This window comes from Pseudomonas sp. LB3P14 (assembly GCF_054898045.1).
This window is the reverse complement of record NZ_CM142714.1, coordinates 2327442-2384210: the sequence shown is the minus strand read 5'-3', so window position 1 is coordinate 2384210 and position 56769 is coordinate 2327442. Positions and strand designations below refer to the sequence as shown.

Below are 56769 nucleotides of genomic sequence, written 5' to 3'. Positions count from 1 at the left end.
ATTATCCAGGCCAATGACCGGCCGGACAGCGAGGCACTGATTCGCAGCAGTCTGGGCAACACGTTCGACAAGGCCTGGTTGAAACTGGTGCAGAACCCGACCACCGGCGTGATGGCCGGTACGTTGTACCTGGCGGCGCAAATCGAGGGCAATCTGGCGGGGAGCGCCGAAGTACCGTCGGTCAGTTCGGGCAGCGGATCTGTCGATTGGGGCCCGTCGGAATCGACTAACCAGCAGATCGACCCTCTACCCCCAGCAGGAGAATGACCATGTCCTACGTTGATGGCTTTGTCGCAGCCGTACCCACCGCCAACCGTGAGAAGTTCAAGAAACACGCCGAAACAGCCGCCGCTATTTTCAAGGAAAATGGCGCGCTCAACGTCACCGAATGCTGGGGTGACGACGTGCCTGATGGCAAGGTGACGTCGTTTCCCATGGCCGTAAAACTCAAGGACGACGAAACCGTGATCTTTTCCTGGATCATCTGGCCTGACAAGGCCACTCGTGACGCCGCCATGGAAAAGTTCATGCACGATCCGCGGATGCAGCCCGACGCCAATCCGATGCCATTCGATGGTCAGCGGTTGATCTTTGGCGGTTTCGAAATAATCGTCAAAGCCTGACGCCAACCGCAGGATCACTCCGACGCCGGGGTGGTCCTGCAACTCTTGCGATGACGAATCTCGCTGTCTGTCGGCCGCTCTTTGACGAACTCGAAGCGCGGCTCACCTTCGTTGTAATGAACCAGCCAGCCCCATTCCAGCTCGGACTCATCCTGACCGGGTTTCGGTGGCACGGCCCACCATGGCTCTTTGCTGATGATCTCTCGCATGGCCCCCTCCAAATGAACCGTTTGCATGAACTATAACTTGGATGTCAGGAGGTGCCAGCTATGAGCGACGAATCCCATGAGCCGTTAAAACGACTGTTTTTTGCCCTGAACTGCGCACCCGAGCAACGTCGAGCCATTGCCCAGTGGCGCAGCGCGCTTGGGCTCAGGAGTGGACGCCCGGTGCCGGCGGAAAACTTTCACCTGACGTTGATGTTTTTGGGCGCGGTTGGCGTGGCGCAGATTGCCGATATTTGCACGGCCGCCGCGAATGTTCGAACGCCGGGTGTGGCTTTGAGGGTTGCGCTTGATCGGCTGGATGTCTGGCGCAGGGCAGGGGTGTTGGTGCTCGCGCCTGAGCAGGCATCACCGGAGTTGCTTCGTCTGGTGTATGCCCTGGAGCAGGCAATGCTGCCGTTCGGGTTTGAGGATTCACCCAAGGAATTCCGCCCGCATTTGACCTTGATGCGCGACTACCGAGTGCCGGTGCCTGAGTCCACGACACCGCCCGAGTTTTATCTGCGGGCTGATCACTTCACGCTGTTCGAATCCCATAAGGGTCGCTATCGAGCATTGGCTGAGTGGCCGCTCGTTCCATCATAAAAAAAGGCGCCCGAGGAGGGCGCCCAAATTCACCTTAACCGAGGAAGCCAGGTGAGGCCGTTCTGCAGAGAGGAGTGCAGCGGTGGTAAGGCGCTGCGTGAACGGAAATCTTCGGCATTGATCGTTCCCACGCGCAGCAAAGGAATGCAGCCCGGGACGCTCCGCGTCCCTCCAAAGCCGAACGCAGAGCGTCCGAGGAGGCATTCCCACGCAGAGCGTGGGAACGATCGGTGTCGAGTGAATTACTTACCGAGCTTCACCCGCGTCCATCCCCGGGTCATCACCCGCTGAACGCCAATCGGCATATCCGGAATGGCATACAACGTCGCCATCACCGCTTGCGACGGATACGAACCCGGATCATCCCGAATCGCTTCATCCACCAAGGGCGTCGCCGCCGCGTTGGCGTTGCTGTAGCCGATGTTGTTGGTGATCTCGGCGATGATGTCCGGGCGCATCAGGAAGTTCATGAACAGGTAGGCGTTTTCCACGTTCGCCGCGTCCCGTGGGATGGCGACCATGTCATAGAAACTGCCCGCACCTTCTTTCGGAATGCTGTAGTCGACCTGCACTTTGTCGCCGGCATCCTTGGCGCGAGCCTTGGCTTGCAGCACATCGCCGGAGTAACCGACGGCGACGCAGATGTTGCCGTTGGCCAGGTCCGAGATGTATTTCGACGAATGGAAGTACGCCACCGAAGGGCGGATTTTCATGAACAGCGCTTCAGCTTCGGCGATCTGATCCTTGTCCTGCGAGTTCACCGGGTAGCCCAGATAGTGCAGGGCGGCTGGGAGCATCTCGGTCGGCGAATCGAGGAAACTGATGCCGCAGGCTTTCAGCTTGGCGGCGTTTTCCGGTTTGAACAGCAAGTCCCAGGAGTTGGTCGGCGCGTTAGTGCCGAGTACTTCCTTGACCTTGTCCGGGTTAAAACCGATGCCGATCGAGCCCCACATGTACGGGAAGGCATGACCGTTATCCGGGTCGCTGGCGGCGGCGTTTTTCAGCAGGGTCGGGTTGAGGTTTTTCCAGTTCGGCAGTTTCGACTTGTCCAGTTCCTGATAGACGCCCGCCTTGATCTGCTTGGCCAGGAAACTGTTGGACGGCACGACGATGTCGTAGCCGGACTTGCCGGCGAGCAGCCGTGCTTCAAGGGTTTCATTGCTGTCGAACACATCGTAGGTCACGCGGATGCCGGTTTCGTCTTCGAACTTCTTGACGGTGTCCGGGGCGATGTAATCCGACCAGTTGTAGACGCGCAGTACCTTGTCATTGGCCTGGGCGCCGGTGGCGATCGCGCCCAATAAGGACAGTGTCAGCAGAGTCCTGCCAAACATTTTCATCGGTACAACTCCATTCTTTTTATCCAGGCTCTTGTTATGAAAAGCATGCAAAACCGTGAAACGCGACGGCCTAGGCCGTCGCTTCTACCATTTGCTTTTTAGGTTGCTGCCAGGATTCGCTGGCGGTCTGGTCCATCGCTTCCTGAATCGCACGTTTGCGGGTAGCTTCGGCGCGGCGGCTGAAGTACCAGACCATGAAGGTCACGATCGATACCGCCAACAGAATCAGGCTGGCCACGGCGTTGATCTCAGGCTTCACGCCCAGACGTACCGCCGAGAACACTTCCATCGGCAGGGTCGTCGAACCTGGGCCGGACACGAAGCTCGCCAACACCAGGTCATCCAGCGACAAGGCAAACGACATCATGCCGCCGGCTGCCAGGGACGGCGCGATCATCGGAATGGTGATCAGGAAAAACACCTTGAACGGCTTCGCCCCGAGGTCCATGGCCGCTTCTTCGATGGACAGGTCCAGCTCACGCAAACGCGCCGAGACCACCACTGCCACATACGCCGCACAGAACGTGGTGTGCGCGATCCAGATGGTGACGATGCCGCGCTCCATCGGCCAGCCGATCAACTGCGCCATCGCTACAAACAACAGCAACAGCGACAGACCGGTGATCACTTCCGGCATCACCAACGGCGCCGTCACCAAACCACCGAACAACGTGCGGCCCTTGAAACGCGTCACGCGAGTCAGTACAAACGCCGCCAACGTGCCCAGCGCTACAGCAGCAATCGCGGTGTAGCAGGCGATTTCCAGCGAACGCACCACCGAACCCATCAGTTGCGAGTTATCGAGCAGGCCGGCGTACCACTTGAACGACCAGCCGCCCCATACGGTTACCAGCTTCGAGGCGTTGAACGAGTAGATCACCAGAATCAACATCGGCAGGTAGATAAACGACAAGCCGAAAATCAGCATGAACTTTGAAAATCCGAAGCGTTTCATCCCCGTGCCTCCATCTCTTTGGCCTGGCTGCGGTTGAACAGCAGAATCGGCACAATCAGGATCAACAGCATCACCACCGCCAGGGCAGACGCCACCGGCCAGTCGCGGTTATTGAAGAACTCTTGCCACAGTACGCGACCGATCATCAGGGTCTCCGGGCCGCCCAGCAGTTCTGGAATCACGAACTCACCGACCACCGGAATGAACACCAGCATGCAGCCGGCGATGATCCCGTTTTTGGCCAGCGGCACAGTGATTTTCCAGAAGTTGTTGAAGTTGCTCGAACCGAGGTCCGAAGCGGCTTCCAGCAGGCTTTGATCGTGCTTGACCAGGTTGGCGTACAGCGGCAACACCATGAACGGCAGATACGCATACACCACGCCTATATATACGGCGGTGTTGGTGTTGAGGATCTCGATCGGGTGGTCGGTCAGCCCGGTCCACATCAGGAACGCGTTGAGCAAACCGTTGTTGCTGAGGATGCCCATCCACGCATAAACGCGGATCAGGATCGCGGTCCAGGTCGGCATCATGATCAGCAACAGCAGGACGTTTTGCGTTTCCTTGTTCGCCTTGGTGATCGCGTAGGCCATCGGGAAACCGATCACCAGGCACATCAGCGTGCTTAAAAACGCCACCTTCAACGAGCCGAAGTACGCCGAGATGTACAACTCATCCTGGGTGAGCAACGAGTAGTTGCCGAGGTTCAGCAGCAGCTGGAATTTCTGCTCGGCGAAAGTGTAGATCTCTGAGTAAGGAGGAATGGCCAGGGCCGCTTCCGAGAAGCTGATCTTCATCACCAGGAAGAACGGCAGCATGAAGAACAGGAACAGCCACAGGAAAGGAACCCCGATGACGAGCTTTCGACCACTCGGCATCAGCCGCATAAACTGCTGATTGAGTGTTTTCATGAGCGCAGTACCACGCCGCTGTCGTCTTCCCACCACACGTAGACTTTGTCGTCCCAGGTCGGACGTGCGCCACGGCGTTCGGCGTTGGCCATGAACGACTGCACCACTTTGCCGCCGGGCAATTCCACGTAAAACACCGAGTGACCGCCGAGGTAGGCGATGTCATGCACTTTGCCTTGGGACCAGTTGTAGCGGGTATCGGGTTTGGTGGTGCTGACCAGCAGTTTTTCCGGGCGGATGGCGTAGGTGATCGACTTGTCCTGCACCGAAGTGCTGACGCCGTGACCGACGTAAATCTTCTGCTCCAGATCCGGGCTGTGAATGATCGCGTGCCCCTCAAGGTCTTCCACAACGGTGCCGTCGAAGGCGTTCACGTTGCCGATGAATTCGCAGACCATGCGGCTGACCGGCGCTTCATAAATGTCCACCGGGCTGCCGATCTGCGCGATCCAGCCGAGGTGCATGATGGCGATGCGTTGGGCCATGGTCATGGCCTCTTCCTGATCGTGGGTCACCATCACGCACGTCACGCCAACGCGCTCGATGATCTCGACCAACTCCAGTTGCATCTGCGAACGCAGCTTCTTATCCAGCGCACCCATCGGTTCGTCGAGCAGCAACAGCTTCGGACGCTTGGCCAGGGAGCGAGCCAAGGCCACACGCTGACGCTGACCGCCAGACAGCTGATGCGGTTTGCGCTTGGCGTACTGGGTCATGTGCACCAGTCGCAGCATCTCTTCAACACGAGCGTCGATTTCGCTGGAGGACAGGCGATCCTGCTTCAGGCCGAAGGCGATGTTCTGCGCCACCGTCATGTGCGGGAACAGCGCGTAGGACTGGAACATCATGTTGATCGGCCGTTCGTACGGCGGCATGTCGGTGATGTCGACACCGTCGAGCAGAATCCGTCCTTCGGTCGGGCGCTCGAAGCCTGCGAGCATGCGCAGCAGGGTCGATTTGCCGGAGCCAGAACCGCCGAGCAGGGCGAAGATTTCGCCTTGATGGATCTCAAGCGAGACATCGTCCACGGCGGTGGTTTCGTCGAACTTTTTGGTAACGCGGTCGACTTTCACCAGCACCTTTTTCGGTGACTGGTGACCTTCAAGAGCCTTCCTGTAGATGCTGGAGGCGTTTGCCATGTGAAACTCCCAACAGGTTTCAGTCGTCGGGCCAACGCGGCCTGACTTAATAGTGGATTGCAAGCCCGAGCCGGTGGTGCCAGCCAGAGCGCGGACCCTGTAGGAGCGAGGCTTGCCCGCGAAGACGGAGTGTCAGTCGACATCATCGTTGCCTGATACACCGCCTTCGCGGGCAAGCCTCGCTCCTACCAGGGATTGCGCTCGCCTGTTCCATACCGCTCGGGCTTATTCGGCGCCGCCATCCTGGCTGCCTGTTCGTACTTGTTGTTATCGCGTGTGTTGTTGTCGTGAGTGACCGACGCGCAAAGGCGCGCCCGCCTGACTCACGGGGGCAGTAAATGGATTAATCGTTTTTTAAGTCAGCGCGTATTACGCAGCGCCGCCCGTTGCCGGCACGCCTCGCCAAACGCCTGGAAAATACTCAAATAAGGAGGATTCGAAAGCACCTGCCATTCCGGGTGCCATTGCACGCCGACGGCGAAGGTTGGGCTGTGTTCCACCGAAATCGCCTCGATCAAACCATCCGGCGCGACGGCTTCCGCACGCAGGCCAGGAGCCAGCCGGTCGATGCCCTGGCTGTGAATCGAATTGACCTGGAACACCTGCGACAAATCCAGCGCCTCGAACACACCGCCCGGTTGCACGTTGACCGCGTGAGCCGCTGCGTACTGCACGGCCAGGTCCGGATGATTCGCTTCCCGGTGATCCAGCATGCCGGGCAGTTCGTGGACCTTTTGATGCAGGCTGCCACCAAACGCCACGTTCATTTCCTGAAAGCCCCGGCAGATACCGAGCACCGGCACGCCGGCCGCAATGGCCGCACGCAATAAAGGAAGGGTGGTGGCGTCCCGTTGCGGATCGTGATCCGTACCGGGGGCGCTGTCGGGGCCTTGATAGTGGAGGGGTTCCACATTCGAGGGCGAGCCGGTCAGCAGCAAACCGTCGAGCTGCGCGAGCAGGTCCTCGATTTCGGTCAGTTCGCCTAAGGAAGGAATGACGACGGGCAGCCCCAAAGCCGCGACGCTGACAGCACGCAAGTACTTGTCGCCGCTGACATGGTAGGGGTGCAGGCCAATCTGTTTGACGCACGCTGTAACGCCGATCAATGGCTTGAATGCCATTTTTATCACCTCGAAGTTTCACACTTGAACGAGCTTTTCCGGAGCTTAGCCTTGTTGATTTTAATTAACAACTCTCATGTAAAAAATTCTAAACGCCGCACGTCCGATCTTCAGGATTTACGCGGTGCGCAAGACTGATCTGGCACTCTCGTGCCCATAAAAGGCCATAAAATAAAGGTTGAAAGGCCAAGTGTTCGCTATTGACTTCACTTTGCCGTTCGGGTTGACTGGGCTCGTGAAAGGGTAGTGAACATAATAATTAACAGCTAATAGGTGCATCATGTCGGTCCCTCTGCGTGCCGTTCAACTCAACGAAGCAAACGCATTCCTTAAGAAATATCCTGAGGTTTTGTACGTCGACCTTCTGATTGCGGATATGAACGGTGTGGTGCGCGGCAAGCGCATCGAGCGCACCAGTCTTCATAAGGTTTACGAAAAAGGCATCAACCTCCCGGCGTCACTGTTTGCTCTGGACATCAACGGTTCTACGGTGGAAAGCACCGGCCTGGGTCTGGACATCGGCGACTCAGACCGAATCTGCTTCCCCATCCCTAATACGCTCAGCATCGAGCCATGGCAGAAGCGCCCAACTGCGCAACTGTTAATGACCATGCACGAACTCGAAGGCCAGCCGTTCTTCGCTGACCCTCGCGAAGTGCTGCGTCAAGTCGTGAGCAAGTTCGATGCAATGGGCCTGACCATTTGCGCCGCGTTCGAACTCGAGTTCTATTTGATCGACCAGGACAACGTGAACGGTCGTCCGCAATCGCCACGCTCGCCGGTCTCCGGCAAACGTCCGATGTCGACCCAGGTCTACCTGATCGACGACTTGGACGAATACGTCGATTGCCTGCAAGACATCCTCGAAGGCGCGAAAGAGCAGGGCATTCCTGCCGACGCCATCGTCAAGGAAAGCGCCCCGGCGCAATTCGAAGTGAACCTGCATCATGTTAATGACCCGATCAAGGCCTGCGACTACGCGGTGTTGCTCAAGCGTCTGGTGAAGAACATCGCCTACGACCACGAGATGGACACCACCTTCATGGCCAAGCCGTATCCGGGCCAGGCGGGTAACGGTTTGCACGTACACATTTCGATTCTCGACAAAGAAGGCAACAACATCTTTGCCAGCGAGGATCCCGAGCAGAACGCCGCGCTGCGTCACGCGATCGGCGGTGTGCTCGAGACCCTGCCGGCGCAGATGGCGTTCCTCTGCCCGAACGTCAACTCGTACCGTCGCTTCGGCGCGCAGTTCTATGTGCCGAACTCGCCGAGCTGGGGCATCGACAACCGTACCGTGGCGGTACGTGTGCCGACCGGTTCGCCGGACTCCGTGCGCATCGAACACCGCGTGGCGGGCGCCGATGCCAACCCGTACTTGCTGATGGCGTCGGTACTGGCCGGTATTCACCACGGCCTGACCAACGAAATCGAGCCGGGCGCACCGGTCGAAGGCAACAGCTACGAGCAAAACGAGCAGAGCCTGCCGAACAACCTGCGCGATGCATTGCGCGAGCTCGACGACAGTGAAGTCATGTCGCGCTACATCGACCCGCTGTACATCGACGTGTTCGTGGCATGCAAGGAAAGCGAGCTGGCCGAGTTCGAGAACTCCATTTCGGACCTTGAGTACAACTGGTATCTGCATACGGTTTGATGAGCCAAGTGGTGTACGCATTCTCTGCGTACACCCTCGATCAACTGTGGGAGCGAGCCTGCTCGCGAAGGCGGCGGCACATTCAACACTGATGTCGCCTGGCACACCGCTTTCGCGAGCAGGCTCGCTCCCACAGTGATCGCAGTTTTCAGATCGTTAATTGGTTGGCCTTAGTCCAACGACTACTTATTCCCCCGCGTCGAGTCACAACCATGACAAACACTCGCAGCGACTGGGAGCAACGCTTCCAGTCCTTAACAATCGAAGGCCGCGCATTCATCGACGGCCAATACTGCTCGGCACTCAGCGGCGACACCTTTGAATGCATGAGCCCGGTCGACGGCCGCTTCCTGGCCAACGTCGCCAGCACCGACGAGGCCGACGCCAATGTGGCAGTCGCCGTCGCGCGCCGCACCTTCGACTCCGGCATCTGGGCCAAACTCGCCCCGGCTGAGCGCAAGCGCATCCTGATCCGTTTCGCCGATCTGATCCTGGCCAACCAGGAAGAACTGGCCCTGCTCGAAACCCTCGACATGGGCAAACCGATCAACGACTCCATGAGCATCGACATCCCAGCGACCGCCAACGCGATCCGCTGGAGCGCCGAAGCCATCGACAAGATCTACGACGAAGTCGCCGCCACGCCGCACGACCAACTCGGCCTCATCACCCGCGAACCTGCAGGTGTTGTAGCCGCCATCGTGCCGTGGAACTTCCCGCTGATCATGGCCAGTTGGAAATTCGCTCCAGCCCTCGCCGCAGGCAACTCGTTCATCCTCAAGCCTTCGGAAAAGTCGCCACTCACGGCCATCCGCATCGCTCAACTGGCCCTCGACGCCGGCATCCCGAAAGGCGTGTTCAACGTCCTGCCAGGCTACGGTCACACCGTCGGCAAGGCGCTGGCGTTGCACATGGACGTCGACGTGCTGGCCTTCACCGGCTCGACCGCGATTGCCAAGCAGCTGCTGATCTATGCCGGGCAAAGCAACATGAAACGCGTCTGGCTCGAAGCAGGGGGGAAGAGCCCGAACGTGGTGTTCGCCGACGCGCCGGATCTGCGCGCGGCAGCACAAGCAGCGGCCGGTGCGATTGCCTTCAACCAGGGCGAAGTCTGCACCGCCGGCTCGCGCTTACTGGTCGAGCGTTCAATCCGCGAGCAATTCATTCCACTGCTGGTGGAAGCGCTGCAAGCCTGGAAACCGGGGCACGCCCTTGATCCAGAAACCACCGTCGGCGCAGTGGTCGATCAGCGCCAACTGGAAAACGTGCTGCGCTACATCCAGGTCGGCAAAGACCAGGGTGCGCAACTGATCGCGGGCGGCAGCCGCACCCTCGAAGACACCGGTGGCCTGTACGTGGAACCGGCGATCTTCGACGGTGTGACCAACGCCATGACCATCGCCCGGGAAGAAATCTTCGGCCCGGTGCTGTCGCTGATCACCTTCGACACCTTCGATGAAGCGCTGGCGATTGCCAACGACAGCATCTTCGGCCTGGCCGCCGGCGTGTGGACCAGCAACCTGAGCAAGGCCCACACCTTTGCGCGCGGCTTGCGCGCCGGCAGCGTCTGGGTCAACCAGTACGACGGCGGCGACATGACCGCGCCGTTCGGCGGGTTCAAGCAGTCGGGTAACGGTCGGGACAAATCGCTGCATGCGTTCGACAAATACACCGAACTCAAAGCGACCTGGATCAAGCTCTAACACCTCTACAACGGCGGCCGCCGGCACGTGTTGGCGGCCATCGGAGAAACGTATGAAACAAACAACACATGTAAACAGCTACTACGCCGCCACCCGCAACTTCACCGGCGACTTCCCGGTGCTTGAAGAACTGGTGGAATGCGACGTCTGCGTGATCGGCGCCGGCTACACCGGTTTGTCCTCAGCGCTGTTCCTCGCCGAAGCCGGCTACAGCGTGACCGTACTCGAAGCCGCCAAAGTCGGTTTCGGCGCCAGCGGCCGCAACGGCGGTCAACTGGTCAACTCCTACAGCCGCGACGTCGATGTCATCGAAGAACGCTACGGCGACAAAACCGCCGAAGTCCTCGGCAGCATGATCTTTGAAGGCGCCGACATCATCCGTCAGCGCATACAACACTACGACATCCAGTGCGACTACCGCCCGGGCGGCATCTTCGCCGCGCTGAACAAAAAGCAGCTAAAAGGTTTGGCCGAGCAGAAAAGCAGCTGGGAACGCTACGGCAACAAGAACCTGAAAATGCTCGACGCCGCGGACATCAAACGCGAAGTCGGTTGCGACAACTACGTCGGCGGCCTGCTGGACATGCAGGGTGGCCACATCCACCCGCTGAACCTGGCCCTCGGCGAAGCCTCGGCCATCATCGGCCTCGGCGGCAAAATCTACGAACAATCGGCGGCGGTGGAAATCACCTACGGCGAACCGATCACCGTGCGCACCGCCAAAGGCGTGGTGCGCGCCAAGTACCTGCTGATCGCCGGCAACGCCTACCTGCCGCAAGACCTCGACAACCGCGTCACGCGCAAAAGCATGCCGTGCGGTTCGCAAATCGTCGTCACCGAACCGTTGACCGAGAAAGTCGCGCGCAGCCTGATCAAGAACAATTATTGCGTCGAAGACTGCAACTACCTGCTCGACTACTACCGCCTCACCGCCGACAACCGTTTGCTGTACGGCGGCGGCGTGGTCTACGGCGCCCGCGAACCGGACGACATCGAACAACTGATCAAGCCGAAAATCCTCAAAACCTTCCCGCAACTGAAGGACGTGAAAATCGACTACCGCTGGACCGGCAACTTCCTGCTGACCATGTCACGCATGCCGCAATTCGGCCGCATCGAGAAAAACGCCTACTACATGCAAGGCTACAGCGGCCACGGCGTCACCTGCTCGCACCTGGCCGGCAAACTGATCTCGGAAATGATCCGCGGCGACGCCGAACGCTTCGACGCCTTCGCCTCGCTCCCGCACATGCCCATGATCGGCGGCCGCACCTTCCAGGCCCCACTCACCGCAATGGGCGCCGCGTACTACGCGCTGCGCGACCGGTTCGGCATCTAACGGCGCAAAACCTGTGGGAGCGGGCTTGCCCGCGATGAGGCCATCACATCCAACATCAATGTTGAATGACACACCGCCATCGCAAGCAAGCCCAACTCCGACAGCAGACCTACGGCGGACACAAAACCTGGAGGCGACCGGGCCCAAACTGTGGGAGCGAGCCTGCTCGCGAAGAGGCCATCCCAGTCACCACCAATGTCACCTGACACTCCGCAACCCCTGTGGGAGCCGAGCTTGCTCGCGATGAGGCCATGCCAGTCACTATCAATCCCGGCTGACACACAGTTATTGCACCGACAATTTTCACGGCTGAACTGCCTGACTTCAGCTCCAGACAACCTTTTCACCCACCCATTCATCGAACCTGCTGAGCAACACCACCAAACGTGATTTAATACCCGCCTTTCACATTTCCGGGACAGGGAAGCGGTATCTTCGCGGCCAAAAGTCGCCCGCCATCCACCCCCATAACCCTTAAGTATTCTTCGCATAAGGCTGTCATGGACACGGGCTCACGACTCAAATTAGTACGCGAAAGCTACAAACTCTCCCAGCGCGAGCTGGCCCGGCGTAGCGGCGTCACCAATGCCACCATCTCCCTGATCGAACAGAATCGCGTCAGTCCCTCCGTCAGCTCCCTCAAAAAACTGCTCGAAGGCATCCCCATGTCCTTGGCGGACTTCTTCACCTTCGACCAACCACCTCGCGAGCACCAATACGTGTTCCGCGCCAACGAACAGCCGGACCTCGGGCGTCATGGGTTGCGGTTGTTGTTGATTGGGGCTTCGGTGCCGAGTCGGCAGATGCGGTTGTTGCGCGAGCAGTACGCGCCGGGGGCGAGTTCGGGGGAAGAGCCGATTGTGCACTCGGAAGGGGAGGAGTGTGGGTTGGTTACGCGGGGGACGGTTGAGCTGACGGTTGATGGGCAGATTAGTGTGCTGAATGCTGGGGATGGGTATTACTTTCCGACGACGCTGCCGCATCGGTTTCGGAATATTGGGGCGGATGAGGCGGAGATTATTAGTGCGAATACGCCGGCTAACTTTTGATGGGAAAGCAATAGGCAAAGTGTTCTCGTCTCTAAGCTGCCGGTAATCATTTCAAAAAGAGATAGCGACGATGAGCGTTCGGTCAGATTAGAAAAATTTGGCTGAATTTCACAGCCATATTTTGAGCTGATAGCCAAGCGATAAACGCAGAGCTAATCTGACTCCATCAGTCACATGCGTGAGCTCAATCAGTGGACGACAGCAAGAAATTAAGTATCAAGGATTTACTTAAATCTGCCGAAAAACGCCAGGTATCCACTTCTGCTGGCCCCCTGTACATCCGCCATATTACCTATGGCGACCACAAGAAGATCGGAGAAACGGGCGCTTTTGAAAGAGCTGATGAACATGAAGTGGGACGCTTGGTCGTGCAAATGTTCAGTTCCCCTAAAATGGATTCAGGAATATGGACTGGGCTTTCGAATGATGAGTTTGCTGAGCTCGACAGGGAGGACATCGAGGCATTAGCAAAGGCTGGAGTCGAAGATGCAGGATATGAAAATTCCAGTGACTCGTTATCGGCGCTTGGTAAAGGGGTCATAGCCGAGAACTCGAATTTTCAGCAAATGAGTAAAAAAATCTCAGACCAGTTCCGTAGCAATTTTGAATTCCTGAAGCCTAGCGCCATCGAATCACTGACTTCCTCCGTCGCAGCGATTGACAGCGCCAGCCAGTGGTGGCGAAAAGAGTTTTCGGATAAAAAGTGGAGCAGCGTGGGAGATGCGGTGCGCACGCAAGCGATCCACTCTCCGAGATTGCACCAGCCAAAAGCTGAGGAGATTGAGGCGCGAACAGCTCCCTTTCTAGACTTTTCCACGTCACCTCAAGCTCGAGCCGCGAACGCCTCAGAAAAAGCTGCTGAGACGCTTAGTACCGTTGCAGTACATATGGGCGACATGTTGAATCATGTCGCGTCTCTTTCTACGACGTTGGTGTCGGACGCCATTCCCCAATGGATAAAGCAGCAGGACGAAGATAAAGCAAAGGCTGAGGCTTCGCTAAAAGGTGCCGCAAAAAGCTTATGGTGGACGAAGTGGGCGGTAATCATAAGCGTAGTAACGTCGATTGGAATTGCTTTAGCTCAAGCCTATTTTACGAAAACGGATGGAGCTGAAGAGTCTCGACTTACTGAAAAAAGGCAAGTGGAATGGCAGAAGCAAGCAGAGCTGAACCAAGAGCTTTTGCGCAAGCAGATATTAGAAACGCAATATTTGCGCTTGGAGTTTAAAGCACTAAACGCCAAATTTAAAAAGAATCAAGGTGCGACGGGAAAGACTCTAAAGCGAGCGCGAAATCCGGGAAAAAAGGTGGGCGGGAAAAAGGTGACAGGTCGATTTAATAAATAGATCTGTCACCTTTTTTTGGTCCCTTTTTTTGGTCACCTTTGTTTGCCAGTCACTGCGCTGGGTTTCAGATCAGCAAGGGTATTGGCGTTTTGGCAGGTCTCGCGCCACTGCTGGATTTGCTCCGGATAAATGCCCTTGATTCGGCAATATTGAGAGATTTCCACCTCACTCAACGGCGCGGTTTCCATGACAGCATTGAATGTATCGGCGCTGGACCATTGATCACTGGTCTTTCCGTTTCCGGGCACGATCAAACCTTTATCTCTTAGCCATTTGTCTCCAGTTGCGCAGTGACTGTGGCGTGAGATTGAGCGCAATGGCGAGTTCCGCCACTGAACGATTGAGGGGCGGCATCATTTGCAGACGACCCAGTCTTTGAAGTCGTCGTTATGTAAGCGCTCCATAAACCCCACCTGCACATGAAGCGCCGATTCAAGGATGCTGAGCTCCCATTTCTCGCTCGGATCGACCGATCCGCCGGACGGGCTGTTAGTCGTTACGTGTCTGTTCAAGCCGCTTATCAAGCTCGCTTGGCGGCAAGTTCGGCGTCGAGTGAAGCGTCAGCCAGACGGCCCGCAGAATGTTGATCGCGGCCATGTTCAGGTGTTGTTCGGCGGCGTGCAGGGCCAGTTCGGCTGCCAGGCGCTTGTCGGCAGCACTGAGGTGCGCCGTTTTGTGGGTCATGTCCGCATCGACGTTGGCCAACAGCCCCTGGAGTTCCTGCACCGCCTGATCCGATGCCTGACGCATGTCCGCCAGCAGGCGGCTGGCTTCGGCAGGCGTCATGGCCAAGGCGCGGACGCTGCGAAAAGTCAGGCGGGCGGGCAAGGTGGCCAAACTGAAACCCGTCGAAATTAACTTGCCAATCATGCGAACAACTCCTGTAAACGAGTGTTTCAGCAGCGTATCAGAGTAAATCGCAAAAAAATGTCTGCTCATCGCTTGCCAGAATCAACTCTCCGCCTCTTTTTGGCATCAAGCGTCTGATCGTCGTCAGAACCCTCGAACGATGCGCCCATAGGCACTTTGGAGTCGGATTCAGGCAGCCTTGGCAAAGGTGTTGCACCTATGGTGACGGACGTTTATCCGTAAGCGCGCCATAAACCCCCGTCCTTTTATGAGAGGGTTGGCTGTCAGTATGTGATGGCTGGTGCACAGCGCCACGGCAGCAGCGCTTCGTAGTCCTCGACGGCCTTGGCCTGGGGGAGGCACTCGAGGATGTGGCGCAGGTAGGCGTAGGGCTCCTGGCCGTTGGCCTTGGCGGTTTCCACCAGGCTGTAGAGCTGGGCGCTGGCGGTCGCGCCCTTGGGCGTGTCGCTGAATAGCCAGTTCTTGCGGCCGATGACGAAGGGCCGGATTGCGCGTTCGGCGGCGTTATTTTCGATGGGCAGGTGGCCGGCTTCGACGTAGCGTTCAAGCCGGCTCCCGTTGCTGGCCAGGTAGTTCACCGCCTTGCCGAGGGCGTTCTGCGCAGCGACCTGGGGCTGAGTTTTCTCCAACCAGCTTTTCAGTTGGGCCAGGATAGGTTGGCTGTGCTGCTGTCGGCCCCGATGGCGTTGCTCGGCGCTGGCTTCTTTGAAGTCGCGTTCGATGCCGTAGAGCTTGTTGATCAGATTCAGCGCCACGTCGGCCCGCCCGGTTTTGCCCTTGGGCTGCACCTTCTGTGCTTCGACGAACTAAAAAAGGGACTAAAAAAGGTGACGACTAAAAAAGGTGACAGATCTATTTAGTAAATAGATCTGTCACCTTTTTTCTCCTTTTATGGTTACTTTTTGTGCATGTTATGCTTGCAATTTGCTCAGGTTTATTTCATTCGGCTCTGCGTTGTTTGAGTAGTTTGTTTATTTCATTGACGGCATTTTGTTCTTCGACTTGAAAGGCGTTCGGGTCGATGGTGGCTTTTAGTGTTTGATATCCTATTAGTAGAGATGCAGCGCCTAAAATTAAGGTGATTATATCTGTCTTCCCATGAATCGTTGCCCAGGTTGCTGTAGCAACTAATAAGATTACAATTATTGCGTATAGTGGGCTTAGTCGGCGGATCTTTTTTTTCTGTTCTATTTTTATGTTTTCGCGCCTGAATGGGCGCTCCTGCAATAACTCTTCATTAGAGCAGTGAATAAGAAGTTTGTGTTGGTTATTAGAGTTGTCGCTGATATTGAAGTCTCCGTGAATGTTGATTTGTCCATCATTGTTGAAGTCGCGCATTGTTGCGTTATCCTATATATGTTGATTCTTTGTAAAATGGGCGTGTAAAGGGGGGCGAATTTATTTAGGTAACACGCCTACCAAGCGAGAGTTTTATGGCTGGCTTCAAAATTTTGCTTGTACATCATCCAAATCGTGCCGTAGTTGCACATATCGATTTTTTCGCAATAGTCATGGATCACAGCGTTCATGATCTTACGGTCTGTGGCTTTGGTCGCTTCTTTGAAGGCATCTAGATTCTGCTTTTCCATCATGCGCAGGGTGCTTTCCTGACACATGTCGATTTTCTCACAGTAGTCTTTTTTCACCGTTGCGGTGATGGATTCAATCACTTGCTTTTTCTGGGGCTCAGAACCGTCAAAATCCATAGGATTGAGGATCGTCGCGGCTGAACAAATGACCGAGTTGAAGAAAATCAGCGCCAAAAGCCACTTTTTCATGGAGGTATCCTTTCCTACGCTATTCGGTATCGCAGATGTTGAGGCGGTATGAACTGTGTGTTTATAGCTCAACAGCCTGCCTGTGGGTAGCAGAGTGCCAGTAAGTTAATGTCAGTGGAAGAGGGTGAGACCAAAGTCGATTATTGACGAATGCGCATGATCATGACCGTGCGTGCAAGTGGGCTCGCGTTGCTGGATTGAAACGGTGGGCTGTTGTTTTGGTTTCCGGGAGGCGTAAAAAAACCGCAGTAAAGCGGTTTTTTTAGGCTATATGCCGGTCACTGACTCTTCGGCGCATCAAACCCACGCTGCTCAATCACCCGAAACACATCGCTCACATCCTGGACCATGATCCGGGCAATGTTGGTGACGGTGTTGATGTCGTTTTCGGCGTAGTCGGGGAGGCTGGTGCAGGCCATGAGGTTGAGGTACTTGAGGACGGCGCTGAGGCGTTCGCTGATGCAGTTGTGGAGTTCGCGGAGTGGGGCGTCGCTGTCGATGAGCAGGACGGGGTAGTCGGTGGCGAATTGGGACATGGGGGTGAAGCGGCGCGGCGGATTGTTCATTGTCATTGGATAAGATTCTTTAAGAAGGGAATGAAATTCCACCCTTTTGCTGCGAAACAAAATGGGTGGCAACTGTGCGCGGGTTCGCAGACCAGGAAAGAATCAAACCCGGCAGACTCGAAAGTCTCCCACGCACAGCCGCCATAAACTGTGACGCAGGCGAAGCTCGCCTGGGTGTCTTATGACGGTGCCGGCTGATTCTATTCTGTAGGGCTGCGAAACCCAATCGCTAACTGCGGTCAGCGACGGGTCGAATATAGGCGTCGATTTTGGTGGCTGCAAACGGGCCTGTAGGACGCAAAACCGGGTTATCCGCTGATACCGAGGCCTGCATCCAACCAAGTATCCGCCGTCAACTCAGAACGCGTTTAATGCCCGACCAACCCTGCGCGCTGAATAGGCGGCAGCCGCGCTACCAAACGCAGTCTTCGCAAGCCGCTACAGGAAGTGAGCATGTTTAAAATGCGCGTGGGAATTGGAACGGCGTCACCGTCCAGAGGCAGTAAGGTCTCTCGCCGCAGAGGGCGGTGTCCTACACAAATTTCAGATAGGGAAATTTCGGCTTTCGGCGGTTCGAACGCCGAATGAATGGCCGGAAACAACAAAGCCCCAAATCATCGGGGCTTTGTTGTCTGGAATCACGCAGTCTCCAAATCCCTATCGCATACCCTTCAAGGTCATTGTTCCGCCTGCGGCGCATGCGGGTTGTGTTCGGTGTGTTTCGGTCCCGCAACTGCCCACGCAATCACCCCAATCAATGGCACAAACACGATCACCACGATCCACAACAGTTTGTTGCTCGATTTGCCCTGGGCTTTGCGCACCCTGTTGATCGCCCACAACTCGATCAGCAACAGAATGGCTGTCAGTACGATCCAGATTGTTTCGATTTGCATGGGTCACCCTCCAGATAGTCTTTCAGTTAGGCGGGTGGTGGTGGGCAGGGTTCATTAAGGTTTGCGGGCGCAGACACGCTGGGAGGGGGCTCGCGACGATTGGCCTCATCGCGAGCAGGCTCGCTCCCTCAGGGTTACAGTCCAGCGCTTGATGTCATTGAGAGAACAACTGTCGGTCGCGCTGTTTCTGTGAACCCTGGACGTAGTAATCCTCAAACCAGGCGGGCTTGCCGGTGATGGCGGTGGGTTTACGCAGCGTCATGGGCGGCGGATGTCCGGCAACGCCTCCAGCGGCCGGCTCAAAGGCTTTTTTCATGTCGGTGCGAAAGTGCAGGTGATCGAACACCAGCAGCGCTTCAATGGCATAGGCCAACGCAATTCGCTGATCCTCGATCAGAATCAGGTGGTCGCCGTTGTTTTCTTCGCCGGCAACGGCCAGGTTCGAGGAGCCGGTGAAGACTTTGGCACTGGGCAGATTGAAGTCGGTGACCACGAATTTGTTGTGCACGGTGATGCCGCTGCCGCCTGCCCATTCGCTGCGGAAGGGTTCCGGTGCGTTCTTGGCCAGGTATTCGAAATCGACTTCAGCCGAGGTGCCATCGGGCTTGATCACGTCGATGCCCGAGGGTTTGTCGCTGACGCCATAGCTGAAAATCGGCCGTTTGTAGAGGCGGGTGATCGAATCGAACGTGGGCCCCGAATCGATCTGGTTGAGGAAGGCGATGTTGAACAGCACCGAACTGGTGGCCTGGTCGATTGCGCCTCCCAACGGGCTGAGCGAGAGGTTCGCGCTTTCGTGGGGTGAAAAGCAGAATTGCAGGCGCGGGCCTTGGGTTTCAATGACGTGCCACTTCTTGGCCAGATCGCTCTCGGCGAAGTTGTCCGGGTCCTCGAAAGAGGCGTCGAAGACTTGACCAAATAGAGCGGCCACCGCCGGTTCCGAGAACAGCAGTGCATTGTTGTTTTGTACGTAGCAACCGCGAAAGCTGAAGTTGGTAGAGCCGCACAGGACTTTGTAAGGCACGCCATTACGACGGGCGATGAGGACTTTATGGTGTTGCAGTCCCTTGAAACAAGTGCGGTGGACGTTGGCCGCGCCAGCGGATGCGGCCAAGCGCATGGCGGCCCTGGTCTCGCAGGTCGTGGGGGCGCGATGATCCCTGGAGTTGTCGATGATGATTCGCAGACGACTGCCGAGCTTCTCGAATGAATCGACAATGTCGGGCTCGTTGAGGTCATAGGCGAGCACATCGAGCGTGGTGTTGTTGTCTTCAAGGACTTCGTTGAGCAAGCCGAAGATCATGTCGACGGCTTCAAAACCCAGCCACTTATAGATTGCCGGGTCGGTCTTCTGGTGGTCGAGACCCTCGTCGCTCTTCGATGGAATCAGGCTCTTCCCGTATTCATTGACCTTCATGCCTTTGGGCACTCGCTCAACAAACGCCTGGGAGGACGTGAAGCCACGGGTAAAGCCGATATCGACAATGCCTTCGTAGCTGATGGGGTCCAGATCAATCGCCAGTTCAATAGACGTGCCGGCAACCAGTTGGCCGTCCAGGGGCATGTGCATCAAGGTGCCCCGGTAGACGAATGTGCCGTGCCCGGCGTCATGGGGAAAGTGAACCCAGCGAAATTTCTGGAACGGTGCTTCGAGCGATGAGAACTTTCGTGCACCGCTGACCGCTTCTACGGTGGGCTTGGGGTACTCGAAGGCGATGCGATTGGGCAGTGGCGTGAAGTCCGCTGCGCCGGGGAATTTGCATTCAATGGCAAACCCGACGAAGGTTTCGGCAGGGGCTTCGACGTCGAAGCCGATCAGGCACGTGCGCTCGCCGCGCCAAAGTTTCAGGGTGAATCCGTCGGTGGTCCTTGCGATGAAGTCAGGCATGGGAAGTTCTCGAGTGTGTGACGCGAGGTTATCTGGCCTGGTTCAGCGTAGAGCAAATCTGCGACGACTTCGTGATATTTGTGTGGCGTTGAGGGCAGTGCACGTCGTGATCTGCCCTCGGTGTTTACCGTTTTACAGGCTGTTGGCGAGTTTTCCGGTTGAGAGGCGGCGCTTGTACGCCGTGTCACGGTTGGCCAGCCAGAAGTACAGCGGCGAGGTGATCAGTAGGCCGACCAGCCAGGACAGGTCAGCCCCATTGATGTGCTCCGAAATCGGCCCGACATACAGCGGCGTGTTCATAAACGGAATCTGCACCGCAATCCCGATCGCATACGCCAACAATGCCTGCGGGTTGTACCGGCCATAGATCCCGCCATCGACTTTGAAGATCGAACCGATGTCGTACTGACCTTTGTGAATGGCGTAGAAGTCGATCAGGTTGATCGCGGTCCACGGCACCAGCACGACGAGCAGCACCAGCACCATGTCGACGAAGTGGCCGATGAAGTTGGCGGAGGCGCCGACGGCGGCGAAGCAGCAGGCGGCGAGGACGATGATGGAGAGGACGGCGCGGCTTTTGGCGGTGGGGATCCAGCGATAGGCGAAGGTTTGGACCAGGGTGATCAGCGACAGCACGGCGCCGTAGAGGTTGAGGGCGTTGTGGCTGATGACGCTGAGCAGGAACAGCACGAGCATCAGTGGGCCGATGGAGCCGGTGGCGAGTTTGACGGCGTCCATGGTGTCCATGCCGACGGGCGTGGCGAGGACGGCGACGGCGCCGAAGATGAACGAGAGGCTGGAGCCGAGCACGGTGCCTAGGTAAGTGGTCCAGAACGTTGCGGCCACGGGCACGCTGGCCGGCAGGTAGCGCGAGTAGTCGGAGACGTAGGGCGCGAAGGCGATTTGCCAGAGTGCGGCGAGGGAGACGGTGGCGAGCCAGCCGGAGATGTTGAAGTTGCCGCGGGTGAGGAAGTCGGCGGTCTGCACGTGGGTGAAGATGTAGCCGAAGCCCAGCACGATGCCGGCTCCGAGCACCCAGGTGCCGATGCGGTTGAGCACGTGGATGAAGCGGTAACCGATGATGCCGATGATGCCCGAGCCGAGGGCGCCGATGACGATACCCACCGGTACCGGGACGCTGTCGGCTACGCCATGCAGGGACTTGCCGGCGAGGACGATGTTGGAGGCGAAGAAGCCGATGTACATGATGCCTGCGATCAGCACCACCAGCAGTGCGCCGAGCGAGCCGAACTGGGCGCGGCTCTGGATCATTTGCGGAATGCCCATCTGCGGGCCTTGCGCCGAGTGCAGCGCCATCAGCACGCCGCCGACCAGGTGACCGACGAGAATGGCGACGATGCCCCACACCAGGTTCAGGTGGAACATTTGTACGCCCAATGCACCGGTGACGATGGGCAGCGGCGCGATGTTACCGCCGAACCAGAGGGTGAACAGGTCTCTGGTTTTTCCGTGGCGATCTTCGGGTGGCACGTAGCCGATGGTGTGTTTTTCGATGAGCGGGGCGGAGGTTGTTGCTGTGGTAACCATGACGGACTCCAAGGCAAAAGTGAGTACGTGGACGTACTTCGGTGAGCGCCGCATGGGGGCGACGCTTTTCTTGTTGGAGTTGATGATGTGCGGTGGGGGCGGATAGATAAATTAGTAGTTTTGTTGGTATAGACGTTAAAAAAAGTAGGTCGGGTTGGAAGGTGTGGGGTGTGGTTTTACGGCGTCCGCGCGAGCGCCCAGACCGGTCGAGTAGGTAACCTGTAGGAGCGAGGCTTGCCCGCGAAGGCGGTGTGTCAGTCAACAAAAATGTTGAATGTCAGGCCGTCTTCGCGGGCAAGCCTCGCTCCTACAATGACCGTGTCAGGCAGAGATAGAGGTCAGCATCCTTTGCAGCATGGCGTCGCACGCTGTGAGTTGATCGAGGCTGACAAACTCGTCCGGTTTATGCCCCTGATCCATGCTGCCGGGGCCGCAGACGACGGTGGGAATTCCTGCAGCGTCGAATAGACCGCCCTCGGTGCCAAACGCTACCGTTCCGAACTCTCGGGAGCCGCAGAATGCAGCAATCAACTCAGCGGCTTCGCTCTGCGCATCGGTCGCCAAACCGGGATACGCCGACAACTCGCTGAAGCGGATGTCACTCTGCTCACTCACAGCGCGCATGCGCGGCAACACCTGCTGCTCGGCATAAGCCTGCAACTCCTGCGCAACCTCACTCGGATCATGCGAGGGCAGGGCGCGGATCTCAAAGTCGAAGCGGCAATCGGCGGGGACGATGTTCAAGGCCTTGCCGCCGGAAATGACGCCGGTTTGCACCGTGCTGAACGGCGGATCGAAACGGGCGTCGTGATGTTCCGGCGCTTTGAGTCGGTGGCCAATCCGTCCCAGTTCACCGATCAGTTCGGCGGCGTATTCAATTGCATTGACCCCGAGCGGGGCGTACGCCGAATGGCACGCTTCCCCGTGAATATCGCAGCGCATCGCCAGTTTGCCTTTATGCCCGAGCACCGGTTTGAGTTCGGTCGGCTCGCCAATGATGCAGAGCATCGGTTTGACCGGGCGCTGCTCAAGCGCTTTGAGCAACGAGCGGACACCCAGGCATCCGACTTCCTCATCGTAGGACAGCGCGATGTGCACCGGCAGCTGCAACGTGGTCTTCACCAGTGACGGCACCAACGCCAGTACGCAGGCGATGTAGCCTTTCATGTCCGCGGTGCCGCGACCGTACAACTTGCCGTCGCGCTCGGTGAGTTCGAACGGCGCAACGGTCCACGGCTGGCCGTCGGCGGGCACCACGTCAGTGTGCCCGGACAGCACAATGCCGGGCCTATCCGCCGGGCCAATGGTCGCGAACAGATTGGCCTTGCTGCGCTGCTCGTTGTAGACCAGCTCGCAAGGCACATCGAAGCGTTCGAGGTAGTCGCGGACAAACTCGATGAGGTGCAGGTTTGATTCGCGGCTCGTGGTGTCGAACGCCACCAACGTTTTCAGCAAATCGAGGCTGTTGCTCATCGGTCGTCTCCGGCGACACCGTAGCCAGGGGACTTGTCGGGGGCGAGGGCGCGGTCGATGTAGTCCTGAACCTGTGGGCGATAGGCGTCCCAGAGTTTCTCAAGCTGGCTGATTGGGTCGTGATCGGCCCAATCTACCCGTAGGTTGATGATCGGCCAGGTCAGCTCGCCGACCACCACCACCGCCGCCGAATGCACCGGCCCGGCTTCGCCGCCCGCCGCGATGGCCGCTTTCATTGCCGCGAGCAAGCGGTCGGCCAGTTGACCTTCGCCATGCTCGAACGCCTCAACCATGGCCTCGATCACCGACCGGTCCGCCAGCATGTTGCCGGCGGCCACGCATTGGTCGCCTGAGACGGCGTTGTGGTTGCCCAGGGTTTGCGAGCCGCTGAAGTGCGCGGTGCGGCCGAGATGGTCAATCGCCGTGATCTGGCGATATTGGCTGTAGCCGTTGCGGGTCAGGACTTTGTCCAGTGCTTCAGCTGGCGCGAGGCCTTGCTCCATGAGGGCAAGGACTTCCGGGCCGAGCGACGGCAAGGTGATGTTTTGTGTGGAGACGGCGCCGACACCCGGCAGTAGCCAGGGGCAACGTGCGCCGACGGCGATGCTTGAGGAACTGATCGCAATGCCGAACTGACCGGTATCGGGGCAACGGGCGGCGATGGAAAAGGTCATGGTTTTGCTCCTTGGTTAACCTTGGTGAAATGGGTGTCTGGGCGGGCCCCTTCGCGAGCAAGCTTCGCTCCTACAGATGATCGGGGTCGTTCATGAAATGCGGATCCACTGTAGGAGCGAAGCTTGCTCGCGAAGGCCGCGCCTCGGTCTACTTCCTTACTCAGGAATCACCGCAATCACATCAATCTCCATCAACCACTGCGGCTGCCCCAACGCCGACACCACCAACCCGGTCGAAATCGGAAACACCCCTTTAAGCCACTTGCCCACTTCCTGATACACCGGCTCGCGGTAACGCGGATCGATCAGGTAAGTGGTGGTTTTGACGATGTGGCTGAGGTCGCTGCCGGCCTCTTCCAGCAACTGTTTGACGTTGCGCATGGCTTGCTCGGTTTGCGCGCGCGGGTCGCCGAGGCCTACCAGGTTGCCTTCGAAGTCTGTGCCGACCTGACCACGAACATAAACAGTGTTACCGGCCCGGACGGCTTGGCACAGGTCATTGTCCAGGCTCTGGTTCGGGTAGGTTTCCTTGGTGTTGAACATGCGAATACGGGTATGGGTTGGCGTGGACATTTGAAGCTCCTGAAAAGTCTTAAGCACTGACAGTGGTTTTATGGGCGACCGGGACGGATTCAGCCTCGCGTTGCGCCGCATCGTGGTAGTCGAGGTAGGAACGCTGGATGGCGATGTGGTCAGCCACATATTTCGCGTCGTGCCAAACACCCCAAATGAACGAGGAACCGCGACGGGACTGCCACGGCAGGCCGAGGAAATACACGCCAGCTTCGCTCGACACGCCGCGCTGATGCTGGGGCTTGCCGTTGTCGTCGAAGGCATCAACCTTCAGCCAGCTGTAATCCGTGGCAAAACCGGTGGCCCAGATGATCGAGGTCACGCCGGCCTTGGCCAGGTCGAGCTCAAGAATCGGGTGGGTCACACAGTCCGGATCCGGGAAGGTAATGCGGGCTTCAGGCTCTTGCGGCAGGTCCAGGCCGTTGCGCTCGATGTAGGCATCGGCGGCATTGAGCAGCGCCAGATAATTCTCATCGCCGCGTGCCAGGTTGTCGGCGAGGTTCGGCTGGAAGGTCGCTACGCCGCCATTGAACGATTGGGTCAGACCCACGAGTGTCATGCCGCGATGGGCGAGACCACGGAAGTCCACCGTGCGACCGCCATGCGCACCGCTGACAGCGATGGTGACGTGTTCCCGGCCGGGTTTCATGGCCGCCTGATCCCATTCGCCGAGCACACCCAACCACCAGCAGAAATCACGGTTGCGATAAGCGCGGGGAGGGCGATCATGTGCGCCGACCGAGAGGTAAACCTTCTTGCCGGCACGCTGCAATTCATCGGCGATTTGCACGCCCGACGAACCGGCACCGACGACCAGGACAGCGCCTTCGGGCAGTTGCGCTGGATTGCGATAGTCGGCCGAGTGGATCTGCAGGAATGGCTGATCTTTCGGCGCGATGGGCGGGATAACAGGGCGCTGGAAAGGCCCAGTGGCGGCGACCACACGGCTGGCCTCGATTACGCCTTCAGAGGTTTCGATGGTGAAGCCCGGCCGACCGACATTGCGCTCAACCTTCAGCACGTCCACGCCGGTGCGGACGGGGGCGTTGAATTTCTTGGCGTAGGCTTCGAAATAGTCGGCGACGCGTTCTTTCGGGGCAAAGCCGTCGGGGCTGAGGTCGTCGAATTCAAGACCGGGAAACCGGTCGTGCCAGGCCGGACCATTGGCCACCAGCGAATCCCAGCGCCCGGTGCGCCAACGCTCGGCGATGCGATTGCGCTCCAGCACCAGGTGCGGCACGCCGAGTTTGCTCAAGTGTTCACTCATGGCCACGCCAGCCTGACCGGCGCCAACAATCAGCGTATCTATTTTTATTTTTTCAGTGGTCATCTCTATACCCTTCGAAGTTGGATTTAGGTCGGTAACGGCCTGCCATTTCTTGGGGTCAAGACTAGGGATCACCCTGGTATCGGTAAAATATTATTAAGCTGGCATTTGAGTATAAATAACTGATGCAGAGCGCTAGGCGCTGGCATCGGCTTCATGCTCGTCGGCGAAGGCCATGAGCACTTCCAGATCGAGTACATCGAGCTTGATACGGGAAATAAAAGCGGAGAAGGCCAGGTTGGCGGCGAGTAGACGCAGATCACAGGCCCAGGCCGGGAGATGGACCGGCCCCTGGAGCCAGCCGGACTCGAAGAGCGGGGCCAGGCGAACGGTATCCCCCAGACTGAGGCGCCCGGCGAACAAATGGCCCACCAGTTCCGGCCGGTTGTCGCGGATCGCGATGCGCAGCAGGGTATGGACGCCGAGCAAACCGGTCAGGTAGGCGGCATCCTTGGTGAACGCCGAACCGCCGCGCAGGTCGGCGCCGCGGAAAACCCGCTGGGTCGAGCGGAAGGACTCCTCTTGCGACTGACCGGCCGCGAGAAAACCTTCGAATACCTGGATGAAATCGGCGCCATCCAGCGCCTGTTGGACCGCGAGCACGCGCAGGGCGAGGCGGCGCAGGCGGTTGATGTCCATGCTGCCGGTGAACAGCTCGGCCAGGGTGGCGATGCCCTCCTGAGTCTGGGTCGTGCGTGGCGCCCCCAGGCCCAGGCTTTTGAGGTTGGGTTGCAGCGCGCCGTTTTGTGCCGTGGCGACATGCACGAAGGCCTCATGCTGCAACAGCTGATTCTTGTCCAGTTCCGAGAACAGGGCGCTGGCACGCAGGCGGATGCGACTCGCCCCGGCGATGGCCTTGGCGGCCAGGGTCGGATCGAGCACGACCGTGATCCGGCCCGGTCTGAAGAAGCGGTTCAGTTCCGGCTGCATCCAGGCGGCGAAAGCTTCGGCCGGGATCTCGGCTGGGCTCGGTGGAATCCGGGCACCGCCCAGAAGGGCGTCGGTGGTCTTGAGGAAGAATTGTGCCGCGTCCAGCATGCTTAGTTTCTGACTCGGGTAGTAGAAGTCCGGGCGTCGATACAGCGCAGACGAATACTGAGTAAAGTCGGGTGTGCCAATGGCACCGAGCATGCGCCCCGCCGTGGCATAGCTGCGCGCCGTCATGGCGAGGTAGCGCCCGGCCGGATGGCCCTCATCGCAGCGGCCGATAAAGGCTTCGAGGGCGGCGATGTCGGTGCTGTGCTCGCGCGGGCGCAGCTCGACCTTGGGCAGCTCTGCCTGCCCGGCGCGCCAACGTGCCAGGAATACTTCCTCGACCCCATCCGGCCAGGCCAGGGCATCCAGCACGCGGATCTTGCGGGCCAAACCGGGCAGGGCGGCATCGAGTTCGGACAGCGGAGCGGCGCTCACAGAAATCTCCTTGGGAGACAAGGTTCAATCGTAAAAGCGTAGTCGGCGGAGTTCAATAAAAATGAAAACCCACTAAAGAATAATCAATTAGTTGTCGTCGATGGATCATTAAAAATGGAACGAAAAATCGTCAAAAATGGAACTCATTGGGTAATAGTTCAATAGTTTTGGACAGTATGCCTTTGCGAGGCATATCCGATGGAAGGAATGATTAGGTGGAGGGGAAATAGCTGGGCAAGTCTGTTGCAATTGTCCACGCAAGCGCTTTTAACCTGGTCGGTTAAATCTCGATAAGAATTTGCGTGCGTCCTGTAGAGGTTTTGAGGAGGGTGTGCTTTAGCTTTCCTTGTTTTACTAGTTTGATAACGACTGAGTCTGAAACGCACAAAAACCTGCCGGCGTCTATACGCGACATGTATTTTTTCAAGTGAGCGTCCATAAATTTTATGTCTTCCGCCGCTATAAATCTAATTTTGCAGATGTCAATTTTTTGCACGAGGTTAGTCTTTATAAAGCGGGTGTTGAGCATGGGCACGTTTGTGTTGAGTAATTTGGATGCGGCTTTGAGAGTGATGTGGGTGGATAACCACTGATGCAAGGCGAGCCGCTGAAAGGGCAGAAGCTCTTTTGAGGGGGTATTACATCCACAATATGATCTAAGAATAGAATTTAACACCATAACGCTGAGGTCGAACTGCTGGGCGAGAGTCCTGACCTCTTCGATGGCTGACGAACGTTGACTTTTTCCTCGTCTCACTTGCTTCAGTTGCTCTCGCATCCGAGCGAAATTCACACTGTTTCTCAGATAAATCGCTGCTTCATACCTATTGCGATCGCAAGCCGGGATCAGGCCCAGTTGGCTGGCGATTCTATTTAACGTCCTTCCGGAGATACCGAGCGAATCGGCGATTTCGCTGTAAAATACAAATCGAGTCTTAAACTCTTGCACCGAGGTGTTAGGAATAAAGGTCACACGATTACCCGTGACCGTGTTTGGGAAAAAGCCGCGTTTCACGGCGTGCTGCATTGACGTATGCGAGGTGTGAAGTAGAAAGGCTGCTTCGGCTAATGAACAGTGTTCTTTTTGCTGCGAGGCGTTGTGCTGACGGCCCAGCTCAAGTCCGGCCTGAATCACTGCACACAGGTTGGGATGGCTGTAGCCAATTGTATTTGTAACCGGGAAAGGGCTTCCTGTTATTGACATTTCGTTAATGAACAATCGGGTGGTACGGGCGCTCGCGCGGATCGCATGCCGTAATTGAGAAAACGTGAGCTTGATCGTCGCGCAACAGTGTTGTTTATCACATGGTCCGGAAGCTTGATGATTTTTTTGCAGATAGTCGATGGCGAACCGTCGCACTATTGGGTCCTTGACCGTTAACCAAATGGACTCAAACACACTTAGCGGAAGCTGCCGGTTGGTGCTCAAGTCTACTTGTAAGGCTGTCTGTATTTGTGCGTGAAGTTCCTGGGTTGAAGTACTTTCGATCAGATAGGGGGCAGCCAAATTGATTTTTTGTGCTTCCGTGTATAGATAATCGTTGATGAACCGGCTAGCGTCTTGAACAGCAAAGATCGAGGGAAGGGTAATGGAGTATCTGTGGCGGTATGGGAGTACCTCAGCGTCCGCCAGGTTGAATCCACATTTACAGGTAAAACCGCAAATTTTTTTCCACTGATTGATGTGGCCGCAATTCGGGCAAACTGACGTCAGCAACACATTGTGCGCTGGGCAAAAGTCAAAAAAAGTAAAATCTTGCGGAACCCTTGAATAGCCCAACTTGAGGCACATGGGACATGAGAGAAACTGGCATCTTAACGACCTCGTGAAAACATCATGGTTGTTCACTATGATATGGGAGCCGTGCAAGTGTTGGCTTGCCGGATGTTCGAAGAAAACTTGCCGTAAAGCATTGGCCAGGCACGGCGCTTCATTGCACAAAAGGTTGCACAGTGGATGATCCCGAAGTCGAATATCTCGTGGATAAGAAGACTGAGAAATACCCAATGCCAAACACATGTCCCACACGTCCCGATAACCGTTGAATTTCGCGGTACGTATAAGAATGCTCGTCGGACTTTCCATGTAAAAGGGGCGTGCGACAAACGACAGCACGTTCATTGGCCGAGCGTCTTCATGATCTCTTGAGTGCGGATTAAAAAGGGGTTTTGTTCTTTTTTAATTCGATCGGGCAGGTACAGCCTATTGATACCTTCTGCAAAATCCTCGATGGTCAGCCTTCCATCGCCTCTTATCAACGCTCGCTTGAATGCAGCATGCAAGAGGCGACGGATTCCTCGCATATTTCCTCCACTTCCCATGTACAGGGCGGCTGACATATGCACATCTCCCAGAAAAAGATCGGAATGGAATTGTCCCAGTTTTTCGATTTCTGCCGCAAACAAACCGAGAATGGTTCTGAATTCGGATTGAGGGTCCGCGCTGTAAATCAAGTTCGACAGTTCGATCCGGTACGGATATCGCTGTGACACTTGTTTCAGCGGCTCTATGATGCCCGCGTCGAAGGGTTCTCCGGAGAGCAAAAAGGTGATTCCACTCTCATTGAGCATGTATTTTATCCAACCGCAGGTTTCTTTTTTGGTTATAGCGGCCCCTTTGTTGGCGAAGTTCTGAAACTCATCCAAAATGACCAATTGCGTTTGACGGCGTTTCAGAGCGGTCAGAATCTGTCTTTCGACGGATTTTCCTTTGTTGAGCGTAGATATCTTCAGTTTCTCCAGAATGGCTCCAGCGACTGATTTGATGGTCGGGCGGGCGGGTAACTCCAAGTACAAGCAGGGCAAGCTGTTAATAAGCAGGCCGTCGGCTGTTAACAGGGACACGGGCCGCCCCATGAGTTGCTCCAAACGTTTGCAGATGCTGGATTTACCGGTTCCGCTTTCCCCCATCATTATCGGGCAGGAGGGGTCATCGCACTCCTCGGTCGTCTCGATACTGGCCAGCACCGTATCAATCGCATTCTGGTATTGAGAATGCAAGATTGTGTATTTACTGAAGGTTTTTAACGTGGCTTTGATGTCCATTTCAGTGATCCTCGAGGTACACCGCTTTTAGGCCTGTCCCGCTGTGCGGCGCGCTGGGCTTGGGTGCTGGCGGTTCGAGTGAGCGGGCCAGGTTCGCTTTCCCCGCTTTTTTTGCGGCTTTCGTCGCGGCTTTGCGGCGTTCTCGTGCCTGGCGTTTTTTCCTCATGAAGAACTCCTTCTCGATCTCCTTGATGTTCTGGCGAATGCGAACCAGGGCTAAACACCCTTGGTCGGCGGAGAATTTTTTTTCCTCCGCAACGATGGCGTCCATCACCAGGCGGTGCTCGTAGAGACTCAAGCCATTCTGATAGTGAGGATCGCGGGCGTCGGCAGGCACTAATGGTTCGGGGCGGTCCGGGTGGTGCACCCAGACCTGCCCCAAGTCCGCGATGTCGTACAAGAGGATTGCCTTCTGCCCTGGTTTCAGCTCATGCGCGAGCTCCGCCAAACCCGGGCCGCTCCACTGCAAGCGGTCGAAACCGACGATGCCGTGATGGATCCTGCAGTGTTTTGTCGACCGCAGCGCTGCATTCAGCGCCTTTTCTGAATATTTGATCGGCGGCAATTGCTGGGCCATGGCTTTGGCCCAGCGGGCATTCGGCGACAGTTTTGTCCGTCCGCGAGTCAGCGGGTGGGTGTGGTAGACATTTTCCAGCCAGTCTGCAAAGGCATCCTGCAGTTGTTCTATGGTCAGGCAGGCGTGCGCCGCCGAATCATACTGGCCACACTGTTCAGGATTGGAAAACGTAGTGCCTGGCAGGCTATGGAAAAAAGTGATGACCGTTTTAAAAAAAGCTTCGATGTGGGGACGGGCATCGGGCGCACCAGGTGGTGGTAAATTTAGTTCAATGCCCAAGGTGCGGGCCGCCGTTTTGACATTGATGTTGTTGTTTTCGATTCCGCGATCGGCGCTGAGTTTTACCAGCTTGCCGCGCTCCAGTTCTTCGCCGGGCACGTCTTGCAACGACATGCGCAAAGTTTTCAGCGTTTTTCCCGCGCAGGGCGGCATCAGGGACAGATCATGGCCGAGGATTTTGCCACTCTTCACTTCAATCATCGCCTGCAAGTGGGCCACCTTACCCAACTGATCGCCGTGGTCATCGACGATCATGAGGTCGCAGGGCGATTGACAGTCAATTTCGCCCTCGTCCAATAAGTACTGGGGTTCCTGCCAGGCCGGCCCGAACTTGTTGTTTTGCTCGGCCGCTTTGCCGCCCAAGCGCAGCTTGTCCGTTCGATAGTGACACTGGCGTTTGATGGTTCGTCGCACCGTGGAGAGAGAGGGCATGGACAACAAGCTCGAATGAGTGCCGCTGCGAACGATGTTGTCGTTGAGGATGGCACCTTTGATTAGCTGGAAGACCAGCGCGATACTCCTTTGCTGCCCAGTGAGGTACCCATCCTCCTTATCCTCGATCGCGCGCAGCATAAGGCTGCGCACGGCTTCCGGGGTTTGTTTGCCACGTGGAAGGTCACTTTTCTGTTTGAGTAATGACCACGGCGACCAGTTGCCTTGTTTGCTTAACGCTGTCCATCGCCACACGGTGGTGTAACTGGGGGCCTTGCTTTCCCCGCGTTCGGTCGCGAGTGCTTTCAACTTTTCGACGCAGGCCGCACGGGGTAATGCCCCCTGGAAGGCGTTACGTAAACCCATGACGTAGTAGTACTTACGTTGAGCGTCTTTCACGTCGGGTTCGTTTGAGGCCACAAACCGTGCCGCGGCGGACTGTTCGATCGGCGGGCACTCGGCCAGCACGATTTGTTTTTTCAGTTGCAAGGCCTGCAGATCTTCCGGCGTGAGAAAGCACGTGCGCTTGCCTTGGGTGTCCCGGAATGAAACGAGTTCGCGGGTGACATTGATGACCTCATACAGCCGACCATCGTCCATCCGGTAGCGTCCGCCGACGCCAGGTGGCGGCACGCTCAGCGTCTTCACACTGCCCTCTGCTGGATCAGCGAGCACCGGTTCAGCGGCTGGTTCAGGTCGGTGCTCAGCTCACCCCGAAATAACCAGTGGTAGACGGCCCGCAGGCTCGGTGGGTAAGCACTGCTGAGCAATTCACCCAGGGTGAAACAGCGTTGGTAGTGGGACAGGAAATCGACGAGGTAGGCCTGCTCCCGATCGTTAACGCCAAACCCTTGAAAGTACAGGTATCGCAGGTTGGCGAAGATAGGCGACATAAGTTGTCGTTTGTCCGCGCGGCGCCACTCGATCTGCCAGGCTTCACACTGCGCCACGAAGCTCTCGAGTTTGAACCGGGTGGGTTCCTTTAACTGCCGAAAGTCCGATTTGACCTCGGTGAAATGGTTGGCCGCTTGCGCGTGCTGCACAAAAAAGTCGGGGGTATAACGCATGGGCCCACGTTCCGTTTCCCAGGTGAAGGTGTAGGGTTGCGGGTAATAGGCAATCACATCGTGGTCCCACTCCAGCCACACGCAGTACGCCGCCTCCACCGAGCCTTCGCACAGCACGACCTTGTGGTTTTTCAGCGACGGGAAACAGATCATGTAGTAACCCCGCCGATTGCGATGAATGTCGCGCACGGGCGCACGATCACCGGCCAGCCACGCCTGTTCATTCCACATCGTCCACCTCTGCGTCCGGCGTCGAATTCAGTCCGCGATCAGCCACTGCCCGCCGCCACTCGGCACGCTGAACGGCGCCGCTATCGGCCAGTCGCGCCAGGCCGACGGCCGGCTGTTCACGCTGGGTCAGATGTAGTGTGATGAAGGTCGAGGTGGGCTTCTTGAGGCGACGGCCGCCAAGGGCGATGGGCGCGGTCTGGCTGCGGCGCTCCGACAGCGAGTGCTTTTCGCTCTGCTTGCCGCGCGCGATTCCGCCGAAGTCCGGACACAGTCTCGACGCCTGCGCGTAGATTTTATGCAGGATCAGGGATTGCTCCCGCGTCACAGCAGCAGGGGGCTGAAAGTACGAGACCTCATCCAGGATGATCAAGCGCATGGACGCCCTAGCGGGGTAGCCCGGACGGGTTGAGCGCGCAAGGAACTGCTGTAGTTGTTTGGCGTAACGGCACGGATGGGTCACCGCGTCGTTACTCCGAGATTCATCGTTCGGTGTGTCGCACGGGATCACCGCGGGCCGTCGGGTCGTCTGTTTCGACAGTTCCGCCGCTTCGGCCCGGCGTTCAGGGGCGTCCCCTTGAGCCCAATCCGGCAGGTACTGCCGGTAGCGAGGGTCCGTTGGACACCCGTGTTTTAGGGTTGAGAGCCTGAGGGTGATCAGGTCCTGCTGCGCGATCATCTGCAGCACTTCGGCTCGGGTGAATGACAAGCAGTACCCCTCCAGCACGTCCTGCAGGCGCACGCAGGTCGGGCTGTAGTCAGCCAGCCGGTACAGCCTGCCGCCGACGCTAAACACCGTCGGCTCGTGGCGAACTCTTAACGTGCTCATAGCATGTCTCCTTCGAATTGCAGTGCTGGTCGGCCCGGGGAGGGTGGCCTGCCCGCGTCAACGGGGCGCAATAGGGCGGAAGAATTCAGCGCACCGCAGCGGCTGCCGACCGGGCCCTGGCATTCTGGACGTGATGGGTTTGAAGCGACTTTGACCCAGGCTGCCGCAATTTATGGATCTAGGGTATGCGGTCGATCCAGATCCCTCAGCGTCACCAGTTCTTCGTCGACATGTATGACCGCCATCGTCCGGCCATTGATGATGTATTGGGCCCCTACTGTTGGATCCTCCGGTTTGTCATTCATGAGGCGGAGCCCTATCAATCACTAGATCCAACGTCAAGCGTTGGTTCATATCAGCCATCAATCGTCCCGTGAACAAGTTGTAGCAAAGGGTTGCAAGGTTCGGCGCGCTGCTGTCCTGCTTTAGCTCACCGAGCGTGGTGGGCCATTCACGTTGATGCAGGAAATAATAAAAGTGCATTTGCTGCTGTTCGTTGCAAGGCCTGAGTCGGCTATACAGCGCTTTCAAGGTCTGGAAGGTGGTTGGCCCAGTGATGCTCTGCTGGTCGCGGCGACGAAAGCCCCAGCCTTCCTTAAAGGAAAGGGCATTGAAGCTATCGAGCTTGTCCAGCCGCCTGGGCCTTTGTTTGCTGAAGTCGTGTTTGATCTCAGTGAAGTAGCTGTCACCGTGCGCCAGTACCACAAGAAAATCCGGGGTATAGCGGTAGGTCTGACCGTCGTCTACCCAAGTAAACGTATGAGGTTGTGTGTAGTACTTCACGACCTGTGGGTCGTGTTCCAACCAGATGCAGTACGCGAACTCTAGCACCGCGTCGCACTCCATCGAGCGGCCATTTTTCAGCGATGGAAAGTCTACGATGAAGTTTTGGCGGCGCCGTGGAAGGGATCGCCGTGCCGGTCCGTCTTCGAGTTTCATTTCACCGGATGTGATGATCATCTTTCAAACTCCTGCCACGCTGCGGATCGTTCTGCCGATGGGCGCGCTTACGATCTTGGAGATGGGGTTCATTAGGCCAATCTCGGTTCCGGTTACGAAGGGAGAGCGGACTTACTTGACGGTTGAATGTCTTGGCGACGGGCTGATGTAACGAGGTGCGATTGTGATAGAACTGCAACCAGCATTTGAGTAGCTTACGTAGCGAAGCCAAAGTCGAAGAAACCGCCACAGGCCGGCCCGTATTGCTTGTCATTAGCTCGTCTACTACAGATCGATCAATGTCTCTGAAAAACCGAATGTCCTGCCTGGCGTCCACGATGTAGCTGGGGCCGCGCTCGCCAAAATGCCTTTCGCTGATGCGCGAAGTGTGGAAAGCCCGTAGCAAAGATGGAGAGGTCACTGAACGGAACGCGAGATCCCAGCCCAGTCCATCTCCAGAAGCAGCATGAATCGCCACGGAAAGGTCAGCGGGGGCTTTGGTGTTCTTGAAGCGCAGCAATTGCGTGTCGCAAGCGATCACGCCCTCGCCATGGATCGAGTGATCACAAAGGTGAAAACCACTGACCGTGTTCATTGCAGGCACTCCCGTATAAGCGAGGAGAATGGTAATTTTCCTGAAGGTCACGAATCAGCCGATGCAACGTGGTGAAGGAGGGCATCTTGAATTACTCGTTGGAGGAGCGCGATTCATTCAGACGCGCGATGCGGCAGGCATTGAACACCAGCGATTGTTTCGACAATCCCCGTAACAGGTAGCTTGAGTGCACCTCATTCAGAATGAGCAACTGAATGGCCTCCGGCTGTCGATTCAGGCGACTGTGCTTCAGCGGATTTGGACGCTGTTCCTTGACCTTCGCCGGCGTGTCGACTCGCCTGACAAAAGTGCGAGTCGGGAGATCTTTCCGATAAGGTTTTGACGTTGCCCGGGAATTGCGTTCCGCAGCCTCTTGGCGGGGAGAATCCGCTCGGTAAAACCAAACACAGTCATCCCGCACAGCGGTGACCTCATACTCGGAGTTGCCATACCAGTAGCGGTGTCCGATGCCTATTTGCGGTGGATCAGTCTCCGATGCCCTTTGAAATAGCGAGTTAAGGACGAAGATGGTGGCCTCCGCAAGCGATGTGCCGCTAACCAGTCGCCAGTCGAGGATGGTTTTGGGAAGGACGTCCGAGACAGTCGATAAGCATAAGGAGGGCACATCGGGTCCCGTAAGGCCTACCGCTAGAAAGCGGGATTCAATGACACGAATTTTGACCGAGTCAACGTGAAATTCCGAACGCATGATGACGATCTCCACACGGTGTCCCGTTGGCACGCCTCTTTGACGTGATGCCTGTTGGTCTTCACCAAGCGCTCACGTGTGCATTTCAATGACGTCGGCCACAGGAGGCTTGGATAAGCGGTGCTCTAAAGGACTTTTGTGCCAGCGGGTCAGCCTTTCTGATGTGGCTGCATTGTCCTTCAACCATTTCTTCGAGCCTTAGAACTCATCGTTATACATTGCAGTTATGTAGTTATTACCTGATAAAGTCGGTGGTAAGTCCGATATATATTGAGCTTTTTTTCTGAAAAATTGGGTTCGGCTTGAAGGTCATAAACTATTCTTAAGATGGCTCTAGAATCGCACTTCGCGCGAAAAAAAGTTTGCACATGCTTGCAACAAACACTCCGGGTGTGTGGGGTCTCGGGAGTTTTAGGTCACTAAATGAAGCTGGTCTTAACTCGTCCAGGGAAAGTCGGAGGGTGTGTCATGAGTCATCCGTTTCGTCGTGAAATCCAGAAATTCAGGGCGATGGTCTTTGGCTATACTCTTTTTTTCATTGCGGGATGTAAGTCGAACCGCGACTTTGCCATGTGGTGTGATCGTTGGTGGCGAGCACGACGCCCCCGCCTATCGGCCCGGTCCATACCCAACAATAAATGGTTTGATCTATTGAAAGGAGCATGGCCGCGCGACCCATGGCGCCGTGAACTGAAGGAAGACTTTCCCGCATTGAGGGTCGTTGAGGACAATCCGCTTTGGACGGTACTCGCCTGGGAGGACATCCCAACCGATACGGCAGACGTGTTCATCCAACGCGTGCGCATGAACGGCGTGCCACTTTTTCCTTTCAGCGAAAAGATGATGGAGGCCCTGTGCGGTTGCCCCGATTGGACACGGCTGGCTTACCTGGTTGCGCTGTTGCGCACGCGTGATCTGCGATACCTGATCCACCGTTTATGGCTGCGCAATAACTTTTCCAGTTATGTAAAACTCGTGTGTCTGACGACGCCGTGCTGTGCTTGTAGCGCTGAACTCTATAGACGGTTGCATGATCTCTATCTTCTCGGCCAGCTGGGGGCAGTGGACCGCTGGCCGATGAACCTGCAAGCCTTCAACAAAGCATTGAGGCGACACAAACTGTTGTGGGGCATTCTGGAAAGTAAAAACTGGTTACATGAATGGGACGCCTTTGGTGTGACGATGCTCTGGCATGTAATAGCAGATCTTCGGTTAATAGCCTCGCGATTGCATCAAGGTCAAAACGATTGTCCGCGAGGGCTGTTGCAGCGGGTGCACACGACCCTTACAAACCACAGTCAGACGGTCATTGAGCTGATTGACTGACGAAGTTTCGAGCTCGACAGTGTGCGCTCTCTGCCTGACGGAGCGACGACGGCTGACTGGGCAGCCAAACACCGCCTAGGCAGTCGGTGACATATGACGCAAAAGCGTTTGCAGTGTCTCAATCTGACGCGCTTGTTCACGCAGCTGTCGACGATCCTCTCGGTGCTGCAGCAAATACGGTCTAACGCGCCCACGTAATACGGCATGCTCGGTGATCAGCTGCTGTAGTTGCCCATTCACTATGTCTTTGGTGCGCTGACAATCTTCTAGGGCCTGGATTTGTTGACGTAAGTTTGCCTGCTGCGCTCGGTATTCATTGAGCAACCGTTCCTGCTCACGGTACACAGTGACCAATTCTTCCTGTTTGGCCAATTGCGCATTTTGCAGAGTTCGCAGTTCCTGGCGTAACTGCTGGACTTGCTCGTCATGTCGACGCAGTTCCTGGTCGCGCAGGGACCGTTGTTCTTGTCGATAGTGTTCGAGTCCCTCCCAAGCATTTTGATGTTTTTCCTCTAGCGACTCTACCCGGTGGGCCCGTTCTTCGAGTAGCTTTTGCTGGCCAGCTACGAGCTGTCGCAACCGTTGGTGTTCACCCTCACTGTCTTGTAACTGCTCGCGTAATTGTCGTTCGCATTGACGTTGCTCCTCCCGTTCGTGGGTCAGCTGGGAGATAGTGGTCAGTGATTGTTCTAGACGTTCGCGTAGCTGCGCGCGTTCTTGCGCATAACCGGCCTGCTGGCGACCGACTGCCTCCCGCTCTTCGGCCACAGACGTCTGCGCTTGTTGAATCAGGCGCTCGGCTAGACTGTTAACCAATGACAGGACTTCCTCATTCACCGGCGGCGACGTGGCGGCGCTGGCGCTATCGTTAAGTTCCTTTAGATAACGTTGGATAGTGCTTTTCGAACCGGTGTTGCCCAGTTCGACGCGGACCAGGTCAATGCTGGGATTTAGCCCACGCGCCAATAGGGCATCACGCGCGGCGTGTACCAGGGCTTTGTTGATACCACCACGGGCCATGTCAGGAGCTCCTGTAGGATTCCCGGTAGTGATGAAGTATGGCGCATACCGCATGACTTGCCGGAACTCCAGGGATGCTGGGCACCGTTCACTGCAGGCCTAGGAGCGGCTGAGCTAGGGAGGAGGACAGATGTATGACCACGGTCGCAGAGCGTTACCTGCAAGCAGCGCGCCGCGAAAGCACCACGCGCCGCTACCAGCAGGCCGTGGCGCATTATGAGGTGGGTTGGGGTGGGTTTCTCCCAGCCTCGAGTGACAGCATTGTGCGTTACCTCGCCGAGCACGCTGACGCCCTATCAATCAGCACCTTGCGCGGTAACTTGGCAGCCCTGGCGCGTTGGCATCTAAACCATGGGTTTGTCGACCCGACCAAAGCCCCGCAAGTGCGCGACGTGTTGCGTGGCATCCAGGCCTTGCATCCACGGCCAGTGCGCCAGGCCGAACCGTTGCAACTGAGCGAGCTGGAGCAGTGTGTGACGGCTCTACTGCTGGAGGAGATGTCGCCTAATCCGACGGTGCGTTTGCGCGCTTGTCGCGATCGGGCGTTGTTGTTGCTGGGCTTTTGGCGCGCCTTTCGCAGTGACGATTTGTGTCGTCTGCGCATTGAAACCAATCAGCTCGTGCCGGACGAAGGGCTGAGCCTGTTCCTCTCCAGCAGCAAATCCGACCGTGAGCATCAAGGCCGCACCGTCAGTGTGCCGGCCTTAAAACGGCTGTGTCCGGTACAAGCGTACGAGGAGTGGTTGACCCTCAGTCAATTGCAGCGGGGGCCGGTGTTTTGTGGCATCGACCGCTGGGGCCATCTCTCCACTGAGGCTATGCACCCTTACAGCGTGGCGCGGGTATTACGCCGGGCCTTGACCCGCGGTGGTGTCGCCGGCGAGCGCTTCAGCGGCCACTCGCTACGCCGCGGTTTTGCCACTTGGGCTTCACGCAATAAATGGAGCCCAAAAGCCTTGATGGAGTATGTCGGATGGCGTGATGTGCACAGTGCACTGCGCTACGTGGAGGCGGACACACCATTCGGCGACTGGCGACGTCACTCGAATGAGTCAAAATGACTGCACGGCGATGATTTCGTACTGAGCTACGGCCTACGTTGGTACAGCTGTACAGCGTGACCGATTCATCCTTGAAGGGAGCAATTAGTCAGGTTTGAGAACACAAGGTTCTCAAACCTCATGGCGTTTTTGGAGCGCGGAGGCGCACTTCGCGGTACGCCGGAGAGGAGAGTGGGGTGTGATTCACGAAAAGCCCGGGTGGATTCGGGCGATTGCGTCGATGTGCAATCTAGTTTTCGGTGTAGGCTTTGAGGTGGTTGATGGTGCAAAAAAACTTCATCGGCAGCTATCAAGCTCAGTGCGGTTAGACCGTACACGGTTCGTGAGAGGAGGAGACCATGACCATGCCGAGTGAGCGCACGCGAGCGCTGATTCAGACGCGAGACCTCCTGGTCGAGCTTGCGCAAGATACCGCGCTGTCAGAGTCTATTAGACGTCAGGCCCATCAGCTGTTACGGCACTATCCAACTTCAAATGAGATACTGCGGGCTGGGCAGCTCGAAGAACGAAGAATCGACCGACTGATCGAGCCCTTCCTGAGCTCCAGTATTGATTAACCGGATTGGCGACTCAACATCGCCCAATGCCGCTGAACCTGAGCTATGGATAGGTAAAGAGTCATGGCGCCATCTCCTTATCCACCTTGCGTTGTGGAATTGCACGGGCGCTCAATGGCCGTTCCGGTTAGAGAGGGGGCCCTGGTTCCATTGGATGGGAAATCATTGGGAGGACGTGTTGATGGGCACTTCACCTGCGACTCGACGTCCGGCGAAAAAGCAAGCGGTGTCCCGAGAGGAGGGCATTGCAGCCTTTTGGCGATTCAGTTCCCCTCGACAGTCGCTGACCGATTCGGAGAGGCTGCAGCAAATCAAAGTAGGGTTTCCTGCTGACCTCATCCAGGCATTGCGCTTGGCTTTCGACCTTCAAGACCGCCACCTGGAAACGCTGCTCCACGCATCCATTTCGACGCTTGAAAGACGGCGGCGAGAGCAAAAGAACCTTGATCCTGTTGCATCCGAGCGTTTGGACAGAGTTGCTTCGGTCAGTCATTTGACCGAAGGGGTTTTTGACAACCCAGTACGCGCCGTCCAATGGATGTCGATGCCGAATAAAGCACTCGGTGGAATCGCGCCGATCATGCTCTGCGAAACAGAGATAGGCGCTAAACAAGTTCGCCGAATTCTTCAGACCCTTGAGTGGGGTGGTGCAGCCTGATCGCCTCCACGCTGCTTTCTTCTCTATCCCAATCGGCGGGGTTTGTGCTTTCGACAAGGGGAGGGGCTGACAGAGATTGGTTATGCGAATCGTAGCGGCTACTGTGTTCACATTCTTGATTATTCTGGCGTCGCCATAGCAGTTCGTTGCTGGTCAATTTCTGCCTGTCGTGACCGGCAGAAGTCGACCCACGCTGCCCATCGCATGAGGCAGAAAATGACGAAAAGCGGACGTAATCTGTACGATCAACCATCTTTAATACGCCAAAGCTTATCTACCCAATTGCTAAGAACCTTGCTAAAAGTAAAAAAGGGGCGCCAGAGTTCGCGTGCAAGCCACATCCGAGCTTGCCACGAAAGCCATTGGACATAAAATTCATATTAAAAATTTATTGCCATGGTCGACTTCTCCGTACCTCATGCTGTGCTAGTGAAAATTGATATAGGGCCCCCTAAACACCCATCGCAGGTCAGCCGAAGCTTATCGCTACTCAATAAATTGCATTGTAACCCTGTTGAATACTTGCCGTACTTCATCGATTGGGTCATCATCGGTTCATACCTATCTAGGGCGTAGTTGTGAGTATAGTGGGTCGCCCCAGCCCCTTTCGAAGCAGAGAAAAATATGAGCAGTTATATATTTAGCAGTGTTGAATCAAGCCAGGAAATTGAAAGTTTTTTACAGCAGCTCGGCGATTGGTGTGCCCAAAACTACGTTCAATGCTACATTATTGATAAGCCGCTCATAGAGGTTAAGGGTAATTATGATTCTGACAATTGCTTCGCTATATTAATTCCGAAGCGAAAAATTGTATTCATTAGTCACAACGAAAGCGCAGGCACTTTGTCGGACTATGCAGATGATTTTGTTGAGGACTTGGGTTATATCTCAACAAAGTTTAACTATAAAGATAAAATAGGTAGACCTAAGAGATGGCAAGACTCCTTAACCTTCCAGCAGCCAAATGCTGAAAAATTTTCAATTGCCCAATATCTTGAATCATCGAAGCTAAATAATCCAGAAGACCAGCGACTATCAGAACTACTTGTATCGTTGGCTACTGGTAGTATTAACGATATTGAGCGCGTCGGGATCGATGTTCCAGAGAATGACCTAGATCGAATTAGGCGTAATATTTTGCTTTTTGATGGAGATCAGACTCGCTTTGTTTACCAAGACTTGAAACAAAAAGAAGTCAGGATACAAGGTCTTTCTGGTACCGGCAAAACAGAGTTACTACTTCATAAATTAAAAGAGCTCTACGTCGCCGATGATATTTCGAAAATTGCAATCACGTGTCACAACAAAATTTTAGCGGCAAACCTCAGAGCAAGAATTCCAAAATTCTTTAACTTTATGAAGGTTGAGCAGCAGATTGAATGGAATCAAAGGCTGCTCTGTGCTCATGCATGGGGGTCGTCAGGTCAGCCCTATTCTGGAGCATATGCTGCCATTTGTAGTGCGTACGATATTCCGTGCCATCCTTGGTCTCGCTCCATGGATTTTGATAGAGCATGTACACTCTCGTTAGAGTCTTTGAAGGCAAAAGGCGGCTCAGATGGTGTGTATGTATTTGATTACATGCTCGTTGATGAAAGCCAAGATTTCCCCGAAAGTTTTTTTGAATTATGTGAGATCGCAACAAAAAACTCTCTGTTCATTGCCGGGGACATTTTTCAAAGTATTTTTGATGAAAGGAAGGACGCAGGCACTAAAGCAGAATTCACACTTAGCAAATGCTACAGAACAGCGCCAACTACGCTGATGTTTGCTCAAGCATTAGCGATGGGCTACTTCGAAGATAGAAAGCTGAATTGGCTGGATCACGATGACTTAGATGCTTGCGGCTATCAGAGTTCTACTGATCCGCTTACTGGCGAGTTGCTACTCAAACGTGAGCCCATCAGCAGATTTGAGGATATATCTCAAGAAAGTAGAAGCGTGGAATTGATCCGCTTAAATGGAGAGTATCGTCAGCAAAGCTGTCTGCAAATAATTGAATGCCTTAAAGATATCAAGAGGCAATACTCAAACGTCACTGCGAACGATGTCGGAATTATCATGATTGACAAAGGCAAGTCAATTTATGAGATGTCCGATATGCTGGCTCAGATTATACCTAGAGAAATGGGTTGGCCGGTCAATAAGGCTTACGAGTCTGGTAGCCCTAGTAAGGATGGAGAGCTGTTTCTTAGTAATACTAACCATGTTAAAGGATTGGAATTTCCATTTGTAATTTGCGTTACATCTCATCTTTCGGAGTCGTTCAATCATAGAAATGCGCTTTATATGGCGATAACTAGGTCTTTCCTCAAGACGTATTTTTTAATTCCAAACGGGGTCATGAATCAAACGCTCGACAAGATCCAATACGGGCTCGAAAAAATAGCGCAAGATGGTGTTCTAAGAGTAATGCCACCGCCGTTGAGCGAGCAAGAGCAAATTAGAGCGTCAGTGAAGTGGCACGGCAGACTGAAATCTTTTGATGATCTCGTATTTGATACTCTCATAGAATTTGGGGTGTCAGAGTCTATGCATAATCGTCTACTCATTGCGATGAAGTCGTTACTCGACGCTGACGCATCGAAAGCCGAAATCCAAAAGCTTGCTCGAAAGATTACGTCGGAATAATGTTAAATGACGATTAATGTTTTCATGATTGACCAATATCAAGCGGAAGCTTTTAAAGCCATCCGCAGCAGATTTGATATTCTCACAATCTGGATGGACGCTATTAAGGTAATTATTAATTATTCTCCACCATCAAAAGATTTTACTGCGGCAGAAATTCATGTTCATAACTCTAGGATGAGTAGGCTTTTTTATTTGAGCGGTTCAAAAACTTTTTCTATCGCTTTTCCATTTAGAATCGAAGCTGAGGGGGGTATGTTCACCGTCAAAACTGCATCCGGTATCGATGTCGACAGTAAACTATCTTCTGAGATTTTGCTGATAGCAAAACTTCTCAAAAATAAGGGGTTGGTGAATGAGTGGGCACTAGCCGAGCACTTTGAAGATCAAGGGGGTGCGTCAGCTGAGTTTTGGCCTGTGCTTGCCGGGCTGCTTGACGCAGAGGATGGGTACTTGCGCTTTGATCATGATCCCGTTAGGAAGGATGGCCACAAACACCCATTAGACCATGCTGATCTTTTTTATACCAACGGCGCCAGTTTCAAGGTTGGCTTGCACAAAAAACTCAAACTTGAAGAGATCATTGATATCCTCAATCGGGAGACTGATTGTCATTATCTAAATCGAGTAATAGTGCGGAAGTAAGTCTTCGCATCTCCGTTTTGGCCGATGGTGCCCCACATGAAGGGCCGCACCCAAAGCGGTCGGTAACTCGACCGCGCGCCTAGCCTTGGATCCAGATGCATGCCCTGAGTGGGGGCCGAGCATATCGGATTTGTACCTGTCACTACTGGCAGGAAATGGCCGTTCTCTGTCGGTCCTCACTGCGGCGCCTGTTGGTCAAGTCGAATGCAAACAGCCGGTCAGTGGACATGCAAATGGGGGGGGCGAGTGAAATGTAATCTCCCACAAAGAATCCCATTTTTACCCCCATTACATCGGGACTCGCTAGTGAAGGATGGGTAGCAGGGCGTTAGATAATGCCTATACCTGCCGTAGCCGCATGATGGCGTCTGTGATGCCTTGAGCATTTTTGTCCAGCGTTTCCATGGCCGCAATTGCGTTAGTGGCCACACTCCCCACTCCATTCTCGGAGAGCCACTTGGTCACCTCTTCAATGGCCGCACATATGGCGTGCTGGTTGTGCAGGAGCAGTGTGAGAGCGTCTGCTGCGGCTATATTCTTTTCAGAGTTATCTGGCATGGGTATCGTCGTTGAGTAACCGGTGCAGGAAGACTAGCTGAACTCGCCGTTGGCTGGAGCCACTTTTCCAGACCCGATGACACCTGGGTAATTGCACTGACATGACCGCCCATTTGCATTCGAGCTAACGAGCCTCTTGCCCCGGATTTGACCCGCCCGCCTTAGCAAACATGACCAGCAGTGAACGGCCAGTAGACGTCCTCAGCAGTCAGCATCACGCTTCAACTTGCGAAGACATTGCGAGCATAATAAACCGTCCCCGCCACGACAAAAAGTGTGAGTAACATCATGACCGAAGCCCAACGCTGGACAGTGAAATGCCAAGATCCTTTGGATGGAAGTGGCGACGTCATCATTGAATTGCCGACTGAGCTACTCGCCAGTTTTGGACTGAGCATCGGTGACGTGTTGACGATTGAAGTGATCGACGATGCGATAGTTCTGACGCCGAAGTCGAGCGACTTAGCTACACCCTGAGTGGAGCCCGAGCGCTTCACCTAATCTTCAAACGGGCATAAGCGAACGGCACATCTCAGCGGTAGCGATTGAGCACGGGTTGCCGGCGGTGACATGGCCAATTCACCCTTGAAGTGAGCGATTCAACAGGTGTGAGAAAGCAAGATTCTCAAACCTCAGGACGTTTTTCGCACGCAGAGGCTCAATCGACGGTACGCCGAGGATGTGAGGGGCGTGATTCACGAAAAGCCCGTGCGGAGCCGGGCGATTGCGTCCATGGGCAGTCTGGTTTTCGGTGTAGGCTTCAGTTGATTTACAGAGCAAAAATACTTTGTCGGCAGCCATCAAGCTCAGCCGGCTGGACGGGGCACGGTTCTGGAGAGGAGGACACCATGACGATGTCGAACGAGCGCACACGAGCGCTGATTCAGACGCGAGAGCTTCTGCTCGAACTGGCGTAAGATCCCGCGCTGTCAGCGTCCATTCGCCGTCAGGCCCGCCAGCTGTTACGGCATTATCCCAATGCAAACGAGATACTGCGGGCAGGGCAGCTCGAAGAGCGAAGAGTCGACCGACTGACCGAGCCCTTCCTGAGCGCGAGTATCGATTGACCGCAGTAGCTACTCATCATCGGGCCAAAGCCATTCATCTTGAGCCATAGATAGGTAAAGGGGAAAGGGCGCCGTCTGCTTATCGACCTTGTGCGTTACGGCATTGCACTGGCGCTCAATGACCGTTCCGGTTAGACAGGAGATAGCTCATATTCCATTGGATGGGAAATCATTGGGAGGACGTGCTGATGGGCGCTTCAACTGCGACTCGACGTCCGGCAAAAGAGCAAGCGGTGTCCCGAGAGGAGGGCATCGCGGCCTTTTGGCGATTCAGTTCCGATCGAGAGTCGCTAATGGAGTCGGAGAGGCTGCACCAAATCAAAGTAGGGTTTCCCTCTTATTTTACCGGTACGCTGTAACTATGACCGGCAGATAACAACCCAATGCGGACTGTCACGGTATCCGAACACCACGGTTTCACATCTGATAATTGATGCTGGCCAAAATCTGCTGGTCTCCCAAGCATATAACGACGGCGTCCATGCCATTGCTATGACTTCTGTACTCAGCCGCGAATGAAGGCTAGCAAGTCAGCATTGATTTGATCCGCATTGGTGGTAGGCATGCCGTGCGGAAAGCCCGGATATGTCTTGAGCGTTGCATGCTTCAACAGCTTGGCGGACAGCGGAGCAGAGTCGGCAAACGGCACGATCTGGTCGTCCTCTCCATGCATGACCAGTGTGGGCACCTGGATGGCTTTCAGATCTTCAGTGAAGTCGGTCTCGGAAAACGCCTTGATGCAGTCGTAATGCGCTTTGGCACCGCCCATCATGCCTTGGCGCCACCAGTTGTCGATGACGCCTTGGGAGACTTTGGCGCCGGGGCGATTGAAGCCATAGAAAGGTCCCGCCGGTACGTCGACGTAAAACTGGGCACGGCTTGCGACCAGCGCAGCACGGAACCCATCGAACACCTCCAGAGGCAGACCGCCGGGGTTCTTCTCCGATTTGACCATGATCGGCGGGACGGCGCTGATCAGCACGGCTTTGGCTACTCGTCCGGGTTTGGCCCGAGCCGTGTAGCGCGCTACCTCGCCACCACCGGTGGAGTGACCCACGTGAATGGCATCCTTGAGATCTAGCGCATCGGTCAGTTCAATGACGTCGGCGGTATAGGTGTCCATTTCGTTACCTACCCAGGTCTGGGTCGAGCGCCCGTGCCCTCGGCGGTCGTGTGCGATGACCCGATAACCCTTGAGCAGGAAGAACATCATTTGATTGTCCCAGTCGTCGGCGCTCAATGGCCAGCCGTGGTGAAACACGATAGGCGTTGCGTCCTTCGGACCCCAGTCTTTGTAGAAAATCTCGGTGCCGTCTTTGGTAGTAATCGAGTTCATGGCGATTAGTCCTTCGTGACCTGGTTTGGGTGAGGTTGTGGATTGCTTGTTAGCGGCCTGCGTCAACTCGGAAAAGCTGGAAACCGGTATCAACAAACCCTGCGGCCACTACAGCTGAACTCGTCAATATGGCCCGACGCTGGAGATCTATTTCTCGAATGGAATCTTTCATTGGCGGTCTCTTTGATCCTGATGCAAATCGAGGGACGGAATCTCGAAGCTCATGAGGTTCCACCAGGTTGCGTTTTCTCCCCATTCATCGCCAACCGCTGGCGTCAAGGGGAGAGCCAGATTGGCGACAATTATCCGCTTCCCCTGTACTGCACCACCGGAGGGAAAGAGTAGACCGTTTGGAGCACGTTCTAGATTTTTTCCCGGAAACTCACCTGCGCGCGCCCGGCCTCGTTCAGATTCATCAAGTGCGACTGGATTGATTGGACGCGAGCCACTTGATTGATAAGCAAGCTATCGGCACCAAAAAAGCTCTCTGTAAGCACGCAGAAATTGAGTCGAGTGCCATTGCTGGCCCTATCTGTGCAATAAGGAAAGACAGACGAAAGCATAGGCATACTCGACAGGCCGCTAACCCAAAGCAGTCGTTCGATCATGCGGCTGCTGTGTCGAACTTCACTATTAAGGTGCCGCCAAAGGACCTTACTGATGGACGACTCAGCGCTTGTAACGCAGCACGTCAACCACTACGCCAAACGCTGACGTATGCTCACGGCGGTCAGCGTAGTAGAGATGGTAACCAGCAAACGGTTGGCACCAATCCTCCAGTACCGGCACAAGGCTTCCGTCGGCAAGCTCCTTCGACACCCTATCTTCTGGCAGGAAACCTAAGCCGCAACCCGACACAACTAGGCTCAATTTTTCACAGTCCAACAATCAGTGTTTAGGAGAAACCTGAGAGATTTATTCTCTCGGTTTTCCCGCAGAGGGTAAAAATGTAGGCACGGTAAGGCGAACCCGGTCGGTGGTTCGGCAATAGTTGGGGCCACCCAATCGTCCATAAGGTTGAAAAAGATCTACTCGTACCCTGAGTTTTTCTTCATCAATTAAATCTTCCCTGAAATACATCGCTACGATTTCGCCGAATACCATAGAGCGCTGCTTCGAGAACTCGATGATTTTGTAGAGTTTGCATTCCCATGCGATGGGTGCGTCGGCAATGCGAGGCACGTCGATTGTGGTGGAGGGGGTTAAATCAAAGCCAACGGATTCCGCTTCCGAGATGTGAGAGGGGAAGTCACTGCCACACAAAACCATTCTCTCGGCGATGCTTTCGTCAACCATGTTGACTACGAATTGTTCACGCTCAATGATGTTTTTAAGGGTGTCTTTTTGCTCGCCTGGGCGATGACTTTCTTCACCATAATGATCCACTGCAATGACAAAGAGTGGTGGATCTTCGCCCATATAGTTAAAGGCGCTATAAGGGGCGGCGTTGCACAACCCTTCACTGTTCAAACTTGTTACCAGCGCGATGGGGCGTGGACCTACACTTCCGGTAATTAACCAATACTTTTGCATATTGGTAAGTCCTGACATGGCGATGTGCGTCATGCGTATCTCCCGGTTCGTTCTCTCGCGCGTTGCGATAATTTTATTTATGGGTAGACCAACTGTATTGAATCTTATCCGGTGGATGTCGTGGGCTCCAATGAGAAATTGGTGAGCAGGTATAGCTGTTGGTAATACAAAGAGATTGCGCCATCGAAGAAAAGAAAGGCGAAGCGCGGAAAAGGCACCCTTAATTACCCTATTTGAATATTTAGGAGGTTTTTAGTGCATTTGCGTAGAAAAAGCAGCTCAGGTATTACCAATGGTAATGGTCGATCACGACATCTTGAATTGTCGTCCTTTTTTTTACACCATAGACTCGATTTTGCCAGGCAGTTTTACCTTGCCAGTCGCGTACAGCCCCCAGCTTGAGGCTTACCGATTGCCTGGTTGTTTCCCTACCTTTGCAAGGAGTCAGTATGTCTAATGCCCCGGTGACACGATTCGGTGCGCAGGAAAGAGGCGATGTTCTGCCCTCCGGCCCGAGCAAGCCTGAAATGATGGAGGCCGTCGCTTCGTTACTATCATTTCTTAAAGACAAACCGCTGGATAAGCAGCTGGAAGTGGAGCTTAACCTGCGGTTTGGAGCGACCTCCGAGGTCTATTCAAAGCTTCTAAGGCTGTTGCGTATGGGTATTGAGGAGGGATGGGCCTGCTACTCGCAAATTGACGGACCCGATTACTGTCGTGGTCAGTTGGCCAAGGCGACAGAGAATCCAAATGGGTACAGCGTTGAAAGCGGCATGCTGAAAAATGTGTTGGGCAACTACCACCTTCATCCGCGAGGTGAGATCAATATGATCGGCCCGGTGGACGATGGTGCGACTTTTTGTGGAAGCGGTGCGGGCTGGAAAGTTTTTGAACCCGGTACCCGGCACTTTCCAACGGTAAATGGCGGAAAAGTTACCATGCTGTTCTTCCTTCCTGGTGGGGAGATTGAATACATGGATCCGTGTAGTGATTAAAAGATTTATTTAACTTCCTGACAATACTCATAAAATAAGGAAAGAAAATGAATAAGCTCGCTGTGGTTGCGTTGCTCGCTGTGCTGAGTTTGACCGCTCAGGCAGCCGATAGTGTAAAAGTCGGTTTTATCAGTACGTTGTCCGGGCCAATCGCCGGTTTTGGTCTCGAAATTCGCGACGGCTTCAATCTGGCGCTTAAAAACAGTGGGAACAAGATCGGCGGGTTGCCGGTTGAAGTGGTAGAAGGCGACGACCAGGCCAGTCCTGATGTTGGCAAGCAATTGGCTGACAAAATGATCAAGCGGGACAAGGTCGACTTTTTGACCGGGGTTGTTTATTCGAACGTCATGCTCGCTGTTGGACCTCCAGCCTTCGCATCAAAAACCTTTTATATCAGTGCCGCAGCCGGGCCGGCCGCACTCGCCGGCGAGCGTTGCAATAAATACTTTTTTGGTTTGTCCTGGCAAAACGACGGACAGAGTGAAGCGGTAGGCAGCTACCTGAATAGAAAAAACTACAAGAAGGTCTTTATTCTTGCTCCCAATTACACTGGGGGAAAAGAGAACCTGGAAGGGTTCAAGCGTTTCTTCAAGGGTGATATCAGTTCAGAAGTTTATGTGAAGCTGGGACAACTAGACTTCGCCTCGGAACTTGCACAGATTCGCTCGACCAAACCCGACGCAGTGTTCTTCTTTTTGCCAAGTGGCATGAGCATTAACTTTATCAAGCAGTACGTGGGTGCTGGCCTGGATAAAGAGATTCCTTACTTCTCGACGGGGCACGCCGCGGACGAAGATGTTGTTAGCGCAGTCGGCGAGCAGATGGTTGGTTTGAAAAACGCTGCGCACTGGGCCTGGGATCTGAAAAACCCACAAAACGAAGCTTTCGTCGCCGACTTCAAGAAAACCTATGGCCGCACTCCAACCATGTATGCCTTTCAGGGTTATGACGTAGTACGTCTTCTTGATAGCGCCATTAAGGATGTAAAGGGAAACCTGTCGGATAAAGAGGCATTGCATACTGCCTTGATGACGACCGACTTCAAGTCACTGCGTGGTAGTTTCAAATTCAATACCAACCAGTTCCCCATGGATAGCTTCTACCTACGTGAAGTCCAGAAGGACAGCTCTGGAGCTGTCACCAATAAAACCGTTGCGACCATTTTCGATAATCACGCTGATGCCTATGTGGGGGCCTGCAAGTTGTAATCACGTTCAAAGCAAGTATTAAACGTCGTATTTATTGACTCTTCCATACGTCAGCTATAACTGAGCGGAGATAATTTCATGAAACCAATAAAGATATTGGCGTTTTCCGGTAGCACCCGAAAAGCCTCATTAAACGTTAAGTTATTGAGTCTCGCTGTCGCCGCCACGTTGGAAAACGGTGCCGAGGTAACCCATATCGACTTGCGGGATTACCCGTTGCCCATTTACGACGGTGACCTGGAAGTTGAATCGGGTGTGCCGCAGAACGCTCAGATTCTGCGCGAATTGCTGTTTGCGCACGACGGGTTGTTGATCGCCTCGCCTGAATACAACGGCTCGGTAACCGCGTTGCTGAAAAATACCCTGGATTGGTGCTCAAGGCCCGCCAATGGACGCGAAGGTCTGGCGCCATTTCGCGGTAAAGCGGTTGGATTGATGGCTGCTTCACTCAGCCCATTCGGCGGCTTGCGCGGCATTATCGATTTGCGCGGCATCATGGCGAAGCTGGGCGCTGTGGTTTTGAGTGATGACATTGCGATTCCATCCGCACTGAACGCATTCGATTCCAACGGCGCCTTTGTCGATCGTAACGTTGGAAAACTGGTTCATCTGTTTACTTCGAACCTCATCGGTCTAACTGCAAAACTGCAGCCGAGTATCGACACTTCCAGGGTTGAGCCATGAGTACCTTAGTGATTGAGGAGGCACTGAACGGATTGCAGTTCGGGCTCATGCTTTTCTTGCTCGCAGCGGGATTGACCCTGGTGTTCGGGATCATGGACATGATCAACCTGGCCCATGGCTCGCTGTACATGATTGGTGCTTACCTGACCGCCACCGTCGCTGATGCCAGCGGCTCTTATTTCATCGGCGTACCCGTTGCGCTGGTGGGGACGGCGATCATTGGCATGGTGCTGGAGATCAGCCTGTTCCGAAAGCTGTACAGGCGAGATCACTTGTCTCAGGTGCTGGCGACCTTCGCACTGATCCTCATCTGTAACGAGGCGGTACGGATGATCTGGGGCGTACAGCCCATTGCGCTCAACACACCGGCCGCTTTTTCGCGTCCGATCGAGTTGATCCCGGGCCTGCATTATTCCGCGCAGCGTTTGATGATTATCGGGGTGGGGTTGGTGGTCGCGATTTCCATGTACTTCCTGGTCGCGAAAACCCGGTTGGGCATGTGGGTTCGTGCTGGAGCATCAAACCGGGAGATGGCCACCACCATGGGGGTCAACATCAAATGGTTGTTCACCGTGGTGTTCGGTGTAGGTGCTGCGCTGTGCGCATTGGCAGGCGCGATGCTGGGTCCATTGCTGGCGGTACAGGTGGGGATGGGTGAAAGCATCCTGATTCTGGCCTTCGTGGTGGTCGTCATCGGCGGCATCGGCTCCATCAGAGGAGCATTTGTAGGTGCGCTTCTAATCGGCGCCGTCGATACCTTGAGCCGATCGCTGCTACCCCTGTTGCTCGGCAAGTTTCTATCGCCAGCAGTGACCTCCTCGATTGGCGCAGCGGTGGCATCAATCATCATTTACGTCCTTATGGCTGCCGTTCTGTTCTGGAAGCCACAAGGCCTGTTTCCTGCTCGGGGGTGATCCTATGAACTCGACTCTCCACCACAGCATACGGCCAGGCGTGGCAGCCGTCGTTCTGCTTTTGCTGCTTCTCTTGCCTTGGCTGGCCAGCGTTTTCGATCAAGCGTTCTACATGACATTTGCCACGCGAATCATGATCTTTGCCCTGGCCGCGACCAGCCTCAATCTGGTGTTGGGGTTTGGTGGTCTAGTGGCCTTCGGGCACGCCGGATTCTTCGGGATCGGGGCTTACACCATCGCTATTTTGATGGACATGGGAACCAGTTCCGCATGGATCACCTGGCCAGTGGCTGTTGCCATCAGCGCGGCGTGCGCACTGACTATCGGGCTGGTTTCCTTACGTACCCGCGGCGTGTACTTCATCATGATTACCCTGTCGTTTGCGCAGATGCTGTACTACATCTTCCAGTCGCTGACCGCCTTCGGGGGTGATGATGGAATGTCGCTGCCAGGTCGTTCGACGCTGGCGTGGGGGCCTGACCTATCGTCCGATGTCAACTTTTACTACGTCGTGTTGCTGATCAGCGTCGTGGTGATGTTCGCCATGCAACGTGCCGTCAATGCACGATTTGGGCGAGTCCTGCAATCGATACGTGAAAATGAATCGCGCATGGAGTCGATCGGCTATCCAGTGTTTCGCTACAAGCTGGTGGCCTTCACCTTGTCGGGTGCGCTGGCAGGATTGGCCGGAGCACTGGTTGCCAACCAGAATGGCTTTATCAGTCCGAACCTCATGTTGTGGACGCAATCCGGAACCCTGATGGTGATGGTGATCATGGGCGGGGTAGGTTATTTGTTTGGGGGTGTCTTCGGTGCGGCGTTGCTGCTGATATTGGAAGAGACGCTGTCCAATTACACGATTCACTGGCAACTGCCACTGGGCATCATTTTGTTGATCGTCGTGTTGTTCGCCCAAACCGGCGTCGCCGGGCTGTTCAACAGGAAGGTGGCGCCATGAAGCCGCCGCTCCTGGAAATCCGCAATCTCGTCAAACGCTTCGGCGGATTGGTCGCCACCAACGGCGCCAACCTGACTGTCCATAAAGGTGAGGTGCACGCACTCATTGGTCCCAATGGCGCAGGCAAGACCACGCTGATCCATCAGATCTCTGGAGCGCTGAGCTCTGATGAAGGGATCATGGTGTTTGATGGGGTCGACATCATGGGCATGTCCATGCACAAGCGTGTGGAAGCTGGACTGGCCCGGTCCTATCAGATCACCAGCATTTTTAAAAAACTGACAGTGCTGGATAACGTGGCATTGGCCGTTCAAGCGCGCAGTGGCAGCAGCTTTCGGTTTTGGCGGTCGGCCGTTTCCGAAACCCGGCTCTTCGACGAAGCTCACTCGATCCTGGAGCAGGTCGGCCTGGCATCCAAGGCCAAATCCATCGCCGGCAGTCTGGCGCATGGAGAGCAACGGCAGTTGGAGCTGGGTATCACACTGGGCACTCGACCCAAACTGCTATTGCTCGACGAACCCATGGCCGGGATGGGGCCTGAAGACTCGGAAAAAATGGTGAAGCTGCTGATGGCGCTCAAGGGCAAATCGACCGTGCTGCTCATCGAACACGATATGGCCGCGGTTTTCCGGCTTGCCGACCGAATGTCGGCGCTGGTCTACGGAAATGTCATCGCCTCTGGTGTGCCGTGCGATGTGCGAGAAGACCCTGAAGTAAAAAGAGCTTACCTGGGCGAGGAGGCGGTATGAATGCGGTCCTTGAAGTAACCGACGTAGAAACGGCGTATGGCGAAAGCCAGGTTCTGTTTGGCGTGAGTTTGCAGATCAGGGAGGGAGAAGTGTCCACCCTGCTTGGGCGTAACGGCATGGGAAAAACCACCAGTGTCCGCTCCATTTTGGGTTTGACGCCCGTCCACTCGGGGTCGATCCGGTTTCGCGGTGAACTCATAGAGCGTAAATCGGCGGATGTCATTGGGCGAAAGGGGATCGCGGTAGTACCGGAAGGACGCCACATCTTTCCCAACCTCACGGTGAAAGAAAACCTGGTGGCCTTTGCATGCAATCGAAACAAGACGTCAGAGCCGTGGACGCTGGAAAAAATCTACAACTTTTTCCCTCGACTGGCAGAGCGCGAGCGGAACATGGGGTCGCAATTATCGGGTGGTGAACAGCAAATGCTGGCCATTGGTCGTGCGCTAATGACCAATCCTCATTTGCTGATTCTCGACGAAGCTACCGAAGGGCTGGCCCCTCTGATCCGGGATGAGATCTGGACCTGTCTTCACGCGTTGAAAAAAAGCGGGCAGACCGTTCTGGTGATCGACAAATACGTCGAGAAGCTTATTGCGCTGGCCGATCACCACACCATCATCGAAAAAGGCCAGGTTGCCTGGCAGGGTTCCTCAAAAGAGCTGAGCCTGGATAGAAGCCTGTGGCAGCGATATCTGGGCGTTTAACACTTCAATAGTTCTGTTTTGGCGGGGTTGGCCAGCGGGTTGCTCCTGGGCTGGCTTCGCCATTTTATCTGATATTACTTTCACTAATAACTGATCGTAATCTTTTGAATTTTGCTTTTAGCCAGCTTCGATAAAAATAAAGTCATCTTGCAACCACATCAGAGCAGGAAACTATGAACACCTTACCAGGCCAAGTGTGGCGTACCAATACGGGCGGCGTCCCACGTCAACTTCTTAATTATATCGATGGTAACTTTGTTACTTCCGCATCAAGCTTTGCCAATATTAATCCGGTTAATGGCAAGCTAATTTCTGATGTGTTTGAAGCCGATGCCAAACAAGTCAATGAGGCTGTTGTCGCTGCGCAGAATGCACTCAAAGGCCCATGGGGCAAGCTGAGCGTTCAGGATCGTGCTGCGTTGATTCACAAAATCGCCGACGGGATTCAAGCGCGTTTCGAGGAGTTTGTCGCGGCGGAGGTTGCTGACACCGGTCGTCCAGTACATCAGGCGCGGACGCTGGACATTCCTCGCGCCATTGCAAACTTCCGAACTTTTGCCGACTTGGCGAAAACCAGTCATACCGATCTGTTTGAAATGTCAACTTCAGACGGGGCGGGTGCACTGAACTATACAGTTCGCAAACCGTTGGGGGTGATTGGCGTTATTTCCCCCTGGAACCTTCCGTTGTTGTTGTTTACCTGGAAAGTTGCGCCTGCACTAGCTTGCGGAAATACCGTCGTTGCAAAGCCGTCTGAAGAGTCGCCCTCGTCGGCAACTTTGCTGGCTGAGGTCATGCATGATGCCGGCGTTCCGCCGGGGGTATTTAATTTGATTCACGGGTTCGGTAAAGATTCGGCCGGCGAGTTTCTGACCCAGCATCCCGGTATCAGTGCATTGACCTTCACCGGTGAGTCCAAGACGGGTTCGACCATCATGAAAGCGGTGGCCGATGGTGTGAAGGAAGTGTCTTTCGAGTTGGGAGGCAAGAACGCAGCGGTGGTCTTTGCCGATGCCGATCTGGATGCTGCCATCGTCGGTGTATTGCGTTCTTCGTTTACCAACTCGGGGCAAGTCTGCCTGTGTTCCGAGCGTGTGTATGTTCATCGCTCAATCTTTGACGAGTTTGTCTTGGGGCTCAAGGTTGAAGCTGAGCGGTTGGTCGTGGGCTATCCCGATCAGGAAGGCGTGAACATGGGGCCACTGATTTCCCATGGGCATCGTGACAAGGTTCTTTCCTACTACCGCTTGGCGGTCGAGGAGGGCGCAACCGTTGTGACGGGCGGTGACATTCCCCAGTTCAACGATGAGCGTGATCAAGGCGCCTATGTTCAGCCGACGATTTGGACGGGGCTGTCGGACAAGGCGCGCTGCGTTACCGAGGAGATCTTTGGCCCGGTATGTCACATCTCGCCATTCGATGACGAAGACGAAGTCATCAATCGCGTCAACGACAGTAACTACGGCCTCGCCTGCGCCATTTGGACCACCAATCTTTCCCGTGCACACCGTGTTTCACGGCAAATCCACGTGGGTCTGGTCTGGGTCAATACCTGGTATTTGCGTGATCTTCGTACGCCATTCGGTGGAGTGAAGCTGTCTGGGTTGGGCCGTGAAGGCGGTCGTTTCTCGATGGATTTCTACTCCGACATTGCCAACATCTGCATAAAAATCTAGGGGGTTCAGACATGCGTCAAACCATGAAATCGCGCGCCATTCCTGCTCCGCACTTTCACTATTCGCCCTGTGTGTCGATTGGCAGTACGTACCAGGTGTCCGGAATGATCGCGTTGGACCCTGCCACTGGCCAACTGGTCGAGGGTGGTCCGGGGGCAGAAGCCAGCCGCATTCTCGATAACTTGCGCAGTGCATTACCCGATTACGGATTGACGCTGGACGACTTGCTCATCGCTCGTATCTACACCACTCGCTTTGATGCGTTTGCCGAAATCAACGCTGCCTGGGAGACGTTCTTTACCCAAGGCCTGGTTCCTCCGGCAAGAACCAGTGTGGGCGTAAGCGCTCTGCCCCTGGGGGCCAGTGTGGAAATCGAGTTTTCTTTCGTTAAAACATCACAGTGATCGAGAAGCCATGAACAGTAATATCGAACTCGCTGCAGCGCGGTTGTGGCAAGCGGAGCTGGATGGAATTCCCTGTGAACCTATCCGCGATTTGATCGGAATTGACAATGTTGAACTGGCATACGCGGTGCAGCAACTCAACTCCGAGCGCCGTATCGAGGAAGGCCGCCGTCTGGTCGGTCGCAAAATCGGCCTCACCTCAAAAGTTGTCCAGCAGCAGCTGGGCGTGGATCAGCCTGACTTCGGCATGTTGTTCGCCGACATGTGCCTGGCCGATGGAGAAGACGTCGCACTCGGCCGCGTGATGCAGGCGAAGGTCGAGGCGGAAATCGCCCTGATTATTGAGCAACCACTGGATCAGGGAAAACACACCATAGCCGACATCAT

At 55.4% G+C, this 56769-nt stretch carries 57 protein-coding genes and 2 pseudogenes (2 of these 59 running past the window's edge); 26 read left to right on the top strand and 33 right to left on the bottom strand.

All coding sequences use genetic code 11. From position 1 onward, the window contains the following. A protein-coding gene (locus ACYZT5_RS10960; RefSeq protein WP_462051116.1) for a hypothetical protein crosses the window boundary here: on the top strand, positions 1-267 show its final stretch. Its footprint begins 819 nt before the window's first position; only the last 267 of its 1086 coding nucleotides appear in the window; the start codon falls outside the window, past its left edge; it ends in the stop codon at positions 265-267. Positions 268-269: 2 nt separating this feature from the next. Further along, on the top strand, positions 270-623 hold the full coding sequence (locus tag ACYZT5_RS10955) for a DUF1428 domain-containing protein (protein ID WP_462051115.1): 354 nt from the start codon (positions 270-272) through the stop codon (positions 621-623). A 14-nt stretch (positions 624-637) separates the two neighbouring features. On the opposite strand, the gene ACYZT5_RS10950 is transcribed toward ACYZT5_RS10955, so the two are convergent. Continuing rightward, positions 638-832 carry a hypothetical protein gene (locus ACYZT5_RS10950; RefSeq protein WP_462051114.1) on the bottom strand — a complete coding sequence of 65 codons (195 nt, stop codon included), beginning with the start codon at positions 830-832 and terminating at the stop codon, positions 638-640. Positions 833-892: 60 nt separating this feature from the next. Between ACYZT5_RS10950 and thpR the strand changes: the two genes are divergently transcribed. Further along, on the top strand, positions 893-1432 hold the full coding sequence (gene thpR, locus ACYZT5_RS10945; RefSeq protein ID WP_462051113.1) for an RNA 2',3'-cyclic phosphodiesterase: 540 nt from the start codon (positions 893-895) through the stop codon (positions 1430-1432). A gap of 242 nt (positions 1433-1674) precedes the next feature. Here thpR and ACYZT5_RS10940 read toward each other — a convergent pair whose 3' ends face one another. The 5 genes from ACYZT5_RS10940 to ACYZT5_RS10920 all read right to left on the bottom strand — a co-directional run bounded on the left by ACYZT5_RS10940 (position 1675) and on the right by ACYZT5_RS10920 (position 6898). Continuing rightward, positions 1675-2772, bottom strand: coding sequence for a polyamine ABC transporter substrate-binding protein (locus ACYZT5_RS10940; RefSeq protein ID WP_462051112.1), 1098 nt, complete (start codon positions 2770-2772; stop codon positions 1675-1677). 70 nt (positions 2773-2842) lie between these two features. Next, positions 2843-3727, bottom strand: a complete 885-nt coding sequence (locus ACYZT5_RS10935; RefSeq protein WP_056745156.1) for an ABC transporter permease subunit — start codon at positions 3725-3727, stop codon at positions 2843-2845. Further along, complete coding sequence (locus ACYZT5_RS10930) at positions 3724-4605, bottom strand: ABC transporter permease subunit (protein WP_462052229.1); 882 nt, start codon at positions 4603-4605, stop codon at positions 3724-3726. The genes ACYZT5_RS10935 and ACYZT5_RS10930 overlap by 4 nt, the downstream gene beginning before the upstream one ends. Before the next feature lie 29 nt (positions 4606-4634). Beyond that, positions 4635-5777, bottom strand: a complete 1143-nt coding sequence (potA, locus tag ACYZT5_RS10925) for a polyamine ABC transporter ATP-binding protein (protein ID WP_462051111.1) — start codon at positions 5775-5777, stop codon at positions 4635-4637. A gap of 359 nt (positions 5778-6136) precedes the next feature. Continuing rightward, positions 6137-6898 carry a gamma-glutamyl-gamma-aminobutyrate hydrolase family protein gene (locus tag ACYZT5_RS10920; protein WP_462051110.1) on the bottom strand — a complete coding sequence of 254 codons (762 nt, stop codon included), beginning with the start codon at positions 6896-6898 and terminating at the stop codon, positions 6137-6139. Positions 6899-7178: 280 nt separating this feature from the next. Between ACYZT5_RS10920 and ACYZT5_RS10915 the strand changes: the two genes are divergently transcribed. The 5 genes from ACYZT5_RS10915 (at position 7179) to ACYZT5_RS10895 (ending at position 13992) form a co-directional block, all read left to right on the top strand. Then, entirely contained in the window at positions 7179-8555 is a 1377-nt protein-coding gene (locus ACYZT5_RS10915) for a glutamine synthetase family protein (protein WP_462046272.1), read from the top strand. 212 nt (positions 8556-8767) lie between these two features. Continuing rightward, complete coding sequence (locus tag ACYZT5_RS10910; protein WP_462051109.1) at positions 8768-10258, top strand: aldehyde dehydrogenase; 1491 nt, start codon at positions 8768-8770, stop codon at positions 10256-10258. A 52-nt stretch (positions 10259-10310) separates the two neighbouring features. Continuing rightward, the gene (locus ACYZT5_RS10905; RefSeq protein ID WP_462051108.1) at positions 10311-11597 is read left to right on the top strand and encodes an NAD(P)/FAD-dependent oxidoreductase; all 1287 of its coding nucleotides are present in this window, start codon (positions 10311-10313) and stop codon (positions 11595-11597) included. Positions 11598-12097: 500 nt separating this feature from the next. Continuing rightward, on the top strand, positions 12098-12646 hold the full coding sequence (locus tag ACYZT5_RS10900) for a cupin domain-containing protein (RefSeq protein ID WP_007895886.1): 549 nt from the start codon (positions 12098-12100) through the stop codon (positions 12644-12646). A gap of 191 nt (positions 12647-12837) precedes the next feature. Then, positions 12838-13992 (top strand): hypothetical protein, encoded by a 1155-nt coding sequence (locus ACYZT5_RS10895; protein WP_462051107.1) that lies wholly within the window; start codon positions 12838-12840, stop codon positions 13990-13992. Positions 13993-14024: 32 nt separating this feature from the next. On the opposite strand, the gene ACYZT5_RS10890 is transcribed toward ACYZT5_RS10895, so the two are convergent. The 22 genes and pseudogenes from ACYZT5_RS10890 to ACYZT5_RS10785 form a co-directional block, all read right to left on the bottom strand. After that, entirely contained in the window at positions 14025-14246 is a 222-nt protein-coding gene (locus ACYZT5_RS10890) for a hypothetical protein (protein ID WP_462051106.1), read from the bottom strand. A 235-nt stretch (positions 14247-14481) separates the two neighbouring features. Then, a complete protein-coding gene (locus tag ACYZT5_RS10885) occupies positions 14482-14862 on the bottom strand; it encodes a hypothetical protein (RefSeq protein WP_009043509.1) in 381 nt (126 codons plus the stop codon). Positions 14863-15125: 263 nt separating this feature from the next. Continuing rightward, positions 15126-15668 (bottom strand): annotated as a pseudogene (locus tag ACYZT5_RS10880) (IS66 family transposase); the annotation flags it as partial. A gap of 133 nt (positions 15669-15801) precedes the next feature. Beyond that, a complete protein-coding gene (locus ACYZT5_RS10875; RefSeq protein ID WP_462051105.1) occupies positions 15802-16200 on the bottom strand; it encodes a hypothetical protein in 399 nt (132 codons plus the stop codon). A gap of 77 nt (positions 16201-16277) precedes the next feature. Next, positions 16278-16640 carry a hypothetical protein gene (locus ACYZT5_RS10870; RefSeq protein WP_462051104.1) on the bottom strand — a complete coding sequence of 121 codons (363 nt, stop codon included), beginning with the start codon at positions 16638-16640 and terminating at the stop codon, positions 16278-16280. 278 nt (positions 16641-16918) lie between these two features. Beyond that, positions 16919-17212 (bottom strand): fructose-bisphosphate aldolase, encoded by a 294-nt coding sequence (locus ACYZT5_RS10865; RefSeq protein ID WP_462051103.1) that lies wholly within the window; start codon positions 17210-17212, stop codon positions 16919-16921. Positions 17213-17883: 671 nt separating this feature from the next. Then, entirely contained in the window at positions 17884-18102 is a 219-nt protein-coding gene (locus ACYZT5_RS10860; protein WP_462051102.1) for a PLD nuclease N-terminal domain-containing protein, read from the bottom strand. A 154-nt stretch (positions 18103-18256) separates the two neighbouring features. Further along, positions 18257-19990 carry a phospholipase D-like domain-containing protein gene (locus ACYZT5_RS10855; RefSeq protein ID WP_462051101.1) on the bottom strand — a complete coding sequence of 578 codons (1734 nt, stop codon included), beginning with the start codon at positions 19988-19990 and terminating at the stop codon, positions 18257-18259. Between the two features lie 132 nt (positions 19991-20122). After that, on the bottom strand, positions 20123-21538 hold the full coding sequence (locus ACYZT5_RS10850; protein WP_462051100.1) for a purine-cytosine permease family protein: 1416 nt from the start codon (positions 21536-21538) through the stop codon (positions 20123-20125). Between the two features lie 321 nt (positions 21539-21859). After that, positions 21860-23011 (bottom strand): acetylornithine deacetylase, encoded by a 1152-nt coding sequence (gene argE, locus ACYZT5_RS10845; protein WP_462051099.1) that lies wholly within the window; start codon positions 23009-23011, stop codon positions 21860-21862. Next, on the bottom strand, positions 23008-23685 hold the full coding sequence (locus tag ACYZT5_RS10840; RefSeq protein WP_462051098.1) for a DUF1028 domain-containing protein: 678 nt from the start codon (positions 23683-23685) through the stop codon (positions 23008-23010). The genes argE and ACYZT5_RS10840 overlap by 4 nt, the downstream gene beginning before the upstream one ends. Before the next feature lie 156 nt (positions 23686-23841). Further along, positions 23842-24258 carry a RidA family protein gene (locus tag ACYZT5_RS10835; protein WP_008027166.1) on the bottom strand — a complete coding sequence of 139 codons (417 nt, stop codon included), beginning with the start codon at positions 24256-24258 and terminating at the stop codon, positions 23842-23844. Positions 24259-24277: 19 nt separating this feature from the next. Beyond that, positions 24278-25588, bottom strand: a complete 1311-nt coding sequence (locus ACYZT5_RS10830; protein WP_462051097.1) for a flavin-containing monooxygenase — start codon at positions 25586-25588, stop codon at positions 24278-24280. A gap of 132 nt (positions 25589-25720) precedes the next feature. After that, positions 25721-26995 carry a flavohemoglobin expression-modulating QEGLA motif protein gene (locus ACYZT5_RS10825; protein WP_462051096.1) on the bottom strand — a complete coding sequence of 425 codons (1275 nt, stop codon included), beginning with the start codon at positions 26993-26995 and terminating at the stop codon, positions 25721-25723. 280 nt (positions 26996-27275) lie between these two features. Then, complete coding sequence (locus tag ACYZT5_RS10820; RefSeq protein ID WP_462051095.1) at positions 27276-29117, bottom strand: TniQ family protein; 1842 nt, start codon at positions 29115-29117, stop codon at positions 27276-27278. Further along, positions 29114-30040 carry a TniB family NTP-binding protein gene (locus tag ACYZT5_RS10815; RefSeq protein WP_462051094.1) on the bottom strand — a complete coding sequence of 309 codons (927 nt, stop codon included), beginning with the start codon at positions 30038-30040 and terminating at the stop codon, positions 29114-29116. Before ACYZT5_RS10815 ends, ACYZT5_RS10820 begins: the two co-directional genes overlap by 4 nt. 1 nt (position 30041) lies before the next feature. Further along, positions 30042-31976, bottom strand: coding sequence for a Mu transposase C-terminal domain-containing protein (locus ACYZT5_RS10810; RefSeq protein ID WP_462051093.1), 1935 nt, complete (start codon positions 31974-31976; stop codon positions 30042-30044). Further along, positions 31973-32626 carry a TnsA endonuclease N-terminal domain-containing protein gene (locus ACYZT5_RS10805; protein WP_462051092.1) on the bottom strand — a complete coding sequence of 218 codons (654 nt, stop codon included), beginning with the start codon at positions 32624-32626 and terminating at the stop codon, positions 31973-31975. Before ACYZT5_RS10805 ends, ACYZT5_RS10810 begins: the two co-directional genes overlap by 4 nt. Next, a complete protein-coding gene (locus tag ACYZT5_RS10800; protein ID WP_462051091.1) occupies positions 32616-33452 on the bottom strand; it encodes a hypothetical protein in 837 nt (278 codons plus the stop codon). Before ACYZT5_RS10800 ends, ACYZT5_RS10805 begins: the two co-directional genes overlap by 11 nt. 297 nt (positions 33453-33749) lie before the next feature. Beyond that, positions 33750-34412 carry a Tn7 transposase TnsA N-terminal domain-containing protein gene (locus ACYZT5_RS10795; RefSeq protein WP_462051090.1) on the bottom strand — a complete coding sequence of 221 codons (663 nt, stop codon included), beginning with the start codon at positions 34410-34412 and terminating at the stop codon, positions 33750-33752. Then, on the bottom strand, positions 34393-34986 hold the full coding sequence (locus ACYZT5_RS10790) for a hypothetical protein (protein ID WP_462051089.1): 594 nt from the start codon (positions 34984-34986) through the stop codon (positions 34393-34395). Before ACYZT5_RS10790 ends, ACYZT5_RS10795 begins: the two co-directional genes overlap by 20 nt. A 91-nt stretch (positions 34987-35077) precedes the next feature. Continuing rightward, positions 35078-35710: a hypothetical protein gene (locus tag ACYZT5_RS10785; RefSeq protein ID WP_462051088.1), complete on the bottom strand. Its 633-nt coding sequence runs from the start codon at positions 35708-35710 to the stop codon at positions 35078-35080. Positions 35711-36163: 453 nt separating this feature from the next. On the opposite strand from ACYZT5_RS10785, the gene ACYZT5_RS10780 reads away from it, so the two are divergent. After that, complete coding sequence (locus ACYZT5_RS10780) at positions 36164-37021, top strand: hypothetical protein (protein ID WP_462051087.1); 858 nt, start codon at positions 36164-36166, stop codon at positions 37019-37021. Positions 37022-37096: 75 nt separating this feature from the next. Here the strand turns inward: ACYZT5_RS10780 and ACYZT5_RS10775 are convergent, their stop codons facing one another. After that, entirely contained in the window at positions 37097-38041 is a 945-nt protein-coding gene (locus ACYZT5_RS10775) for a DNA-binding protein (protein ID WP_462051086.1), read from the bottom strand. Between the two features lie 134 nt (positions 38042-38175). Here ACYZT5_RS10775 and ACYZT5_RS10770 point away from each other — a divergent pair, with 134 nt between their 5' ends. The 5 genes from ACYZT5_RS10770 (at position 38176) to ACYZT5_RS10750 (ending at position 43593) form a co-directional block, all read left to right on the top strand. Then, the gene (locus ACYZT5_RS10770) at positions 38176-39102 is read left to right on the top strand and encodes a site-specific integrase (RefSeq protein WP_462051085.1); all 927 of its coding nucleotides are present in this window, start codon (positions 38176-38178) and stop codon (positions 39100-39102) included. Positions 39103-39440: 338 nt separating this feature from the next. Beyond that, positions 39441-39659: a BPSL0761 family protein gene (locus ACYZT5_RS10765; protein WP_462051084.1), complete on the top strand. Its 219-nt coding sequence runs from the start codon at positions 39441-39443 to the stop codon at positions 39657-39659. Positions 39660-39840: 181 nt separating this feature from the next. After that, positions 39841-40317: a type II RES/Xre toxin-antitoxin system antitoxin gene (parS, locus tag ACYZT5_RS10760; protein WP_462051083.1), complete on the top strand. Its 477-nt coding sequence runs from the start codon at positions 39841-39843 to the stop codon at positions 40315-40317. 624 nt (positions 40318-40941) lie between these two features. Then, on the top strand, positions 40942-42948 hold the full coding sequence (locus ACYZT5_RS10755) for an ATP-binding domain-containing protein (protein ID WP_462051082.1): 2007 nt from the start codon (positions 40942-40944) through the stop codon (positions 42946-42948). Between the two features lie 6 nt (positions 42949-42954). Then, positions 42955-43593, top strand: coding sequence for a hypothetical protein (locus ACYZT5_RS10750; RefSeq protein WP_462051081.1), 639 nt, complete (start codon positions 42955-42957; stop codon positions 43591-43593). Positions 43594-43932: 339 nt separating this feature from the next. Here the strand turns inward: ACYZT5_RS10750 and ACYZT5_RS10745 are convergent, their stop codons facing one another. Beyond that, positions 43933-44151 carry a hypothetical protein gene (locus tag ACYZT5_RS10745; RefSeq protein WP_462051080.1) on the bottom strand — a complete coding sequence of 73 codons (219 nt, stop codon included), beginning with the start codon at positions 44149-44151 and terminating at the stop codon, positions 43933-43935. Positions 44152-44439: 288 nt separating this feature from the next. Here ACYZT5_RS10745 and ACYZT5_RS10740 point away from each other — a divergent pair, with 288 nt between their 5' ends. Together ACYZT5_RS10740 and ACYZT5_RS10735 are read left to right on the top strand one after the other, a co-directional pair. Further along, positions 44440-44628 carry an AbrB/MazE/SpoVT family DNA-binding domain-containing protein gene (locus tag ACYZT5_RS10740; RefSeq protein WP_462051079.1) on the top strand — a complete coding sequence of 63 codons (189 nt, stop codon included), beginning with the start codon at positions 44440-44442 and terminating at the stop codon, positions 44626-44628. A gap of 449 nt (positions 44629-45077) precedes the next feature. Further along, positions 45078-45218, top strand: a complete 141-nt coding sequence (locus ACYZT5_RS10735) for a hypothetical protein (RefSeq protein WP_462052228.1) — start codon at positions 45078-45080, stop codon at positions 45216-45218. Positions 45219-45723: 505 nt separating this feature from the next. Here ACYZT5_RS10735 and ACYZT5_RS10730 read toward each other — a convergent pair. The 3 genes and pseudogenes from ACYZT5_RS10730 to ACYZT5_RS10720 form a co-directional block, all read right to left on the bottom strand. Beyond that, the gene (locus tag ACYZT5_RS10730; protein ID WP_462051078.1) at positions 45724-46554 is read right to left on the bottom strand and encodes an alpha/beta fold hydrolase; all 831 of its coding nucleotides are present in this window, start codon (positions 46552-46554) and stop codon (positions 45724-45726) included. 669 nt (positions 46555-47223) lie between these two features. Next, positions 47224-47424: pseudogene (locus ACYZT5_RS10725) on the bottom strand (LysR substrate-binding domain-containing protein); the annotation flags it as partial. A 45-nt stretch (positions 47425-47469) separates the two neighbouring features. Continuing rightward, positions 47470-48120: a flavin reductase family protein gene (locus ACYZT5_RS10720; protein WP_462051077.1), complete on the bottom strand. Its 651-nt coding sequence runs from the start codon at positions 48118-48120 to the stop codon at positions 47470-47472. Between the two features lie 416 nt (positions 48121-48536). On the opposite strand from ACYZT5_RS10720, the gene ACYZT5_RS10715 reads away from it, so the two are divergent. The 10 genes from ACYZT5_RS10715 to ACYZT5_RS10670 all read left to right on the top strand — a co-directional run. Beyond that, positions 48537-49082 carry a 4-hydroxylaminobenzoate lyase gene (locus tag ACYZT5_RS10715; protein ID WP_462051076.1) on the top strand — a complete coding sequence of 182 codons (546 nt, stop codon included), beginning with the start codon at positions 48537-48539 and terminating at the stop codon, positions 49080-49082. A gap of 47 nt (positions 49083-49129) precedes the next feature. Beyond that, positions 49130-50290, top strand: a complete 1161-nt coding sequence (locus tag ACYZT5_RS10710; RefSeq protein ID WP_462051075.1) for an ABC transporter substrate-binding protein — start codon at positions 49130-49132, stop codon at positions 50288-50290. A 78-nt stretch (positions 50291-50368) separates the two neighbouring features. After that, positions 50369-50974, top strand: coding sequence for an NADPH-dependent FMN reductase (locus ACYZT5_RS10705; RefSeq protein WP_462051074.1), 606 nt, complete (start codon positions 50369-50371; stop codon positions 50972-50974). Beyond that, a complete protein-coding gene (locus ACYZT5_RS10700; RefSeq protein ID WP_462051073.1) occupies positions 50971-51888 on the top strand; it encodes a branched-chain amino acid ABC transporter permease in 918 nt (305 codons plus the stop codon). Before ACYZT5_RS10705 ends, ACYZT5_RS10700 begins: the two co-directional genes overlap by 4 nt. A 133-nt stretch (positions 51889-52021) precedes the next feature. Continuing rightward, positions 52022-52846: a branched-chain amino acid ABC transporter permease gene (locus ACYZT5_RS10695; RefSeq protein ID WP_462051072.1), complete on the top strand. Its 825-nt coding sequence runs from the start codon at positions 52022-52024 to the stop codon at positions 52844-52846. Next, positions 52843-53595: an ABC transporter ATP-binding protein gene (locus ACYZT5_RS10690; RefSeq protein WP_462051071.1), complete on the top strand. Its 753-nt coding sequence runs from the start codon at positions 52843-52845 to the stop codon at positions 53593-53595. Before ACYZT5_RS10695 ends, ACYZT5_RS10690 begins: the two co-directional genes overlap by 4 nt. Continuing rightward, positions 53592-54302, top strand: a complete 711-nt coding sequence (locus tag ACYZT5_RS10685; protein ID WP_462051070.1) for an ABC transporter ATP-binding protein — start codon at positions 53592-53594, stop codon at positions 54300-54302. Before ACYZT5_RS10690 ends, ACYZT5_RS10685 begins: the two co-directional genes overlap by 4 nt. Positions 54303-54475: 173 nt before the next feature. Then, entirely contained in the window at positions 54476-55978 is a 1503-nt protein-coding gene (locus ACYZT5_RS10680; protein WP_462051069.1) for a 2-hydroxymuconic semialdehyde dehydrogenase, read from the top strand. 11 nt (positions 55979-55989) lie between these two features. Further along, complete coding sequence (locus ACYZT5_RS10675; RefSeq protein WP_462051068.1) at positions 55990-56382, top strand: RidA family protein; 393 nt, start codon at positions 55990-55992, stop codon at positions 56380-56382. Positions 56383-56392: 10 nt separating this feature from the next. Then, positions 56393-56769: the 5' end (the start) of a 2-keto-4-pentenoate hydratase gene (locus ACYZT5_RS10670; RefSeq protein ID WP_462051067.1), read on the top strand. 415 nt of this gene lie beyond the right edge of the window; only the first 377 of its 792 coding nucleotides appear in the window; it begins with the start codon at positions 56393-56395; its stop codon lies beyond the right edge, outside the window.

Bases quoted from the DNA above. Each gene is read 5' to 3' on its own strand.
- ACYZT5_RS10795 (WP_462051090.1), bottom strand. From the start codon at position 34,412: ATGATCATCACATCCGGTGAAATGAAACTCGAAGACGGACCGGCACGG.
- ACYZT5_RS10815 (WP_462051094.1), bottom strand. From the start codon at position 30,040: ATGGACATCAAAGCCACGTTAAAAACCTTCAGTAAATACACAATCTTG.
- ACYZT5_RS10940 (WP_462051112.1), bottom strand. From the start codon at position 2,772: ATGAAAATGTTTGGCAGGACTCTGCTGACACTGTCCTTATTGGGCGCG.
- ACYZT5_RS10885 (WP_009043509.1), bottom strand. From the start codon at position 14,862: ATGATTGGCAAGTTAATTTCGACGGGTTTCAGTTTGGCCACCTTGCCC.
- ACYZT5_RS10915 (WP_462046272.1), top strand. From the start codon at position 7,179: ATGTCGGTCCCTCTGCGTGCCGTTCAACTCAACGAAGCAAACGCATTC.
- ACYZT5_RS10855 (WP_462051101.1), bottom strand. From the start codon at position 19,990: ATGCCTGACTTCATCGCAAGGACCACCGACGGATTCACCCTGAAACTT.
- ACYZT5_RS10750 (WP_462051081.1), top strand. From the start codon at position 42,955: ATGACGATTAATGTTTTCATGATTGACCAATATCAAGCGGAAGCTTTT.
- ACYZT5_RS10865 (WP_462051103.1), bottom strand. From the start codon at position 17,212: ATGACAATGAACAATCCGCCGCGCCGCTTCACCCCCATGTCCCAATTC.
- ACYZT5_RS10765 (WP_462051084.1), top strand. From the start codon at position 39,441: ATGACCATGCCGAGTGAGCGCACGCGAGCGCTGATTCAGACGCGAGAC.
- ACYZT5_RS10705 (WP_462051074.1), top strand. From the start codon at position 50,369: ATGAAACCAATAAAGATATTGGCGTTTTCCGGTAGCACCCGAAAAGCC.
- ACYZT5_RS10955 (WP_462051115.1), top strand. From the start codon at position 270: ATGTCCTACGTTGATGGCTTTGTCGCAGCCGTACCCACCGCCAACCGT.
- ACYZT5_RS10820 (WP_462051095.1), bottom strand. From the start codon at position 29,117: ATGAACGTGCTGTCGTTTGTCGCACGCCCCTTTTACATGGAAAGTCCG.
- ACYZT5_RS10720 (WP_462051077.1), bottom strand. From the start codon at position 48,120: ATGACGCACATCGCCATGTCAGGACTTACCAATATGCAAAAGTATTGG.
- ACYZT5_RS10690 (WP_462051071.1), top strand. From the start codon at position 52,843: ATGAAGCCGCCGCTCCTGGAAATCCGCAATCTCGTCAAACGCTTCGGC.
- ACYZT5_RS10910 (WP_462051109.1), top strand. From the start codon at position 8,768: ATGACAAACACTCGCAGCGACTGGGAGCAACGCTTCCAGTCCTTAACA.
- ACYZT5_RS10695 (WP_462051072.1), top strand. From the start codon at position 52,022: ATGATCTTTGCCCTGGCCGCGACCAGCCTCAATCTGGTGTTGGGGTTT.
- argE (WP_462051099.1), bottom strand. From the start codon at position 23,011: ATGAGCAACAGCCTCGATTTGCTGAAAACGTTGGTGGCGTTCGACACC.
- potA (WP_462051111.1), bottom strand. From the start codon at position 5,777: ATGGCAAACGCCTCCAGCATCTACAGGAAGGCTCTTGAAGGTCACCAG.
- ACYZT5_RS10870 (WP_462051104.1), bottom strand. From the start codon at position 16,640: ATGAAAAAGTGGCTTTTGGCGCTGATTTTCTTCAACTCGGTCATTTGT.
- ACYZT5_RS10875 (WP_462051105.1), bottom strand. From the start codon at position 16,200: ATGCGCGACTTCAACAATGATGGACAAATCAACATTCACGGAGACTTC.
- ACYZT5_RS10740 (WP_462051079.1), top strand. From the start codon at position 44,440: ATGACCGAAGCCCAACGCTGGACAGTGAAATGCCAAGATCCTTTGGAT.
- ACYZT5_RS10805 (WP_462051092.1), bottom strand. From the start codon at position 32,626: ATGTGGAATGAACAGGCGTGGCTGGCCGGTGATCGTGCGCCCGTGCGC.
- ACYZT5_RS10800 (WP_462051091.1), bottom strand. From the start codon at position 33,452: ATGAGCACGTTAAGAGTTCGCCACGAGCCGACGGTGTTTAGCGTCGGC.
- ACYZT5_RS10850 (WP_462051100.1), bottom strand. From the start codon at position 21,538: ATGGTTACCACAGCAACAACCTCCGCCCCGCTCATCGAAAAACACACC.
- ACYZT5_RS10935 (WP_056745156.1), bottom strand. From the start codon at position 3,727: ATGAAACGCTTCGGATTTTCAAAGTTCATGCTGATTTTCGGCTTGTCG.
- ACYZT5_RS10920 (WP_462051110.1), bottom strand. From the start codon at position 6,898: ATGGCATTCAAGCCATTGATCGGCGTTACAGCGTGCGTCAAACAGATT.
- parS (WP_462051083.1), top strand. From the start codon at position 39,841: ATGGGCACTTCACCTGCGACTCGACGTCCGGCGAAAAAGCAAGCGGTG.
- ACYZT5_RS10730 (WP_462051078.1), bottom strand. From the start codon at position 46,554: ATGAACTCGATTACTACCAAAGACGGCACCGAGATTTTCTACAAAGAC.
- ACYZT5_RS10790 (WP_462051089.1), bottom strand. From the start codon at position 34,986: ATGAACACGGTCAGTGGTTTTCACCTTTGTGATCACTCGATCCATGGC.
- ACYZT5_RS10675 (WP_462051068.1), top strand. From the start codon at position 55,990: ATGCGTCAAACCATGAAATCGCGCGCCATTCCTGCTCCGCACTTTCAC.
- ACYZT5_RS10905 (WP_462051108.1), top strand. From the start codon at position 10,311: ATGAAACAAACAACACATGTAAACAGCTACTACGCCGCCACCCGCAAC.
- ACYZT5_RS10950 (WP_462051114.1), bottom strand. From the start codon at position 832: ATGCGAGAGATCATCAGCAAAGAGCCATGGTGGGCCGTGCCACCGAAA.
- ACYZT5_RS10710 (WP_462051075.1), top strand. From the start codon at position 49,130: ATGAATAAGCTCGCTGTGGTTGCGTTGCTCGCTGTGCTGAGTTTGACC.
- ACYZT5_RS10860 (WP_462051102.1), bottom strand. From the start codon at position 18,102: ATGCAAATCGAAACAATCTGGATCGTACTGACAGCCATTCTGTTGCTG.
- thpR (WP_462051113.1), top strand. From the start codon at position 893: ATGAGCGACGAATCCCATGAGCCGTTAAAACGACTGTTTTTTGCCCTG.
- ACYZT5_RS10745 (WP_462051080.1), bottom strand. From the start codon at position 44,151: ATGCCAGATAACTCTGAAAAGAATATAGCCGCAGCAGACGCTCTCACA.
- ACYZT5_RS10755 (WP_462051082.1), top strand. From the start codon at position 40,942: ATGAGCAGTTATATATTTAGCAGTGTTGAATCAAGCCAGGAAATTGAA.
- ACYZT5_RS10775 (WP_462051086.1), bottom strand. From the start codon at position 38,041: ATGGCCCGTGGTGGTATCAACAAAGCCCTGGTACACGCCGCGCGTGAT.
- ACYZT5_RS10835 (WP_008027166.1), bottom strand. From the start codon at position 24,258: ATGTCCACGCCAACCCATACCCGTATTCGCATGTTCAACACCAAGGAA.
- ACYZT5_RS10715 (WP_462051076.1), top strand. From the start codon at position 48,537: ATGTCTAATGCCCCGGTGACACGATTCGGTGCGCAGGAAAGAGGCGAT.
- ACYZT5_RS10900 (WP_007895886.1), top strand. From the start codon at position 12,098: ATGGACACGGGCTCACGACTCAAATTAGTACGCGAAAGCTACAAACTC.
- ACYZT5_RS10700 (WP_462051073.1), top strand. From the start codon at position 50,971: ATGAGTACCTTAGTGATTGAGGAGGCACTGAACGGATTGCAGTTCGGG.
- ACYZT5_RS10780 (WP_462051087.1), top strand. From the start codon at position 36,164: ATGAGTCATCCGTTTCGTCGTGAAATCCAGAAATTCAGGGCGATGGTC.
- ACYZT5_RS10685 (WP_462051070.1), top strand. From the start codon at position 53,592: ATGAATGCGGTCCTTGAAGTAACCGACGTAGAAACGGCGTATGGCGAA.
- ACYZT5_RS10680 (WP_462051069.1), top strand. From the start codon at position 54,476: ATGAACACCTTACCAGGCCAAGTGTGGCGTACCAATACGGGCGGCGTC.
- ACYZT5_RS10930 (WP_462052229.1), bottom strand. From the start codon at position 4,605: ATGCCGAGTGGTCGAAAGCTCGTCATCGGGGTTCCTTTCCTGTGGCTG.
- ACYZT5_RS10770 (WP_462051085.1), top strand. From the start codon at position 38,176: ATGACCACGGTCGCAGAGCGTTACCTGCAAGCAGCGCGCCGCGAAAGC.
- ACYZT5_RS10840 (WP_462051098.1), bottom strand. From the start codon at position 23,685: ATGACCTTTTCCATCGCCGCCCGTTGCCCCGATACCGGTCAGTTCGGC.
- ACYZT5_RS10830 (WP_462051097.1), bottom strand. From the start codon at position 25,588: ATGACCACTGAAAAAATAAAAATAGATACGCTGATTGTTGGCGCCGGT.